The organism is Corynebacterium auriscanis, assembly GCF_030408435.1.
In the GTDB taxonomy this organism is placed as follows: domain Bacteria; phylum Actinomycetota; class Actinomycetes; order Mycobacteriales; family Mycobacteriaceae; genus Corynebacterium; species Corynebacterium auriscanis.
Map to the genome: position 1 here is coordinate 1,786,052 of NZ_CP047046.1, position 57,671 is coordinate 1,843,722.

General features: G+C 58.2%; 53 protein-coding genes and 2 tRNA genes (2 of these 55 running past the window's edge). 16 read left to right on the plus strand and 39 right to left on the minus strand.

Annotated features, from left to right (window positions below; genetic code table 11):
* The 3 genes in view from CAURIC_RS07490 to glyA are tightly spaced (at most 59 nt apart) and all read right to left on the minus strand, a layout consistent with a single transcriptional unit that may run on beyond the window.
* On the minus strand, positions 1–159 hold the 5' portion of the coding sequence (locus tag CAURIC_RS07490; RefSeq protein ID WP_035116189.1) for a sulfite exporter TauE/SafE family protein. It extends 675 nt beyond the left edge of the window; only the first 159 of its 834 coding nucleotides appear in the window; the start codon lies at positions 157–159; its stop codon lies off the left edge, out of view.
* Between the two features lie 12 nt (positions 160–171).
* Positions 172–987: an enoyl-CoA hydratase-related protein gene (locus CAURIC_RS07495; protein WP_035116187.1), complete on the minus strand. Its 816-nt coding sequence runs from the start codon at positions 985–987 to the stop codon at positions 172–174.
* Positions 988–1,046: 59 nt separating this feature from the next.
* The gene (glyA, locus tag CAURIC_RS07500) at positions 1,047–2,366 is read right to left on the minus strand and encodes a serine hydroxymethyltransferase (protein ID WP_052095219.1); all 1,320 of its coding nucleotides are present in this window, start codon (positions 2,364–2,366) and stop codon (positions 1,047–1,049) included.
* Positions 2,367–2,546: 180 nt separating this feature from the next.
* Between glyA and coaA the strand changes: the two genes are divergently transcribed.
* Entirely contained in the window at positions 2,547–3,473 is a 927-nt protein-coding gene (coaA, locus tag CAURIC_RS07505) for a type I pantothenate kinase (protein ID WP_035116185.1), read from the plus strand.
* 65 nt (positions 3,474–3,538) lie between these two features.
* Here coaA and CAURIC_RS07510 read toward each other — a convergent pair whose 3' ends face one another.
* The 3 genes from CAURIC_RS07510 to mca form a co-directional block, all read right to left on the minus strand.
* Positions 3,539–4,309 (minus strand): isoprenyl transferase, encoded by a 771-nt coding sequence (locus CAURIC_RS07510; protein ID WP_035116218.1) that lies wholly within the window; start codon positions 4,307–4,309, stop codon positions 3,539–3,541.
* An 81-nt stretch (positions 4,310–4,390) separates the two neighbouring features.
* Positions 4,391–4,948 (minus strand): hypothetical protein, encoded by a 558-nt coding sequence (locus CAURIC_RS07515; RefSeq protein ID WP_265913844.1) that lies wholly within the window; start codon positions 4,946–4,948, stop codon positions 4,391–4,393.
* A gap of 60 nt (positions 4,949–5,008) precedes the next feature.
* A complete protein-coding gene (gene mca / locus CAURIC_RS07520) occupies positions 5,009–5,881 on the minus strand; it encodes a mycothiol conjugate amidase Mca (protein WP_035116182.1) in 873 nt (290 codons plus the stop codon).
* Between the two features lie 102 nt (positions 5,882–5,983).
* On the opposite strand from mca, the gene CAURIC_RS07525 reads away from it, so the two are divergent.
* Both CAURIC_RS07525 and greA read left to right on the plus strand, forming a co-directional pair.
* Positions 5,984–6,499 (plus strand): DUF4307 domain-containing protein, encoded by a 516-nt coding sequence (locus tag CAURIC_RS07525; RefSeq protein WP_235700850.1) that lies wholly within the window; start codon positions 5,984–5,986, stop codon positions 6,497–6,499.
* 408 nt (positions 6,500–6,907) lie between these two features.
* Positions 6,908–7,429 (plus strand): transcription elongation factor GreA, encoded by a 522-nt coding sequence (gene greA / locus CAURIC_RS07530; RefSeq protein WP_070434693.1) that lies wholly within the window; start codon positions 6,908–6,910, stop codon positions 7,427–7,429.
* Positions 7,430–7,811: 382 nt separating this feature from the next.
* Here greA and CAURIC_RS07535 read toward each other — a convergent pair whose 3' ends face one another.
* Positions 7,812–8,720 (minus strand): Bax inhibitor-1/YccA family protein, encoded by a 909-nt coding sequence (locus CAURIC_RS07535; protein ID WP_265913998.1) that lies wholly within the window; start codon positions 8,718–8,720, stop codon positions 7,812–7,814.
* Between the two features lie 302 nt (positions 8,721–9,022).
* Here CAURIC_RS07535 and CAURIC_RS07540 point away from each other — a divergent pair, with 302 nt between their 5' ends.
* The gene (locus tag CAURIC_RS07540; RefSeq protein WP_035116180.1) at positions 9,023–10,609 is read left to right on the plus strand and encodes a succinic semialdehyde dehydrogenase; all 1,587 of its coding nucleotides are present in this window, start codon (positions 9,023–9,025) and stop codon (positions 10,607–10,609) included.
* Between the two features lie 105 nt (positions 10,610–10,714).
* Here the strand turns inward: CAURIC_RS07540 and CAURIC_RS07545 are convergent, their stop codons facing one another.
* The 7 genes from CAURIC_RS07545 to CAURIC_RS07575 all read right to left on the minus strand — a co-directional run bounded on the left by CAURIC_RS07545 (position 10,715) and on the right by CAURIC_RS07575 (position 19,701).
* A complete protein-coding gene (locus CAURIC_RS07545; RefSeq protein WP_156963618.1) occupies positions 10,715–11,296 on the minus strand; it encodes a hypothetical protein in 582 nt (193 codons plus the stop codon).
* Positions 11,297–11,347: 51 nt separating this feature from the next.
* Complete coding sequence (locus tag CAURIC_RS07550; RefSeq protein WP_035116177.1) at positions 11,348–12,580, minus strand: ABC transporter permease; 1,233 nt, start codon at positions 12,578–12,580, stop codon at positions 11,348–11,350.
* The gene (locus tag CAURIC_RS07555) at positions 12,573–13,346 is read right to left on the minus strand and encodes an ABC transporter ATP-binding protein (protein WP_265913843.1); all 774 of its coding nucleotides are present in this window, start codon (positions 13,344–13,346) and stop codon (positions 12,573–12,575) included. The genes CAURIC_RS07550 and CAURIC_RS07555 overlap by 8 nt, the downstream gene beginning before the upstream one ends.
* A gap of 268 nt (positions 13,347–13,614) precedes the next feature.
* Positions 13,615–14,298, minus strand: a complete 684-nt coding sequence (locus CAURIC_RS07560) for an SDR family oxidoreductase (protein WP_035116208.1) — start codon at positions 14,296–14,298, stop codon at positions 13,615–13,617.
* A gap of 134 nt (positions 14,299–14,432) precedes the next feature.
* A complete protein-coding gene (locus tag CAURIC_RS07565; RefSeq protein ID WP_290182349.1) occupies positions 14,433–16,667 on the minus strand; it encodes a bifunctional ADP-dependent NAD(P)H-hydrate dehydratase/NAD(P)H-hydrate epimerase in 2,235 nt (744 codons plus the stop codon).
* Between the two features lie 1,353 nt (positions 16,668–18,020).
* Positions 18,021–19,142, minus strand: coding sequence for a tyrosine-type recombinase/integrase (locus tag CAURIC_RS07570; protein ID WP_172644101.1), 1,122 nt, complete (start codon positions 19,140–19,142; stop codon positions 18,021–18,023).
* Complete coding sequence (locus tag CAURIC_RS07575) at positions 19,129–19,701, minus strand: helix-turn-helix transcriptional regulator (RefSeq protein WP_035115676.1); 573 nt, start codon at positions 19,699–19,701, stop codon at positions 19,129–19,131. The genes CAURIC_RS07570 and CAURIC_RS07575 overlap by 14 nt, the downstream gene beginning before the upstream one ends.
* Before the next feature lie 128 nt (positions 19,702–19,829).
* On the opposite strand from CAURIC_RS07575, the gene CAURIC_RS07580 reads away from it, so the two are divergent.
* The 8 genes from CAURIC_RS07580 to CAURIC_RS07615 all read left to right on the plus strand — a co-directional run bounded on the left by CAURIC_RS07580 (position 19,830) and on the right by CAURIC_RS07615 (position 23,849).
* Positions 19,830–20,021: a helix-turn-helix domain-containing protein gene (locus CAURIC_RS07580; RefSeq protein ID WP_035115678.1), complete on the plus strand. Its 192-nt coding sequence runs from the start codon at positions 19,830–19,832 to the stop codon at positions 20,019–20,021.
* Between the two features lie 219 nt (positions 20,022–20,240).
* The gene (locus CAURIC_RS07585; RefSeq protein ID WP_035115680.1) at positions 20,241–20,516 is read left to right on the plus strand and encodes a hypothetical protein; all 276 of its coding nucleotides are present in this window, start codon (positions 20,241–20,243) and stop codon (positions 20,514–20,516) included.
* Between the two features lie 76 nt (positions 20,517–20,592).
* A complete protein-coding gene (locus tag CAURIC_RS07590; protein ID WP_290182352.1) occupies positions 20,593–20,778 on the plus strand; it encodes a MerR family transcriptional regulator in 186 nt (61 codons plus the stop codon).
* Between the two features lie 27 nt (positions 20,779–20,805).
* A complete protein-coding gene (locus CAURIC_RS07595) occupies positions 20,806–21,696 on the plus strand; it encodes a hypothetical protein (RefSeq protein WP_035115683.1) in 891 nt (296 codons plus the stop codon).
* Positions 21,693–21,878, plus strand: a complete 186-nt coding sequence (locus CAURIC_RS07600) for a hypothetical protein (protein WP_035115686.1) — start codon at positions 21,693–21,695, stop codon at positions 21,876–21,878. Before CAURIC_RS07595 ends, CAURIC_RS07600 begins: the two co-directional genes overlap by 4 nt.
* Positions 21,879–21,881: 3 nt before the next feature.
* Entirely contained in the window at positions 21,882–22,295 is a 414-nt protein-coding gene (locus CAURIC_RS07605; RefSeq protein ID WP_052095164.1) for a hypothetical protein, read from the plus strand.
* Between the two features lie 54 nt (positions 22,296–22,349).
* On the plus strand, positions 22,350–23,027 hold the full coding sequence (locus tag CAURIC_RS07610) for a hypothetical protein (RefSeq protein ID WP_035115689.1): 678 nt from the start codon (positions 22,350–22,352) through the stop codon (positions 23,025–23,027).
* A 111-nt stretch (positions 23,028–23,138) separates the two neighbouring features.
* Positions 23,139–23,849 carry a hypothetical protein gene (locus tag CAURIC_RS07615; RefSeq protein WP_035115691.1) on the plus strand — a complete coding sequence of 237 codons (711 nt, stop codon included), beginning with the start codon at positions 23,139–23,141 and terminating at the stop codon, positions 23,847–23,849.
* A gap of 447 nt (positions 23,850–24,296) precedes the next feature.
* Here CAURIC_RS07615 and CAURIC_RS07620 read toward each other — a convergent pair.
* The 6 genes from CAURIC_RS07620 to CAURIC_RS07650 form a co-directional block, all read right to left on the minus strand.
* A tRNA-Leu gene (locus tag CAURIC_RS07620) sits at positions 24,297–24,370 on the minus strand.
* 8 nt (positions 24,371–24,378) lie between these two features.
* Positions 24,379–25,914, minus strand: coding sequence for a DUF501 domain-containing protein (locus CAURIC_RS07625; RefSeq protein ID WP_425474808.1), 1,536 nt, complete (start codon positions 25,912–25,914; stop codon positions 24,379–24,381).
* Positions 25,915–26,003: 89 nt separating this feature from the next.
* Complete coding sequence (locus tag CAURIC_RS07635; protein WP_052095165.1) at positions 26,004–26,624, minus strand: FtsB family cell division protein; 621 nt, start codon at positions 26,622–26,624, stop codon at positions 26,004–26,006.
* A gap of 144 nt (positions 26,625–26,768) precedes the next feature.
* A complete protein-coding gene (gene eno / locus CAURIC_RS07640) occupies positions 26,769–28,046 on the minus strand; it encodes a phosphopyruvate hydratase (protein ID WP_290182357.1) in 1,278 nt (425 codons plus the stop codon).
* A gap of 336 nt (positions 28,047–28,382) precedes the next feature.
* Positions 28,383–29,414 carry a lytic murein transglycosylase gene (locus CAURIC_RS07645; RefSeq protein ID WP_235700820.1) on the minus strand — a complete coding sequence of 344 codons (1,032 nt, stop codon included), beginning with the start codon at positions 29,412–29,414 and terminating at the stop codon, positions 28,383–28,385.
* On the minus strand, positions 29,407–30,093 hold the full coding sequence (locus CAURIC_RS07650) for a metal-dependent transcriptional regulator (protein ID WP_035115695.1): 687 nt from the start codon (positions 30,091–30,093) through the stop codon (positions 29,407–29,409). The genes CAURIC_RS07645 and CAURIC_RS07650 overlap by 8 nt, the downstream gene beginning before the upstream one ends.
* Before the next feature lie 110 nt (positions 30,094–30,203).
* Between CAURIC_RS07650 and CAURIC_RS07655 the strand changes: the two genes are divergently transcribed.
* Genes CAURIC_RS07655 through CAURIC_RS07665 form a run of 3 tightly spaced genes read left to right on the plus strand, consistent with a single transcriptional unit; the run spans position 30,204 to position 33,057 of the window.
* Positions 30,204–31,148 carry a metal ABC transporter substrate-binding protein gene (locus CAURIC_RS07655; RefSeq protein ID WP_035115697.1) on the plus strand — a complete coding sequence of 315 codons (945 nt, stop codon included), beginning with the start codon at positions 30,204–30,206 and terminating at the stop codon, positions 31,146–31,148.
* Positions 31,148–32,209 (plus strand): metal ABC transporter ATP-binding protein, encoded by a 1,062-nt coding sequence (locus CAURIC_RS07660; protein ID WP_290182361.1) that lies wholly within the window; start codon positions 31,148–31,150, stop codon positions 32,207–32,209. Before CAURIC_RS07655 ends, CAURIC_RS07660 begins: the two co-directional genes overlap by 1 nt.
* On the plus strand, positions 32,206–33,057 hold the full coding sequence (locus tag CAURIC_RS07665) for a metal ABC transporter permease (protein WP_052095167.1): 852 nt from the start codon (positions 32,206–32,208) through the stop codon (positions 33,055–33,057). Before CAURIC_RS07660 ends, CAURIC_RS07665 begins: the two co-directional genes overlap by 4 nt.
* 310 nt (positions 33,058–33,367) lie before the next feature.
* Here CAURIC_RS07665 and CAURIC_RS11050 read toward each other — a convergent pair whose 3' ends face one another.
* Positions 33,368–34,933, minus strand: coding sequence for a MazG nucleotide pyrophosphohydrolase domain-containing protein (locus CAURIC_RS11050; protein ID WP_353959074.1), 1,566 nt, complete (start codon positions 34,931–34,933; stop codon positions 33,368–33,370).
* A gap of 11 nt (positions 34,934–34,944) precedes the next feature.
* The gene (gene mfd, locus CAURIC_RS07675) at positions 34,945–38,712 is read right to left on the minus strand and encodes a transcription-repair coupling factor (protein ID WP_290182362.1); all 3,768 of its coding nucleotides are present in this window, start codon (positions 38,710–38,712) and stop codon (positions 34,945–34,947) included.
* 114 nt (positions 38,713–38,826) lie between these two features.
* Between mfd and CAURIC_RS07680 the strand changes: the two genes are divergently transcribed.
* Positions 38,827–38,898, plus strand: a tRNA-Gln gene (locus CAURIC_RS07680).
* Positions 38,899–39,096: 198 nt separating this feature from the next.
* On the opposite strand, the gene CAURIC_RS07685 is transcribed toward CAURIC_RS07680, so the two are convergent.
* The 17 genes from CAURIC_RS07685 to CAURIC_RS07765 all read right to left on the minus strand — a co-directional run.
* Complete coding sequence (locus CAURIC_RS07685; protein ID WP_035115703.1) at positions 39,097–39,561, minus strand: twin-arginine translocase TatA/TatE family subunit; 465 nt, start codon at positions 39,559–39,561, stop codon at positions 39,097–39,099.
* A complete protein-coding gene (locus CAURIC_RS07690) occupies positions 39,554–40,051 on the minus strand; it encodes a hypothetical protein (RefSeq protein ID WP_035115706.1) in 498 nt (165 codons plus the stop codon). Before CAURIC_RS07690 ends, CAURIC_RS07685 begins: the two co-directional genes overlap by 8 nt.
* Entirely contained in the window at positions 40,051–40,395 is a 345-nt protein-coding gene (locus CAURIC_RS07695; RefSeq protein ID WP_035115709.1) for a hypothetical protein, read from the minus strand. The genes CAURIC_RS07690 and CAURIC_RS07695 overlap by 1 nt, the downstream gene beginning before the upstream one ends.
* Positions 40,395–41,855, minus strand: coding sequence for a GH25 family lysozyme (locus tag CAURIC_RS07700; RefSeq protein WP_290182366.1), 1,461 nt, complete (start codon positions 41,853–41,855; stop codon positions 40,395–40,397). Before CAURIC_RS07700 ends, CAURIC_RS07695 begins: the two co-directional genes overlap by 1 nt.
* Before the next feature lie 96 nt (positions 41,856–41,951).
* The gene (locus CAURIC_RS07705; protein ID WP_035115711.1) at positions 41,952–43,013 is read right to left on the minus strand and encodes a hypothetical protein; all 1,062 of its coding nucleotides are present in this window, start codon (positions 43,011–43,013) and stop codon (positions 41,952–41,954) included.
* Positions 43,013–44,962, minus strand: a complete 1,950-nt coding sequence (locus CAURIC_RS07710) for a hypothetical protein (RefSeq protein WP_052095170.1) — start codon at positions 44,960–44,962, stop codon at positions 43,013–43,015. Before CAURIC_RS07710 ends, CAURIC_RS07705 begins: the two co-directional genes overlap by 1 nt.
* Positions 44,963–46,621 carry a hypothetical protein gene (locus CAURIC_RS07715; protein WP_290182368.1) on the minus strand — a complete coding sequence of 553 codons (1,659 nt, stop codon included), beginning with the start codon at positions 46,619–46,621 and terminating at the stop codon, positions 44,963–44,965.
* A 3-nt stretch (positions 46,622–46,624) separates the two neighbouring features.
* Positions 46,625–47,467, minus strand: a complete 843-nt coding sequence (locus CAURIC_RS07720; RefSeq protein WP_290182369.1) for a hypothetical protein — start codon at positions 47,465–47,467, stop codon at positions 46,625–46,627.
* A gap of 4 nt (positions 47,468–47,471) precedes the next feature.
* Positions 47,472–48,245, minus strand: a complete 774-nt coding sequence (locus tag CAURIC_RS07725) for a hypothetical protein (RefSeq protein WP_035115717.1) — start codon at positions 48,243–48,245, stop codon at positions 47,472–47,474.
* A 9-nt stretch (positions 48,246–48,254) separates the two neighbouring features.
* The gene (locus CAURIC_RS07730; RefSeq protein ID WP_035115720.1) at positions 48,255–54,959 is read right to left on the minus strand and encodes a tape measure protein; all 6,705 of its coding nucleotides are present in this window, start codon (positions 54,957–54,959) and stop codon (positions 48,255–48,257) included.
* Positions 54,960–54,974: 15 nt separating this feature from the next.
* A complete protein-coding gene (locus tag CAURIC_RS07735) occupies positions 54,975–55,340 on the minus strand; it encodes a hypothetical protein (RefSeq protein WP_156963560.1) in 366 nt (121 codons plus the stop codon).
* A gap of 74 nt (positions 55,341–55,414) precedes the next feature.
* Positions 55,415–55,681, minus strand: coding sequence for a hypothetical protein (locus tag CAURIC_RS07740; RefSeq protein ID WP_035115726.1), 267 nt, complete (start codon positions 55,679–55,681; stop codon positions 55,415–55,417).
* Between the two features lie 97 nt (positions 55,682–55,778).
* Positions 55,779–56,375, minus strand: a complete 597-nt coding sequence (locus CAURIC_RS07745; RefSeq protein WP_052095174.1) for a phage tail tube protein — start codon at positions 56,373–56,375, stop codon at positions 55,779–55,781.
* Positions 56,376–56,421: 46 nt separating this feature from the next.
* On the minus strand, positions 56,422–56,787 hold the full coding sequence (locus CAURIC_RS07750) for a hypothetical protein (RefSeq protein ID WP_035115729.1): 366 nt from the start codon (positions 56,785–56,787) through the stop codon (positions 56,422–56,424).
* Entirely contained in the window at positions 56,784–57,020 is a 237-nt protein-coding gene (locus CAURIC_RS07755; protein ID WP_035115732.1) for a hypothetical protein, read from the minus strand. The genes CAURIC_RS07750 and CAURIC_RS07755 overlap by 4 nt, the downstream gene beginning before the upstream one ends.
* Before the next feature lie 180 nt (positions 57,021–57,200).
* Complete coding sequence (locus tag CAURIC_RS07760; RefSeq protein ID WP_156963562.1) at positions 57,201–57,554, minus strand: hypothetical protein; 354 nt, start codon at positions 57,552–57,554, stop codon at positions 57,201–57,203.
* A gap of 8 nt (positions 57,555–57,562) precedes the next feature.
* Positions 57,563–57,671: the 3' portion of a hypothetical protein gene (locus CAURIC_RS07765; RefSeq protein WP_156963564.1), read on the minus strand. Its footprint extends 263 nt past the window's final position; only the last 109 of its 372 coding nucleotides appear in the window; its start codon lies beyond the right edge, outside the window; it ends in the stop codon at positions 57,563–57,565.

A 57,671-nucleotide genomic window follows, 5' to 3' on the forward strand; every position in this document is an offset into this window, starting at 1 on the left:
GGCCCCCACCGCCACAACGGCGAGGGAGGCCACCACAGCCTGGGTGTGCTCCATGCGCAGGCCGTACACGAACAGTGGGATGGCCAAAATGGCCCCGCCACCGCCGAGTAGCCCCATGAGAAGCCCGATGGCCAAGCCACCAGCAATTCCCAGTAGCACCGCGCCCTCCCTTTAGATTCCGCGGTAGTCAGCAGGGCGCTTTTCGACGAACGCGGTGATGGCCTCTAGGTGGTCTGCGGTCTTGGCCAGTCGCGCCTGCGCGTCGGCTTCAGCCGCCGCGGCATTTTCAACTAGGTCGGCGCGGGTCACCAGCCCCTTCATCTCCTTGTAGGCGGCGGTCGGGCCCTTTGCGAATTTCGACGCCACGCTGGCCACCGTCTCACGCAAATCTTGGGGCTCAACCACCCCGGTGACAAGGTCCAAGCTCTGTGCCCGCGGCGCGTCGATTTTTTCGTCAAGAAGTAGCACTTCGAGGGCCTTGGAGCGGCCCAAGCGTTGCACCAGGGATTCCGATAACCCCGAATCCGCAGCTAAGCCCACGCCAGTGAAAGCAGCTTTGAAGGAAGCCTGCGTGGACATGTAACGCAGATCGCAGGCCATGGCGATCGCCCAGCCAGCGCCAGCGGCTGGGCCTGCGATCTCAGCGATCACGGGTACCGGGATGGAGAGCAGTGCGGCCATCATCGGGTTGTATTCCTCAACCACTTTGCCCATGCCCGCACCGGTCTTCATGTGTTCCAGTTGTTCCTTGAGATCCTGCCCAGTGCAGAAGGATTTCCCCTCGGCGCGCACCACAACGGCGCGCACAGCTGGCGACTCGGTATCTTCTCCTGCTCGGGGTGCGCCGGCATCGCGGGCGGCCTCAGCGAACGCGTCCTTGAGTGCAAGGCGTAGGTCCTTATTGAGACTGTTGTACGCTTCCGGACGATGAATGGTGATGGTGCGCACACCGTCTTCCGTGCGCACCTGGACGAGCGAGTTTGTCATGTATCACACGCTACCAGCCCAACCAGACACGGCTGGGCGCTCACACCGGAACGCGGAAGCTAAACCAGCTTCCAGTCCTCGAGGCCTTCGTACAGTGGGAAGTCAGCTGCGACCTTCTCCACGCGCTGGCGCAGAGCCGCGGTATCGGCGCTTTTACCAGCGGAAAGAGCGGTACCGATGATGTCGGCTACCTCGGTAAACGCTGCGGCATCCAGACCGCGCGAAGCTAGCGCTGAAGAGCCGATTCGCAAACCGGAAGTGACCATCGGTGGGCGTGGGTCGAAAGGCACGGCGTTGCGGTTGACCGTGATGCCAACCTCGTGCAGCAGATCCTCCGCCTGCTGACCATCCAGTTCGGAATTGCGCAGATCAGCCAGAACCAAGTGCACATCCGTGCCACCGGTGAGAACCTGCACACCTGCATCCTTGGCATCCTGGGCAGTCAACCGCTCGGCCAAGATCTTGGCGCCTTCCAGGGTGCGGGCCTGACGATCGCGGAACTCATCGGTCTGCGCCACCTTCATAGCCACTGCCTTCGCGGCCACAGCGTGCATGAGTGGACCGCCCTGCTGGCCAGGGAACACTGCGGAGTTGAGCTTCTTAGCCCACTCCTGCTTCGCCAAAATCATGCCCGAACGCGGTCCGCCCAGCGTCTTGTGCACGGTGGTGGAAACCACATCTGCGTGTGGAACCGGGGATGGGTGCAACTCAGCGGCAACCAAACCAGCGAAGTGGGCCATATCAACCCACAACTTCGCCCCAACTTCATCCGCGATGGACTTGAAGGCCGCGAAGTCCTGGTGGCGCGGGTAGGCGGACCAACCAGCGATCAGAACCTGTGGCTTCTCCGCCAAGGCCTGCTCGCGAATCTTGTCCATGTCCAAGCGCATGGTCTCTGGATCAACCTCGTATGCAGCAACCTCGTAGAGCTTGCCGGAAAAGTTCAAGTGCATACCGTGGGTCAGGTGCCCACCGTGAGCGAGGGACAGACCCATGATCTTGTCACCAGGGTTCGCCAGGGCCATAAGAACCGCAGCGTTGGCCTGCGCACCAGCGTGGGGCTGAACGTTGACGAACTCTGCACCAAAGACGGCCTTAGCACGGTCACGCGCTAGGTCCTCGACAACATCCACGTGCTCACAGCCACCGTAGTAACGGCGGCCGGGGTAGCCTTCCGCGTACTTGTTCGTCAACACGGATCCTTGTGCCTGCAACACCGCACGTGGCACGAAGTTTTCGCTGGCAATCATCTCCAGGGTGCCACGCTGGCGCCCCAATTCACCAGCGAGCGCCTGTGCAACCTCGGGATCGAGCTCAGCCAGCGGAGTATTGTGCTGACGGGCGTTATTGCCCGCGGCGGAATTGGACGGAGAAGTCATGTGTCTGAAGAGCCTTTCAATTGATGCTTTTTGCGACTAGTTCAGTCTAGCTGGTCTGCTATAACACCGGCGTTTTGCACCCGCATCGCCCCCTCCCAATCACCCTTGCCTCCGCACATCATGCGCCACCACCCCACCAGGCTTAACAGTCATTTCAGAATTAGGACCCGACCGTGCACAATGTGTCCTATGAGTTCCCCCAGCCCCTACATTGAGCTGGACCGCGAGCAGTGGCGAAAACTGCGCAAGTCCATGCCCCAAGTCCTTACCGAGGATGAACTGGAGCAGCTTCGCGGCATCGGCGATGAGATCGACCTCGAAGAGGTCTCCGAGGTCTACCTGCCGTTGTCGCGTCTCATCAATCTGCGTGTACAGGCCCACCGCCGGCTCAACCAGGTCACGGAGACCTTCTTGGGGGAACCCGTTCCACCCATTCCGTACATCATCGGCGTCTCTGGCTCCGTGGCAGTCGGCAAATCAACTACTGCCCGTGTGCTTCAGGTTCTGTTGCAGCGTTGGGAATCTTCACCAAACGTGGATCTCGTCACCACCGATGGTTTCCTCCTCCCCACTGCCGAGCTTGAAAGACGCCGGATTTTGCACCGCAAGGGTTTCCCAGAATCCTACGATCAGGCAGCTCTGTTGGATTTTGTCACACGGGTGAAGTCCGGCACCCGTAATGTGAAGGCCCCCGTGTATTCGCACGAGGCTTACGACCGCATCCCGGGAGAATACATCACCGTAGATGCCCCTGACATCCTCATTTTGGAAGGCCTTAACGTACTGCAGACAGGGCCTACCCTGATGGTTTCGGACCTCTTCGATTTTTCTGTCTACGTCGATGCCCGGCGCGAGGACGTCGAGGACTGGTACATCGATCGCTTCTTGCGACTGAAGAACACTGCGTTCAAGGACCCGCGCGCCCACTTCCACCACTTCGCGGAGCTCACGGACGAGGAAGCCACCGTCATTGCTCGTGAGATCTGGCAGACTGTGAACCTTCCCAACCTCATGGAAAATGTACTGCCCACCCGCGTGCGCGCCTCTCTAGTGCTACGCAAGGGTGCCGATCACTCGGTGCAAAAGGTGCGCATGCGCAAGATTTAGTAGGGCTGTTCCGCATAGTGGGCCCACAGCGCCTTTTTATCCCGACGCCGCCCCGCGCCATGCCGTCACAAGCCGAAGCGGCGGTGACGCTGGGAGTATTCGCGAAGGGCACGCAAAAAATCGACTCTGCGGAATGCCGGCCAATAAGTATCCGTGAACCAGATTTCCGAATAGGCCGACTGCCAAAGCAAAAAGCCGGACAGCCGCTGTTCCCCAGACGTGCGGATCACCAAGTCCGGATCCGGTTGGTCCGAGGTATACATGTGCTCCCCCAGCGCCTCTGCGGTGATCTGGAAAGCAATGTCTTCAGCTGGAACCCCGCGCCCAGCCAGTTGCCGTACCAGCTGCTGCACGGCGTCGACAATCTCCTGCCTGCCCCCGTAGCCCACCGCAATGTTTACGCGTACGCCGGTGTGATCCTTGGTGAGTTCTTGGTTTTTTTGCAGGCGAGTCCGCAGCGCTTCGGGCAACAAATCGAGCTGGCCTACGCAGCGCAAACGAAAATCGGACTCGTGACCGGCCAGTTCTTCGGAGACTTCACCGATGATATCGCAAAGTAACGACAGTTCTTCCTCGCTGCGCTTGAGGTTTTCGGTGGACAGTAGATAGACCGTGACGTTCGGAATGCCTAGCTCATCGCACCACGAACAGAGCTCGGCGATTTTCTGTGCACCCACGCGGTGGCCGTGGGATACGTCAGTGAAACCGTTTTCCCGGGCCCACCTACGATTGCCGTCAGCCATGATGGCGACGTGTTGAGGCTGCGGCTTATCGCGCAACTCGCGGGCGAGTTGCGCTTCATAAGCTGGGTACAGCAATCGCGGGATCTTTTTCACGGCACCGATCTTACTGTGCTTCTCCACGGTATTTGGGACGCAATCCCATTAGGGTCTTACTTGCCTGTTGAGACCGCCGTGTCACCGACGATCTTCGGGGGTACCCCCGAGATCAGTTGCATTATCCCCACGCTCGGTTGAGCTGTCCCCATCGCGGTGAGGTCGGGCATGCCGTTCCGCATCGATGGCAGCAGGGCCGGTGAGGGTGCCAGATGAGGGTTCGAAACGCTCATCAGTGACGGGCACCTCAGTGCGGGCGAACATTGCGGAGCGCCCAGCGGTTTCGTCGAACCCTTCCTCCTTCATCCGTCGCTCCAAGGTTTCGGTATCGAACAGGTCGATGCCGTGCTTATCGGCAAAAGCCCGGCGGCGCTCCATGCGACGGATTCGCTTGTTCATAGCGAACCCCAGCAGAAGTACGACCAGCAAAAGCGCGACAATAACAAACAGCCCTACAGGTGCTGCTTTGCCAAATTCTGCTCCCATTGGGCCCGATTTTTCGGCTTGGGCAACAACCCACGTTTGGATGCCCTCCATTGGAGCAAAACTACCGGTCTGGTTGGTGCCGAAGTTGATGGACGCAGGCACGGCAGATGGCGCATCCACTAGTGGCAGTGCGCTGAGGGTGAGGGTGTTCATGGGGTGCAATCATTCCTTACAGCGAAAGCATCAGGGTTGGTATTAGGCGGTGCTTGCTACTTAAGCATTGTCGTCGCTGGCTAGGCCGGCAAACAAATCATCTTCGGGTAGTTCGGTGTGAACGCGGGTTTCGGCGAGCTCAAACTCTTCCGTCGGCCAGATTTCGCGTTGGATATCAGGATCGCCGATGAAGAACTGGCCTTGCGGATCAACTTGGGTCGCGTGAGCACGAAGGGCATCATCCCGCCGTTCAAACCAATCACCGACATTCACCCGAGTGGTTACGCGGTTCAGGATGTCTGGAAACCTCTTCGTAAAGCTTAAGAACTGCACGACCGACCCGGGGAGTTCGACTCCGCGGTGCGCGAGGGCGTCGGCCAGAAGTTCAAAACGCTGCCGAATGAAACCGTGGGTGTAGTAGAGCTTTTTGATCTCCCAGGGCTCACCGAGTTCTGGGTGATAACTGGGATCGGCGGCGGCTTCCCATGCACGCATGGATACCGCGTGTACCTTGATGTGATCCGGGTGTGGGTATCCTCCGTTTTCGTCGTAGGTGATGATGACGTGGGGGCGGAAATCGCGCACAACTTTCACCACGCGCTGGGTAACCTCGTCAGTATCCTCGAGCGCAAAGCAACCATCCGGCAATGGTGGCGGCGGGTCACCTTCGGGCAGGCCCGAATCGACGTATCCCAACCATTCGTGTTCCACGCCGAGGATGCCGGCAGCTTTTGCCATCTCTTCTTTACGGACGGGGACGATATCTTCGACCGGCTCCATCGATGGATTGAGGATGTCGCCGCGTTCGCCGCCCGTGCAGGTGAGCACCTTCACGCGATGGCCCTCATCAATGTAACGGGCCATGGTGGCTGCACCCTTGCTCGATTCGTCATCGGGGTGCGCATGAATAGCCAGCAAACGGTAGGTATTCACAATTCTCCAATCCGATCGTTATACCGTTACAAACTTACTCTGCTGCCGGGAACATTCTGAAACGACCGACAGGCTGCAGGTAGAACGTAGGAAGCATTCCCCGTGGGTTACGATGGAGCCATCATGGATGCAGTGAATTCCCCAGACCCTCGCGAGCGCTCGAACTCCGCTGTCCCCAAAGCCGCCCGTTACCGCCAAAGTCAGGCGAAGAAAATGGACGAGCGCTACGGCAACGAACGCTCCAACAAATTTGCCGGTCGCTTGATGGTCGTAGTGTTGCTGGCGATTCTCGTTGCTGCAGCGATTTACATTGTCTCGCAATTCCTCAACACCACCTCGGCGGATGTCACGGCGGTGGAATCGGGTGGCAAGGTTGTCTCCGCGGAACAACTCAGCATGAGCGTGGACGTCACTCGCTCTGATGCCTCGAAACCGGCGTACTGCATTGTGACCGCACTGGACTACGACAAAAACGAGGTTGGCCGCCGGGAATTCTTGATCCCCGCTGGCGGAGCGGAAGTTACGCGTTGGCAGGTAGAAATCAATACCCGCAAGGAAGCCTACGCAGCGACCGTCTACGGTTGTTCCTCGACCATCCCCACGCACCTGCAGGGCTAAAGGGCACGGGCATTTTCTACGGTTGGCGTTGCGACGTCTCACTGCGGGTTGAGCGTTAACCTCCGAAGCTTTAGCGCGAGAGTTTTCTACGGTTGGCGGTGCGACGTTTCACCGCGGGGCCACCACTGCGTTTTGCGCCTAGCGAGCTACAGCGTTTGATGATGACCAACCGCAGCGTATGTTGACGGCAGGCCACGGTGATTGATGATGACCAACCGCAGCGTATGTTGACGACAACACCGTATAGCTCCGTTGTGGGTACACCGTGGATGCAGGAGCATGCATTACCCTGCTACCTTTAGACCCGTATTAGACATAACCTCACTGTGCACATGATCGTGGCGATACCATCGATCAACGCAATAGCGCCCACGCACATAGCCCTCGAACACTAGGAAGGCACATACCATGGCTGATAACCAGACGAACTGGCTTACCCAAGAATCTTACGACCGCCTGAACGCTGAACTCACGGCCTTGAAGGAGAACCGTCCGGTTCTGGCAGCTGAGATCAACGAGCGCCGCGAAGAGGGTGATCTCAAGGAAAACGGTGGGTACCACGCTGCTCGTGAGCAACAAGGCCAGGAAGAAGCCCGCATTGCTTACCTAGAAGAGCTGCTGGACAACGCCACCATCGGCGAGGCCCCGCAGGAGTCCGGTGTGGCCCTGGTCGGCTCCGTCATCCACGTCTACTATGACGATGACGAGGACGATAAGGAGACCTTCCTGATCGGTACCCGCGGCCTTGAGTCCTCCAACCCCGATTTGGAGACCTACTCCACCGACGCCCCGCTGGGCGCGGCCATCGTTGGTGCAAAGGTGGGCGAATCCCGCGAGTACCAGACTCCAAACGGCGATACCGTCAAGGTCACGATCGTTTCGGCTGAGCCATACGACCCCGATCTGGATATCCCCCGCGATCAGCAGTAAGCACCATCTCGGTCATATACCCCGCCCTGTCGTCCCCAGTAGGCGGATAAACCCCACCCCATTGGGAGGCATGATACTGTTCGGCAGCGCCGCAGACTTGATCGGTTGAGCGCAGGCTAGCGCGCACAAAGGGAGGGTGCCCACCGCAACCGCGGTGGGCACCCTCCCTTTCATTCGCTGTGGTGGCTAGTCGTCGTGTTCGCTCGGCAACGTTCACGCGAAGCTTCACGCACTCTCATCGCCGAGCACGCTAAGCCCCTCACGCACTCTCATCGCCGAGCACGCTAGGCCTCACGCACTCTCATCGCTGAGCACGCTAGGCCTCACGCAGACGAGCCGTGGTGTTCGCTAAGCGACACGCTCGCTCGTCCCCACCGGCGCACTAATCGTTTTGCAAGTACGAGAGCATGCGCAGGATCTCGGTGTACAGCCAGACCAAGGTGACGGCCAGGCCCAGAGCCACGCCCCATGCCGTCTTGGATGGAGCACCAGAGCGGATCAGGCGATCGGCTTGGTCGAAGTCCAGCAGGAAGCTCATAGCTGCCAGGCCGATGCAGACCAAGGAGAAGATCCAGGCGATAGGACCACCATCGCGCAGTGGGCCCGCACCATCGGTGAACAGGGCAAACACGAGGTTACCCAGGGCAAGAACCAGCACACCGATCATCGCTCCCACCATGAAGCGTGTGAACTTCGGGGTCACGCGAATGGCACCGGACTTGTAGACGAAGAGCATGCCGACGAACACACCGATGGTTCCCAGGATCGCCTGGGAGATCAACGCGCCGGCATTCACGCCGCTGACCGCAACGTTCGCCACGATCCAACTAAAACCACCGACAAACAAACCCTCAAATGCTGCGTAGATCAAGGTCACTGCAGCAGAACCATACTTGTTGCCGAAGGTAGCCACCATGACGGTGATAAGGCCGCCGATCATGCCCACGAAGAACAGGATCGGCGCCAGAGCGGACTCCATGCTGAACAGGAAGTACTCCACGATCGCGAAGGCGATGATCACACCCAACGTCATGCTGGTCTTCGCGACAACATCATCCACAGTCATGGGGCGGTCGGAAACACCGGCTGCACCGAAGTTCGGAGAGTGTTGAACGTTGTCCATACCCTGGTGCACGGTAGCGGTTTGCGTAGCGCCGTAGGCCGAGGTTGCGTAGGGGTTGGCTGGGTTAAACCCCTGCTGTCCCTGTCCCCCTTGCTGCCCGGATTGAGCGAAGGGGTGCTGGCTCGTGTTCTTGGCTAGCGACCCCATAAACGGATTGGAAGTTTTCATCATCTTCACTTTCTGAGTCTCTGTTTACAGTGGATCTGCTGGTCAGTACATGTTCCACTGTTCTTGCGATCAAAAAATCTTATGATCGAAGAACCTTACGTCCAGTGTAACGATTGACGTGGCGATTTAGTTCCCGCATCTCCGGGGTTTTCTTGTGAACCTCTTCGCCACGGATCCCCGGAAAGTGCAGAGGAGCGCTGGTGGGAGCGGCGCGTGGCGTCGACCCACAAAGAGATAAAAATAGGCAAAGCGTATCGTCAGATTCCACCGCGGGGGGTCGATAGTTAGGTAATGTGCACAACATGACACCTAAGCGACTATCCGTTGGCCCCCTGCCCGAAGAGCTAGCAACTGAGCTGCGCAATCTGACAGTAAATACTCGGCACAACAATCTCGACCCATCCGGCGATACACAAACTATCGAGACCCCTTTCACCGGCGAGCAGATCTCGTGGGTTGGCAAAGGTACCGAAGAGGATGTAACCGAAGCCTTCGCCGTCGCCCGTCGCGCACAGCGTTCGTGGGTGCACGTTCCGTTTTCTGAGCGCAAGCGCATTTTCTTGCGCTTCCACGACCTGCTGCTGCGTAATCGCGAGCTGGTGACGGATATGATCCAGCTAGAAACCGGCAAGAACCGCCCCAGCGCGTTCGATGAGGTCCTGGACATCGCCAACAACGCGCGTTACTACGCTAATCACGCCGAAAAGTTCATGTCCCCACGCAAACGCCGTGCGGCCATGCCCGTCATGATCAAGTCGCGCGAATACCGCCACCCTTTGGGCGTGGTTGGTCAGATTTCGCCGTGGAACTACCCGCTGTCCCTCAGCATCGGTGATGCCATTCCGGCCCTTCTGGCCGGCAACGCCGTAGTTGCTAAGCCGGATTCCAACACTCCTTTTACTGCCCTGTTGGCCTTCAAACTTCTTTTCGACGCCGGGCTGCCCCGCGATCTCGTGCAGCTGGTTACCGGTTCGGGCCGGGTGGTGGGCACCGCAATTTCCGAGCAATGTGATTTCCTGATGTTCACGGGCTCCACGGCAACGGGCAAGATCCTGGGTGAGACGATGGGCCGTCGCCTGGTGGGATACTCCGCTGAGCTGGGTGGTAAGAACCCGCTGATCATCGCGAATGATGCAAAGATGGATTACACCGTTCGCGGAGCCCTTGATGCGTGCTTCTCGAACTCCGGCCAGTTGTGTGTCTCGATTGAGCGTATTTACGTGGAGCGGGATACCTATTCGGAATTCGTCGGTAAGTTCAGCGACGCGGTTAAGGCCATGTCCATCGGGCCGGGATTCGAGTGGGAGGTCCAGATGGGGTCGCTTGCCTCCCAGCAACAACTGGATACCGTAACGAAGTACGTGGAAGATGCCCGCGACAAGGGAGCCACCATCGTCGCCGGCGGTCGCCACCGTCCTGACCTGGGCCCTTACTTCTACGAACCAACCGTCCTGACCGATGTTCCAGAGGACGCACTATTGCGCACTGAGGAAGTCTTCGGCCCCGTGGTGTACATCGAGCCGGTAGAAGATGTGTACGAGGCCATCGAGAAGGCCAATGACACAACCTACGGGTTGAATGCTTCCGTTTTCGGTTCTTCCGAGACCGCGTGGCGTGTGGCACCGCATGTCGAAGCCGGCTCGGTGGCCATTAACGATGGCTACACCACCGCATGGGCCGCGATCGATAACCCGATGGGGGGTCGCAAGGAATCCGGCGTGTCCCACCGCCATGGCGAAGAAGGACTGATCAAGTACACCGCCTCCCAAAACATTTCCGAGCAGCGCTTCATGTACTTCCGCGGCCCGGAGAGCCTAAAGCGCAAGACGTACGCTGCCGTGATGTCAAAGGCACTGCTGCTGGGTAAGGCTTTCAAGGTTCTGCCTTAGTCCGAGGAACCGGGGGTGGGGCGCCCCGCGCAGCCAAGGTGCGGGGGATAAGCTACCTAGCTGGTGCAAACCCCCCTTCCAAGCACCCTTAGCTGGTCTATCGCGTTAACGATAGCCTGCGGTTTTCACAAGGCGATCGATACTGCCGATTGGTATACAGCTAAGCAGTAACGCGGCAACTGTGAATACAATCCAATAGTTAACACCCGGGGAAATTTGGGGGTTGTATCCTGCTAAAAACACACGTTCCGAGCCAGGAACATGAAGTGTCTGGGCTGTCAATATCACCACGATGATGGCCAGTGGCACAGCAAGGAAGTGGGGGCTGGCGATGACCCGAGAACTAAGAAGTGTCACCGCACTAATGATCAGCGCATTTAGAAGTGGTACCCACCAGCGAACTTCTACGCCGAATTCTTCCACCAAGGAGTGTGCACAGATCAACGAGGGGATTGTGCCGGTGGCAAGAAGCACGGCACCGCTAACAACGGCTCGATATTGGCTTCTACGCCACCCCATTTCCCATGTTCCGTGCGGTCTGCAGGTTTCTGCTGCAATCACGAATACGCCGACATAACCAGTTAATTCACCAATAACGACGGACCTTCCGTTTACGCTAGAGACCAAATCCAGTTCTAAGGTGAATGCTCCCCAGAAGTGGGCCGCCAGACTGGTGAGGCCTAGCACAACCGCAATTCGCCCCCCAACGGAACACTCGTATGAGCGGGTGAGTTTTACTCATTTCAGTGGCCAGCTTTCTGGTGTCGCACGGCACTCCGCGATTGCTTGTTGATTGTTTCTGATGTAGTTCCACATCACTTTTCTAGTGTGTTCAGGGTTGGCTCCCCGGGGTCCTAGGACAAGCCAATCTTGGAGCTTCGCAGATATATCTGTGCCGGCAGATCCTGGTTTGTTAGCACACGCCCAAAAACTAGTGAGATGCTGTGCCAGCTGTATACCCACGCCATTGGTTTCCCCTGGTGTGAAACGGATAATGACTACCTCTTTGGCTAGCTTGCGCGGGGCCAGAAGTAAAGAGCTGTCAATGAGGACTAGGCGGGAAGGGTGGGATTCTCCATAGTTATGGAGCACTGACTCCACATGTGTGGAAATATCATCTAAGTCTTTCAGATGAGCGCGGTGTACACACACGTCCGCTCCGCGCAACTCGCGGCACTCACGGGGTGGTTGAGCCTCCAGCCCCCATAAGGGAGTGTTCTTTTTCTCCGCCAGTACTACAGAACCGCCCACGGTAACTGTTAATATCACCGCACACGCCCCAGCTAACGTCCAATTCACTGGGGTGTTCGTCAACATCCGTGTCACTCCAAGCAATGCGCCAATGGCCACCACGGCAAAAACTATGTTGCCCACGCTCACGGGTACGCTTAAGAATTGACCTGGATCTTGCGGATATGGCCGAAACGGTGCAATCAGGATGTAATCGTCACCAAAATAATTCGCCGTCTGGCCCCACACGAACCCAATAACCGCGGCAACAGGTACGGCAACCAGTGACCGAAATATGGCGGCAACCGCCATTCCCAGGGTGCACGAGGCCAAGAAAAAACCGAAGAAAACAATGATCACAGAAAGCTGGGGGGACCCGTCGGTTGCGGTACGCGCAGTCTTCCACAACATCGGTGCTACGCCAGCGCAGGTTCCGAGCCCGGCAGAGATCACCAATGGGGCTTGAATAACAAGGTGCCGGAGGAACACAGGTACGGCCCCAACAGGGAGCATCGTCATGTGGTTGGGTTTACCGTGGCGCTGTGCCGCGCCCGCTGAAATACCGGCAAGGATGGGAAACAGCAATGCTGGGATGGTGCCCCACACGGAATCGAAATCAGTCCAGGTTGTGTACGACTGTTTCAGAAAACTCAGTGTTGGAAACACGGACAAGGCGCAGGCAATGAGGAAGGTTATTATGGTTTCTTTTCTCTTAAACGCAGCAAGGCCAAGGTTATTCATGGGCCCCACTCCGTCCTGCATTATCGATAATCTGCTCATAGGCTTGTTCGAAGGCGCTTTCTACGTGGCCTTCGGCGAAATCCAAAGACCGCTCCAATTCAGTAAGGGGCCCGCTGAAAGCAATTTGGCCTTCTTTTAGAATCCCCACACCGGTACTAATGCGAGAAATATCTTCAATGAGGTGGGTGGATAACAAGACGGTGGCGTGTTTGCCCTCATCGTGGATAAGATTGCGCATCGCGATGCGTGCACTGGGGTCTAACCCAGCGGTTGGTTCGTCCAATAACAGAAGGTCGGGGTTTCCCAGGGTGGCGCACGCAAATGCGAGCCGTCGTTTTTGTCCACCGGATAACGCCCGCACTGGTTTTTTACCGTGTGGTACTAGATCGACTTTTTCCAAGGCCTGGGCAACTGCTTTATTCCTCGCTGCTTTTTCGATGTGATGGACCCACGCGAGATACTCCAAGGTGTCGGTCACCGTCATCCAGGGAACAAATGTTGGGTCTTGGGGCATAATCCCTAGCCTGCGCCGGTAAGCTCGGAGCCGAGATCCTGTGCGGACCTCTTCGCCATCAGCGAATATACTACCCTGTGATTCACGCAGCGATCGATCAATGAGCCGCATCAACGTAGTCTTACCGCTGCCGTTTGGCCCTAATAGGCCAGTCACCCCCGGCGATAATTCCCACGATAAGTTCTTGATGATAGGAATTTTCCTGAATAGATTTCGATATTCGAATGAGACATCGTTGAGCTGCACATGCATGCTAGGCCACTTTCACAAAGGTCGATGGTACGCAATGCTGCCTCTTGAGAGATTGGCCCCACTGGAATGATCAGCACATCAAGCAGCTCTCATCAAGTAGCACACGTCAAGTGGCTGTCTCCATATTCTATGTATCAAATGTGCTTCTGTCACTAGTTTTGGAAAAATGAACACTTTACCTAGATTCAGCCGCACCCCAGTACACCCCCTCTAGGAAACCCAGTACGCCCCCTCTAGGAATCGCCTAATTCAAGACCACAGAATGCCACTAGCTGCGGGTCGGGCGAATCGTGAGCTCTTCGATCATCGCCTCGTCCGTGGCATCCACCGCGAAGCGCACTGCCTTGGCGACTGATTCAGGGCGCAAGAAAAGCGACTCATCGTAATCATTGCCCCGCATCTTTTGGATCTGCCGTTGCATGTCCGAATCCACCTTGCCGGGATGAACCGAGCTCACACGGATTTTCCCCCGCTCTTCCTCTCGCAGCGCATCAGTGTATGCGCGCAAGGCAAACTTCGTAGCGGCATAGGGACCGTAACCCACACCACTGTGGTGCCCCGCCCCACTATTAATGGTCACGAGTGTTCCGTGAGCAGCACGCAGCGGAGCGATCAGCTGGCGAGTCAGTTCCGCGACTGCGAAAAGATTGACATCAAAAGCATGGCGCCACTGCACGGGTTCAGTTTCCGTAACCGGATCGTGAGCGACCACACCTGCAGAGTGCACTAAAACATCGAGACGATCTAGGTTGAGGGTGGCAACCTTGTCCGCTAGCACGTCCAAATCAGTCAGATCTGCGACAAAAGCCTGAGCACTGGGAAACTGTGCAGCCACGTCATACGCAGATGCACTGGATCCGCCAATGATCAGATGATGATCGGGGGCAAGCTGCTGCGCGACGGCTAGACCAATTCCGCGAGTGGCCCCAGTGATGAATGCTGTCTTATTCATGATGATCTCCTCGATCTCTGTGTCTGTAACAACTACCGTTTGTGTACCCGCACCAATCCGCGCCTGCACCGCTGGGCCGCTCGGTCCTCGTTTTGCGCACCCGTGCTACTCGCACTGTAACCCACCGAAATTAACTACATTCCCACCGTCAGCGCCGCGGTCGCCGACGATACCGCCTGTGCGATCTGCATAGCCGAGGCCGGCGCTTGTCCCGTGTGAACCCGCCCGTCCATTCCCGGGTAGGTCGTAGTCGCAGCATGCTCCGTCGCCACTGCATGAACGAATAACCCAGCCAAGACATGGTCGTGGAAGATGGGGGCGTCGAAAGAAAAAGAGCCCTCAGCCGACCCAGCGTGATCCTTGGCCGCAACGACCGAAGGGAAGAAAGCATCCCGCTTAACGATCGCGGCAGTCGCCCGCGCAACGTACGCACCCAACAAACCGGCCAACACATCACCCGAGCCCGGGGTCGCCGCCCACGAGGAGCCAGCGTTAATAACGCTCACCTGCGAAGATGTGGCCAGCACCGAGGCACGCCCCTTCAGCAACACGGCGCAGTTGAGCTGCGCGGCCAGCACAACCGCCGCTGCCACCGGATCGTCATTCGGGGACGGTGTGGTTTCAGTAGCCAACCGAGCAAACTCGCCAGCGTGAGGGGTGAGCAGCGTGAAGGGCTCCCTAGCGCGAAGCTTGTCCAGCAGATGCGGTTGCTGGGAAAGCAACGTCAGCGCATCCGCATCCACCACCACCGGCAGGATGGAATCCAATGCAGTCGCCAATTCCGCGGCCGCCCCATCGTCGGTCCCCCGCCCCGGACCTATAACGAGGGCGTGGGGCGACGAGGAAGTGGGTGTGGATGGTAAAGAATCCCACAGCGGTTCAGTCGTCACCAGGGCTTCGGGTGTAAAACTCGTGATCAGGTCTGGGGGCGAGAACAACCGGACAGCCGAACTGGTGGCGCGAACTGCGGCAACTGCTGCAAAGATGCCCGCACCGGGGAACCTATCGCTACCAGCGCACAGACCCACCACGCCACCGGAGTACTTATGATCAGAGGCTTCGGGTTCTGTGGCGAACGGTAGGTTATCGGGCACGAGGGCTGCGACCCGGGCCGGCGCTGGCGCTGGGTCTAAGGCTGCCTCGGAGTCACAGGCGTGGGTCTGTGACACGCGATCTGCTCCGGTTACGGGGCCACATGCCAGGGACGCGAGAGGTTCGTAATAGGTCACGGGGTTGGTACTTGCCGCGAGTAGTTCGGCGCTTAAGGCTAGTCGCGTTGCCCTGCCGGCCGTAGCGGGCAGCACCAAATCGACCAGCTCGACCCGGCCGCACCATGGGGACAGGGCGTGAGCGAACCGTAAACCACCGAAAGTTACCGTCACGCTGGCCCGCACGTGCGCAGGCACGTTTTGCACAAACCACATGCAGTCTTCCGGCTCAAACCCGCGCGCGTGAACGGTGATGGGATCCGGTATCGCGCCCGTATCGGCGTTCACGCCCGACGGCACGTCCACGGCCACGACTGGCACTGCGCAGCTGTACGCATCCGCCAGAAACTCCGCCACTTCTGCTGTGAGCCCCCGCTTGCTCCCCAAACCCGCAATGCCGTCGATCACCATTCGCACGTCGGGTGCCACCGGCAGCTCGGTCACCCATTGGCCACCTGCGGTTTCGAAGGCTTCGCACGCGGTTTCTTTTACCCGACGCCCCTCTGTCACCGCGTACGCCACCACCTGGTGACCCATTTCCAGCAATCGGGCGCCGGCGTACAGCGCATCGCCACCGTTACCGCCTGGCCCCACGAGCAAGACGATGGTTCGGTCCTGTTCATCCCCTGCCGCGTGCCCCTCCGGAGGCGAGCTGGGGGCCGCGTCATCCCCCGGACGCAAGGTAGACGCCGCGTCATCCCCCGGACGCAAGGTAACCGCCGCGTGACCCTCCGGACCCGAGCTGGAGGCCGCGCAATCCCCTGGACGCAAGGTAGACGCCGCGTGCCCCTCCGGACCCGAGTTGGAGGCCGCGCAATCCCCCGGACGCAAGGTAACCGCCGCGTGACCCTCCGGACCCGAGCTGGAGGCCGCGCAATCCCCTGGACGCAAGGTAGACGCCGCGTGCCCCTCCGGACCCGAGCTGGAGGCCGCGCAATCCCCCGGACGCAAGGTAACCGCCGCGTGCCCCTCCGGACCCGAGCTGGAGGCCGCGCAATCCCCCGGACGGGAGCTGGTGCGTGGGGAAGTAGTGAGGAGCTCGTCAGCTACACGCGCGACCTGCTCAGCGGCGATCTGCATGAGTTCATCGGGGTGGTTTTGCTGTTCCAGCAGCACATTCTCCGCTTGCCTGACCTCTTGCGCGGTAAACAGTTGCTTCATACCTCGCCATGGTAGTGGTCTCCAAGGGTTCTATGAGGGGATGTTTGCACCCAAGAAAATTACCCCCGCAAAAACAGTTGAACAATTGGGCATTTTGGCCGGTCACCACTGCAATGGATTTGTTATATTTTTGTGATACTACACCCGATGACATTCTTTGTAGCGCCCACTCGTAACGCATTCCAAAGATCCACGTTTGTGTAGATGAGCATCGGGAAAATCCCGCTGCAAACACCACTCCGAAAGGATTTCAAAATGATCGAGAACGCAGCAGCATTCTTCGCCGGCCTGGTTAAGCTGATCGCCGGTGGCATCAACGGCCTGGTCAACCTGTTCGCAGGTCTCTTCGTCTAAGGAATTCACTTTCCACCACGGCGAGGTCTAGCCTCATAACAAGGGGTTTCGCCACCCCTTGCCCGTCATCAAAACTTTATGACGGAACACCACCTTCTAAGAATCCCCAAATGGTTTAACTCCCTTTGGGGATTCTTGCTATTCAAATATAATTAATAACTTGAATACCCTCCACACAACTAATTGAAGGACAGTGAAGATTACACTTAATTCAACCTCGGTATTCCCGACATCCAGGCACTGAAAGTCAAATGTGCAGCAGAACTCCAACAAAAACGCGCCATTTTGTCAGAGTTCTGCTGCACATTGCACGAATAGGCGCGTGGGCGGCGGGTGCTGCGCCGAGATGGAGCCCGCGGGGAACAACGGCCCCGCCCCGCGCCCCGATGCGGCCGGCAGATGCAACGCCGAGATAGAGCCCGCGGGTAACAACGGCCCCGCCCCACGCCCAGATATAGCCAGTCTGCGCTACGCAGTGCTGCGGACCGTGAGTGCGAGGTAGTTCGGAATAATACGGGAGGCCCCTTCGAGCTCCCCGGTGCCTACATTCCCGAGATCCAGGCACTGAAAATCAAATGTGCAGCAGAACTCCAACAAAAACGCGCCATTTTGTCAGAGTTCTGCTGCACATTGCACGAATAGGCGCGTGGGCGGCGGGTGCTGCGCAGTTTCCAGCACCGTTCCCCGCAGCACCGTTCGCACCGCTGCAACCGCAGCACCGTTCGCACCGCTCCCCCCAGCACCGCTCGCAGCACCGTTCGCACCGCTCCCCCCAGCACCGCTCCCCCCAGCGCCGCTCCCAGCACCGCTGCCAGCGCCCCCCATCAGGGCCCTCACAAAGCCCCCAATGGTGCCCCCAGTGGGACTCGAACCCACACTTGACGGATGTTGATTAGATCTAGTGTTCTATATTAATGGTTCCATATTTCCCCTATTTTCCCAGCTCGCAACTCTCCGATCATGCTAAACATTCCGTCCACTACGCCCCATTTCGACATATTATTTGGACACTTTTAGGACACGATCCACCACATCACCAATAGCTACACCCTCCACTGCACGCGCTACGTACACCTGTTCGGTTAATCGGCTATCAGCATGCCCCAAAACCTCGGCTGCATCCCGAGGGGACATGTGTCTAGTAATGACAGACGCAAGCGTCTTGCGAAGCGTGTGAACCGTTACCCAGTCGAACCGCTCCCCACGCGCAGCCCGTAGCCACCTATTGAAGTTGTTTTCCCAAATGTACGTCCCCGCCCCGGAGGGAAACACTGGATCCACGACCCCCTCGAAGAGATCGCGCCGGCGTTTTAGCACCTCGACAGCAAGCGCAGACAGATGAACGAACCGCATAGCGTTAGACGTTTTGCCCTGGTCTTGTCGGTACATCCCCCGCCCCTTTGAGTAGGTCAACGTACCACTAACCTCCAACCGCGGCGGGTTGCCATCTAAGTCCACATCATCCCAACGCAGCGCTAAGACCTCCCCAGCTCGAAGCCCAGTAGCCAAACACACATCCACCACATCGATAAGAGTTTGGTTACCCGATGCGGCGATCTGGTCTCGGAATGGTTGTACTTCTCCTTCCGTAAGCGCTCTAACTTCCCGAGAGCGACGTTTCTTTAACTTCACGTTCAGCATCGGATTCTGATTAACGATTCCGAAACGCGCAGCCATACCGAACGCCCCAAGTAGGACAGTGCGGCAATTCGGGACAACTCCGCTCGTTTGGGAATTCAGCCACTGTTGAAGGAACGCCCCCGTTACCTCATTAAGGCGCATAGCCCCCATAGCAGGGATTAGGTGCCGGTTAGTTGCCGTGCGGTAACGATCCTTAGAAGCACCGCGTACATCAACGTCTTCGAGCCAGTAGTTCAGTAGTTGCTCCACGCTACTAGTAGTTGTGAGGGTTGGGGTGTCCACAACTCCGAGCCGTTCCTGGCATCGTGCTTTAACTTCGTTGATTGCCGCAGTCTTACTTTTGCGAATGGCGCGGATGCGGACGGTTTGGCCGTCGTATAGCCGCAGCCGCGTTTCAGCTCGTACTTTCCCCTCGCCAATGGTTTTGGTGTTGATGTTCCCCCACGTCCCCAGGGGAGTAACCGGCCTACCGCGCGCCACGGCCCTCAACCAACTTGCGCAGATCTTCGAACAAATCAGCATCTACCTTTTCGAACCAAGCGGTTAAGGTCTTTAGAAAATCCACGGCCTTTTCCACATCGCTAGGTAAATCCCGCCCTGAATCCGGCAACTCGCTCCAATGGTTTGGCAGGTCAGAGCGGGTTTCTAGGTATTTATCAACCTCACCAGATAGCGTTTCGACATCCTGTACTAGCTTAGGAAACTCGGAAACGATAACTAATAGCACTAGCTCTACAGTCGAAAGAACGCGCTGTAGATCCGGCCTAGGGTTTTCCAAGCTGCCTTTGAGAAGGTCACCAACTTCGACTCCGAAGATTTCCGCCATCGCAACAGCTTCATCGAATTTCAAGCGCTGCTCGCCTACTTCAATCCTCCTAATGGTGTTGGGGTACATCGTTAGACCTTTTTTTTCGATCGCATCAGCTAAAGCACCGCGGGACATTTCCGCAGCTTCTCGAAGGTTTCTTAGGTTCGCTACCACCCGCACATTCGCCCTATCGGTGAACAGATGGGCTTTTCTTGAATCCAAGTTATCCACAACCTTTTTCCACAGTTAGACACAGTCACGACGCTTACAAATTTTTCTGATAGCATGTAACACAACACGTTAAGAACGTATCGTTCTGATGTGTTCCGAATGTTTCCCCTATCTTTACAGGAACCCACATGACCCGCGAAACTTACACACTCGTTGAAGCCGCTCAACGGCTCGGAGTAAGCCAAGCTCACATCTACGGCCTGGCAAAAAATGATGAACTGCCATTCCCGGTTATCCGCATCGGGCATCGCTACCTCGTGCCAGCGGAAGCCTTCGACCGCCTAATCCGTACCGGAGAAAAGGAACCCGCCCACCAGTGAACCGCACCACACGCGACCACAGCGAGCACCCCCACGCGATCAGCCGGTTAGTTCCCACGGAACCGCCTGAAGCTCTACATCGCCCATACAGCGTTGAAGAGGACTTCCAAGCCCTGGCCGATACCCACGCCTGAAACGCGCATAAGAAAACGCTCTAGCTACGCCAATATCTAGAGCGCCCAACCAACTCCCAAAAACCAGAAAGAGAGTTACCCAACCATGCTAACACAAGGCCAAGACAACACCGCGGAGTTCCTCGAGTCCTCCAGTGTCACACCTGTCATTCTCACCGGCCCCGAATGTGACGTGTACTTCTACATGCCCGGTTTCATGCTCGTTGCCCAGCCGTGGATAACGGAAAGCGAACTAGCCGAGTTTTGGTACCGATGGACTCACATTGATGAACCCGTGGCACCCGAGGGCCGTCGATTCCGTTTCGGGATGCTCCACAAGCGGGATGGGGTTTACCGTCTCACGTCCACAATCGTGATCTAACCCCCTCGACAGTTCGCCAACGTTTGAAACAGTTCACGCCAGTTGAACAACCGGGTTGGCATGCAACCCTAACCCCATGCCAACCCGCGAACTCATGCACATGACACACGCCGCAAAGAAGTACGGCATGGATGTACGCACCATAATCCGCCTAATCAACGAAAAGAAGCTCACCGCCTACAAGAGCGAACGATCACAGCGGTACACGTTTATCTCCCCCACAGAGCTAGAAAACCTTCTTTTCCCAAAGGCAGTCGACTAATGCACACGACAGAAGGACAACGACGGAATGAGCCACGAAGCGATGGAATGGGTTTTGAAAATGGCGCCACCGCCACAGCCTAAATCGGCTCATATCCTTCTCCTATGCCTAGCCTACCACGCGCAATCGGAGGGAGATAGGTCTTTCCCATCGCGCCCGGTACTAGCCGAATACCTCTTTGGAAGCCTGGAGGATGATCCCATCCTCGCTAAAGCTCTACAGCAAGCTACGACTGAGAAGGAACGGCAAGAAGCAATCAAGGCTAGGGAGAAGAGCCGGAATGACAGTGTCTCCAATGGACTCCGAGTGTTGAGAAACGGAGGGTGGATACATCCCCAGAATGACGAAGGCCGGCAAGGTAAATCGCGGATGTATCACCTCGATTACACGTTTTGCCGCCCGAATCCCGGCAAGCCTACTAAGTCGATCCCGAACGTGTACGACTCGGAGACGGGATTCAATTGGGATGCAATCCGCGTTATCGGTTTTGAGCGGGGCAAATACCGTCCCGAAGAACCCGAAAATGATGAAGAACTGGTTCCCAAAACACAGAGGGTCTACGTATCCGTAGAGGGTGAAGAATCAGAGCCAAAGGGTCTACGCATGAATAGCAAGGGTCTATGCATGAGTAGAGGGGGGTCTACTCATAGACAGAGGGGGGTCTATGCCGGCGTAGAGCATAACTACATTAACTACAACGAACTGACAATTAACGACAGCGCCCCGGCTCAAACTCCGAAGGAAAACCCCAACACCGTGGCTACCGGATGCTGGAGACACAGAGACAAATTCCAAGAGAATTGCCCCGCCTGCCGGCGAAGGCAATCCGAAGCCCAAGACACCCGCACCTACGAACAGAAACGAAGAGACACAACCATCCAGCGATACCGCGACAAACTGAAAGCCACCACGCCATGACACACCACACCTCACTCCAAGCCCTCCAAGTACTCGCAGACGCATACACCAACAACCCCAGCCAATACTTCGCCCTCCTACGAACCGAAATACCCAAACTCTCACCCACCGCCCTCACCGAACTAGTCCACCTCGCAGTCATCACCATCGCCACCACACGCCCCACCAACCCCCAGGACTAACCAATGACAACCAAAAACAAATCCCCCAACCCACAACACGTCCAAGAACTCCACGCCAAAGGCTACGGACGAAACCACATCGCCCGCGAACTCAACACAACCCCCTACTACATCGACAAAATCGCACAAGAAAACGGACTCACCTTCGACCGAACCCACACCGCCCAAGCCGTAGCCGCAAAAACCATCGACGCACACCAACGACGCATCCAACTCGCAACCCAATACGCCAACGCAGCCGAAGAACTACTCCAAGAAGCCCTCAACCACACCCACACGCCCACAGAACGCCGAAACGCCGTCATCGCAAGCGCAGTATGCGTAGACAAATTCGAAGCCCTCACACAGCGAATCAGCGACGAAAACAACGCCCTCACCCTCACCACCATCATGGCCCAAACCCTCGAACCCCCCTAAACCCCACAACAACCCCCACCCACAACACCAAAACAAGAAACGGAGAACCCCCACATGACCACCAACAACCCCCACTACCGATGGTCTGCAAACACCATCCAAAACCAACTCGGCATCCTCGAAAAGAACCTCAACACCACCAAACAACAAACAGCCATGAACCGCCACAACTACAGCGACCAGGGCTACCAAGACGTACACAACCGCGCCACCCAAACCCACCGCAACCGACTCGCAAACCTCAACACCGCGATCGACCAATGGGAAACCGCCGCAAAGAAACCAGCTACCAAACTCCGCGCCGAACTACTCCCCACCGCCAAACACGGCTCCAACGAAGCCGTACAAGCCGAACTCCAAGCACAGCGCTACATGAACCGCACAACCTTCGACCTCGCCGGCGCAACGAAAATCTTCGAACTACCACCATCACCAACCCGCACCATCCTCCTCGAAGAAGCCCAAGCAGCCGGCGCATTCACCGGCGGCTCCTTCGAAGCCCTACTCCGAGAAAGCAGCCCCGACTACCGCGAAGCAACCCGCACCGCCGACTACGCCGCAACAACCGCCACCATCCTCCGCAAACGAACCGAAGGACTCAACCGAATCGCCACCCACCCAGACCGCACCAAACTCGAACCAACCGAAACCATCAACACCGAAACCATCCCAGGATCCGACACCGAATACCTCATAGACCCAGGCATCGGACTCGACACCCCAACCGAATAACCCCATAACCACCAACCCCCTAGTCGTCTACAACCCCGTAGACGGCTTTACCCATAGCCCACCACCCACAACGACCAGAAAACGCCTTAAAACCCCCATTTTCCGCACCCCATGACACCCAACATCCCCACACCCCAGCAAAAAAAGGCCGTCGAAGGCTTCGCCCGGTTCCTCGAAGACGAATACAACAAGCACCCCACCCAGGAACGCGCCGCGGAATTACTCGAAGAATACGCCTGGCACGTGAACCAGATCATCGCCCTGAACGCAAAAATCATCCACACCCACCTCACAGAGAACACTCGATCGAGGGTTAAGCCGAAAGCTATCCGCTCCTACATTGAAATCATGGCGCGCCGGTGGGGGACAGAGGAACTCGCTTCGCATCTCGATAGGATTCAGAACCGCCGAAAACCACTCGATAGCACGTCCACCATTCGTTACATGGCCTATCTAGGTTTGCTTCATGGCACCCTCGAACCGGCGGTACTAGGCAGGGGATTCTTTGCTTTGCACCCGAAGTACGCGCCACTGTCGATGCACAGATACCCGGAAGCCGTGGCCCTAGAGTTTATGAACGATGCCACCACGAACCGCGCCCTGGCCGTTGTAAGCACCCACGCGAAGATCAGGATGCTGCACCGACGTTTCAAGGCGATAGCGTTGGAGCAGGATGTGTGGGGATACACCAGAAACCCGGTAGGGCCAGATCTCGACCCCGAAGCGGTTTATGGGTTCATGATGGGTGTAGCGGAGCAACTAAGAAAGTGGGAAACGTCTTCACCGGAGTTAAGGCTTAGGGGCCGGCGGGGCCGGGGTTAGAATACGTTCCCGTGGTTTTTGGTAGAATGGGTAGGTGATTTAGGCGGGGGTGTGGTGATGAATATGCAGAGCCGGTTTATACGGCAAGTGTCATAACGTATGTTATCGGCTTGGAAATTATGCGCAGTTCTGGAAAACATACAAGAGAGTAGGCACCATCGGAATTAACCGAACAGGGCACCCACGCCCGCCCACTCCCCAATGAAGAGGGTAGCTACCCCACCAAGCGGGAAGATCGGATTTTTCCGACAAATATGTCGATAAGTACCCGTAGTGCCCCGACTTACTCCAGGGAAGGATCTCCGGTACTTTCGCTCAAATATGGGATAAAGTCAGCGCCCCAATCCACCTCCTTGGAAGGGAGCAGAGTCGATTATTAAATGGACACTTTTTGGACACTTTGCCGTTTTCCTCTGCTCCGTTTCCAACGTTTCCGCTGGTCAGCAGTGCCCCCAGTGGGACTCGAACCCACACTTGACGGATTTTAAGTCCGCTGCCTCTGCCAATTGGGCTATAGGGGCGGATGCTCCTACGCGAGGTTGCGGTTCACAACCTCGGCCAGCATCCCGTCTAATATATCCTTTTCACTCACGGTAATCTGCATCAACCCCCGCTGTAGGAAGATTTCGCTGAACGCATCGATAATCAGCGCTCCGCCGCCGATCACATCCGCACGACCGGGATGCATCGGCCCCAACTCAAGGCGCTGCTCAGGGCTCATATCGACCAGCTTGAGCGCCATCGCCCGGAAGTCTTGCAGCGGAAGCGTGCTCATGTGAATTCTCTCGCTGTCGTAGCTCTCCAGCCCCTTAGTAATCGCGCACAGAGTAGTCATTGTGCCTGCCACACCTACTACACGCTTCACGGCGCTAAAATCCACGTGCTGGCTCACGTCCTGCAATAACTTGGCAATCATTGCACGCGCCTCGGCGATCTCACCCTCCGTAGGGGGCTGGCTTCGCAAGAATCGCTCCGTCAGTCGCACGCATCCCATATCCGCGGAATACGCCTGCAGCTCGTCCCCGACTTGAACCACGAATTCGGTCGAGCCACCGCCTAAGTCGATCACGCACACACCCTCATAGCGGTTGGGATCAGCCGGATCGGAACCGAGCTGTCCAGGAAGGTCACCCACCGCCCCGGCAAAGCTCAACTTCGCCTCGTCTTCGCCACTGATGACTTGCGCTTGCGCACCCGGCTTGATCCGCCCAAGATGCTTGGCGGTGATGTCGAAGAACTCATCTTTGTTGGCCGCATCGCGAGTTGCGGAAGTCGCGCCCATCATCACATCTTCCACCGCGTATTCCGCCATGCGGTCCGCGTACGTCTGGAGCGCGGCGTCGACCCGAGAAAGAGCCTCATCGGCGAACCGACCCGTAGCATCCACGCCTTGGCCCAGTCGCACGATGATGTTGTCCCGGTTGAGTTCACGCAGGTGAGCCCGGCCACCCTCATCAAACCAACGCTCGGCAATCAACAGACGAATGGAGTTCGTCCCGCAGTCGATCGCGGCGAACCGCCGGGGCTCGGTGCTGGCCTTAGCCATAGAGGTGCCCAAGGATTCCGCGCTCGGCCACTCGGCGGGCAATGCAGTACCCGCCAGTTTGGGGTTGTTCTCCAGCGCCAAGGCCACGGCCTCCGTACCCAGCCGCACCCGCTCCGGCCCCTCGGCCAATGCATACGCGATCAAAACGTGTAGGCACTTCACACGATCGGGCATTCCGCCGCCGGAGAAATCGGTCCCCAGATCCTCCATCGCGTTGCGCACGGACAAGAAATGCTCATGGGCTGCCTGGTAGTCGGCGGCCAGGTTCGCATCCGTGGCCAGTCGTGCCTGCATCGTCTTCATCACACCGGCCACTTCCAGCCGTGATGCCTCTGCCGTCAGGCGCGGATCGGTCAGATAGTACAGAGTGGGAAACGGCGTGCCATCTGGCAGCTTGGGATGGGTTTTCACCACGGCGGGCTGCCCATCGGGGGTCCGGTAGCTCACCTCAACAGCGCCTCGTGGCCGCCGCCCCAGCTGCTGCTCCATGATGTCGAGATCGGCCTCGCTCACACTCACGTTGGTCCCTGCTTTCCCGGTTGTTTCTGTTGGCGTTGGTCAGTTTCTTTTCTACCCGACGCCCCGCGCCTTCACCGCCAGCGCCCCATCTAGGACTTTGGTGGTGTTGGAATCGTGGGCAGGCGCGTCTGTTCCTGTTCCTGGTGGATTTGCTCCGGGGTGGGTTCGGGAACGGATATCGAATCCCATAGCTTCTGGTACCACTCGCGATCGCCTTGGTTGTTCTCGGCATCGTCGGTGGGGTTATCCCCCGGCGCGGAAGATCCGATGTGCGGCGAAATGATGCGGAAGGCCGATTCACCGGGTTCGATTAGTCCCAGCCTGGTGCGGGCTTGTTCTTTGATGTAGTCCTCGTTGTGATAACGGTTGAGCTCATCAGTGAGCTCGCGTTTGCGCTGTTCCTGGGCTTGGATAGTGTTCTCCAGCCGGGCGATTTCGGCGCGCTGTTCAAAGTAGTTGCGTAGTGGTGTAGCAATGGACAGCGCGAGGAAGATCACCAAGGAGATCGAAATGACCGTAGCCAACGGATTGACCTTTTGCGGCAAGGTGACGAAACTGCGCGCCATGCGGCCGGGTGCATTGTGAACGCGACGGCGGCGTTCTTGCTGCCGTTGCACCGAGCGAGCTTGCGGCAAGCGCGGGCGATCGGCACCAGCCTCCGTTTCGGCGGTGCGCCCCGTGTTGCGCTTCGAGCTCGCGGAATTACTCATAGATCAACAGATTACCAATGTGGCAATGAAAAACACCCCACGAAACTCAGTTCAGTTCGCGGGGTGTTCAGGGAGGTTAGTTATCCCTTGAATCGCGGGATGCTTCGCAGTGGTGCGCGGTGATCGGGTGTTCAGGGAGGTTAGTTATCCCTTGAATCGCGGGAAGGCAGAACGGCCGGCGTACACAGCAGCATCGTCAAGGTACTGCTCGATGCGCAGCAGTTGGTTGTACTTAGCAACCCGCTCGGAACGTGCAGGAGCACCGGTCTTGATTTGTCCACAGTTCAGGGCTACGGCCAGGTCGGCGATGGTGGTGTCTTCGGTCTCACCGGAGCGGTGGGACATCATGGTGCGGTAGCCATTCCGGTGTGCCAAGTCCACGGCATCGAAGGTCTCGGTGAGGGTACCGATCTGGTTCACCTTCACCAGCAGTGCGTTCGCAGCTTTCTTCTCGATGCCCTCCTGCAGGCGGGCTGGGTTGGTGACGAAGAAGTCATCGCCCACGATTTGCACCTTATCGCCGATTGCCTCGGTGAGCTTGGTGTAGCCTTCCCAGTCGTCTTCCTGCAGCGGATCCTCGATGGAGACGATCGGGTACTGGTTGATGAGCTCCTCGTAGACTTTGGCCATTTCCTCGGCAGTGTGCTCGCCACCTTCGAAGTGGTACTTGCCATCCTTGTAGAACTCGGAGGATGCAACGTCCAGCGCCAGGGCGATTTCCTCGCCCAGCTTGTAACCGGCACCCTCGATGGCCTCGACAATGAGGTCGAGTGCTGCCTTGGTGGACTCGACGGATGGTGCGAAGCCACCTTCGTCACCTAGGCCGGTGGACAGGCCCTTTTCCTTGATGACCTTCTTGAGGTTGTGGTAAACCTCGGTGCCCATGCGCAGTGCTTCGGAGAAGGTTTCTGCACCGATAGGGGCAATCATGAACTCCTGTACATCCACACCAGAATCCGCGTGTGCACCACCGTTGAGGATGTTCATCATTGGCACTGGCAGTACGTGAGCGTTTGGTCCGCCGATGTAGCGGAAGAGGTGCAGGCCAGTGGACTCCGCGGCGGCGTGTGCCACGGCCATGGAAACGCCGAGGATGGCATTCGCACCCAAGCGGGACTTGTTATCGGTACCGTCCAGCTCGATCATGGCTTCGTCGATGAGGCGCTGATCGTCGGCTTCCATGCCCACGAGCTCGTCATCGATTTCCTCCATGACGTTTTCGACAGCCTTCAGTACACCCTTGCCCAAGTAACGATCGTCGCCGTCACGCAATTCGTGAGCTTCGTGCACACCAGTGGAGGCACCGGATGGAACTGCTGCACGGCCGATGGAGCCATCATCCAAGCCCACCTCCACTTCTACCGTCGGGTTGCCACGGGAATCGAGGATTTCGCGGGCAATGATCTGCATGATTTCGGCCATGAGCTTTTCAGCCTCCTAAGTGAGACGGGTAAGGGCAGGAAAAAGTAGTCGGTACCTTTAACCACCCCTATTGTTACAGATTTTCACCAGTAATCGCTGACTCAATGCCCAGTTTCTACCCCAGTAATGATGGGAAGTGGCTCAGTGGGGCCTTTGCAATGGTTCAGTGGTGCCCCCGGGATGGTGCAACGGCGCCTCTGCAATGGTTTAGCGGTGCCCCCCCGGGATGGCGCAGTGGGGCCTTCGCAGTGCCACAACTCTACCCCCGGCAGTGGCGCAATGGCGCCCCCAGGGTGGCGCAAGCATGGTCGAAAGCTGGCTCGCAACGGGTCTGAATCACCCCAACGGCCGCTGGCCCAGTGCGTAGTTTGCCGCAGCATCGCGCACATCCCGGACGTACTTGTCCGATAGGTTGTAGGAACGGACCGCACTCGCCCACCCTTCCGGGGTGGCCAAGTCTCGCTCGAAATCACACAGCAGGCGTACCGCCGACGCGGCTGCGTCATCGATGTTTTGCGGATCGGCGTTCTCATTCCCATCCGCATCAACCCCATAGCGGTTCCACGATTCTGGAATGAATTGAAGTGGTCCCATGGCGCGGTCGTATTCCTTGTCACCGTCCAGCTTGCCCCCATCCGTATCCCGCACCGTAGCAAACCCCTTCCCGTTGAGCTGGGGTCCAAAGATGGGCGGGTTGGCATTGCCCTTGGCGTCGAGCTCAGAGGCACCGAAACGCTTGCCATCGTACGTTCCGTGACGGGTTTCCACGTACCCCAGGCCGGCCAGGGTGTTCCACGTTAGATGGCATTGCGGGCGAGATTCGCGGGCGATTGCTTCGGCATTTCCATAGGCGATGAGCGCCTGCTGTGATATCCCCGTGACCTCAGAAATGGGTCTGGCCCAGGACAGGAGCCCCTCGCTGGTTCGGCCGGGAGCATGAATGTCCAGATCCGGCGCCGGTTTGGCGGCCTGAGGCGGAACGTTGTCCGGCACAGCCACGCGAGTGGGCTGAGGTGCGGATGCGCGCTCCGTGAATCCCGCGACGAGGAATCCGACGATCGCGATGATCATCAGCAACGCGAGGACGATGACGAAGAAGCCACAGCCTGCGAACTTGCCGCGGTTTGGACGCTGGGACGGCACGGTGCCGCGGGTTCCGGCGGCAGGAACGGTGCCGCGAGTTCCGGTGGCAGGGGCGGTGCCACGAGCGCCCGCGGGAGGAACAGTGCCACGAGCGCCTGCTGCAGGAACAGTGCCGCGAGCGCCACCGCGCCGTTGAATCCCCGATGTCCCCCGGCCACTGCGCTGAGAGCGCGACCGGTTGGGTTCCGGAATGGGGCCATACACCGGCTTATTCGGCTTAGGCACCGCTGTCCCCACCCTTGTTGACCAAAACGGCTTTGAGGCTAACCTCGGGCAATTGCACCCGTTCTCCCGTCGATATGATCTTGATCTCGGCAAGATCGGCGAAGGCCCGTTGCAGCATCTCAATCTCCACACCCGGCAGAATCCCGCGCTGCTCTAGGTAACGCAGCAGGTCCCCGTCCCTATCGGACACGCGATCGACCACACAGGATTCGTGTGCATTGACAGTGGACAAAGATACAACCGCAGGGGCGGTGAATTTGCCGCTGGCATCCGGGATGGGATCCCCATGTGGATCGCGGGATGGGAAACCCATTTTCTCCTCGATACGCCTGATGAATTCGTCCGAGACCGCATGTTCCAAAATCTCCGCCTCCTCATGAACATCACCGAGGGGGTAGCCGAGTTCTTGGCACAGGTAAGTCTCAATCAGGCGATGCCGGCGCACCATTGCAATCGCCAGATGTAGCCCTTGCGGGGTCAGTTGGATATCGGCGTAAGGACGGTGCTCAACCAAGCCTTTGGCATCCAGTCGCTTCACAGCTTCAGACGTGGTGGAGGCCCGCTGCCCCATCGTTTCGGCCAGTTGGGACAAAGTGATTCCCGCGTTTCCCCACTCTTGAAAATCGTAGATCTTCTTCAGGTAGTCCTGGGTTTTCTCGGGAAGGTCGCTCACATGCATAGGCACATCTTAACGGGGGTAAGACCATTTGCCCGGTAGCAAATTCTCCAACTACTGTTTGTTCTAGTTTTCAATCCATTGAACTTTTAATTTCCTCAAGGAGTTTTCACATGTCTTCTCGACGCCCCCAGCCGCCATTTAAGAAGCTCACCGCCGGGATCTCGTTGCTCAGTGGCTTAGCGCTACTCACTGCGTGTGGCGCCGGAGCATCCGATTCTTCCAACACCGAAAAGCCCACGGTTCTGACCACATTCACGATCCTCGAGGACATGACTAAGCAAGTCGGCGGGGATTTGGTGGAAGTACGGTCCCTCACCTCCCCCGGCGCCGAGATCCACGGCTATGAACCCACCCCTTCGGATGTCGCTGCTGCCTCGAAAGCGGACCTCATTCTGAGCAATGGCCTGGGCCTCGAACACTGGGTGGACAAGGTTCTGGAACGCTCCGAGGCTAAGCGCGCGGAGGTATCTCAAGGTGTGACCCCTATCGACATCGAGGGAACGAAAACTCCGAACCCGCACGCCTGGATGAGCCCAGATAACGCGGTGATCTACGTGGACAACATTGAAAAGGCCCTCGTTGACCTCAAGCCCGATCACAAAGATGAAATCCACCAGAACGCCGACCGCTACCGCGAGCAACTGAAGAAGGTCGATGACGAGCTGGAGAAGGGCCTGCGCGAACTTCCTGAACAGTCCCGCACCTTGGTCAGTTGTGAGGGTGCCTTTAGTTACCTCACCCGGGATGCGGGCATGAAGGAGGGCTACATCTGGCCGGTTAACACCGAGGAGGAAGCTACTCCCCAGCAGGTGGCCCGCGCTGTCAACTTCGTTCGTGACAACAAGGTGCCCGCAGTATTCTGCGAGTCGACCGTGAATCCCGGTGCCAAGCAGCAGATTATGCGGGAAACGGGCGCGAAGGACGGCGGTGTGCTCTATGTAGATTCCCTTTCCGATGCATCGGGTCCGGTGCCCACCTTCTTGGACCTGTTGCGCCATGACGCCACAACCATCGTGAAGGGCCTGGGCAACAACGCTGCTGGAGAGCGGAAGTAATGCCGAAATCGGAACCCAATCGTGTGGCTGGGCGTGCGGACGCACCGGCGGGCTCGTCAGTGAATGAGCCACGCAATCGCGCGGACGCGCCGGCCGAGCGCGTGGCCACGCAGGTCAATGCGAAACCCAATCGCACTAGCGAGCAAGCGGATCACGTGGCTGGGCGCGCCGACGCGCCGGCGGAGCGCGTGGCCACGCAGGTGCAGAATGTCACCGTTTTTTACTCGGGGAACCCCGCTACGCACCAGCCAGCACTAGAGGACGTGACCACCGAGTTGCACTACGGCAGCGTGAAGGCCCTCATCGGCCCCAACGGTTCAGGTAAGTCCACCCTCTTCAAATCCATCATGGGACTAATTCCACTGCACACCGGTTCCATCACGCACGCGGATGATTCGCCAGGGGCCATTGCGTACGTGCCCCAACACGAGGCTGTGGATTGGAACTTCCCCATCTCCGTGGAACAGGTCGTGGCCTCGGGACGATTTGCCACTCCCGCCGACCGCGGTCGATTGTTCGGGCGCAAACGCACGAGCACAGCCCTCAGCACAGGCACTCCCACCCGCTCAAATGCTTCCCTCAGCACAGCCACTCCCAGCCGCTCACGGTCCGCTCGCCGCTCCATTTTCGGAGGCAAATGGCTGGGCCGGCACACACAGACCGATCGCGATGCTATCGAGGCTGCCTTAGAGATCGCGCACCTGACAGACCTCCGCGACCGCCAAATTGGCCAATTATCAGGCGGGCAGAAAAAGCGCGTCTTCGTAGCCCGTGGCATTGCCCAGGGCGCCCACACCCTGCTACTGGACGAACCGTTCGCGGGCGTGGATAACACCAGCCGCGATGACCTCACAGCCCTCTTCCGGCAACTAGCCGCCGAGGGCAAAGCACTGCTGGTCGCCACTCACGACATCGATCACCTTCCCACATTCTGCGATGAAGTCGTCATGATCAATGGGCGCGTAATCGCAGATGGCCCCACTGCCGCCACGCTGACCGACGAAAACCTGCTGAGAGCGTTTAGTGGAGTGCGGGGTGGCGTCGAAGGAGGAAAGCAATGAGCAAATCCCCTGGAGCCTGGACCTTCCTAGACATGTTCCACTTCGAATTCATCCAGCGCGCGTTCGTGGCCGCGAGCGCGATTGCCATTGTGGCAGGCCTGTTGAGCTGCTGGTTAGTTCTGATCGGGTGGTCTCTGCTGGGCGATGCGATTTCGCATGCGGTTTTGCCCGGAGTTGTCATCGCGTACCTGGTGGGAGCACCCTTCGCAGTCGGCGCCCTGATCGCCGCGGTCATTGCGGTAGGAACCGTGGGCGCGATCCGTTCCCGCACCACACTCCGGGAGGACACCGCTATCGGAATAACCTTCACCAGCATGTTTGCCCTGGGGTTGGTGCTGGTGACCATTTCCCCGTCCGGCACGCACCTGCAGGAAATCCTGTTCGGCAACCTGCTAGGCATCAAAGATGCTGCGTTCAACCAGGTGCTGGTGTTCGGAGGGGTGGCCTTCGTGGTGATGGTGGTGGCGCGACGTGCGTTGACGCTGTGGGCCTTTGATCCCCTCCATGCCGCAACGCTGGGATTCAACACGCGGTTCATCCGGTGGATCCTGATGCTGTGTTTGGCGTGCGTGGTGGTGGCGTCCGCCCAGGCAGTGGGTGTGATACTGGTTGTGGCCATGCTGATCACCCCAGGCGCTACGGCTTACTTGCTCACGCAGAAGTTCTCCGTGATGTTAGTGCTGAGCCCCCTGTTGGCGTGGATCAGTTGCGCGGTGGGAATCGCCACGAGCTTCTTCTGGGATATCTCGACCGGCGGGGCAATTGTGCTCTCGCAGTCTGCTCTCTTCGCGCTGGTGTACCTGTTCGGTAAACGCGAGGGCGTGGCGCGGAAGCTGCTGCAGAATTAGCGTGCTACGGGATTCACCGGGGGCGGATTTCGCCGGGGCCGGGATTCACCGGGGTCACGCTCCGCCGGGACCGGAATCAGCAGAACGAAATGACACCAACACGTCTGATTCCGCGCATCTCATTCTGCTTACCGAACGCTTTCTTAGTGCGGATCCAACGGAACGCCTGCGCGGGGAAATTGAGTCCGGCGAAAACGGGCACGGGAAAACTCTCCGTGGAAAAAGAAACGCACCGGAGTTCGTGTAATAGGAGTAAGCCCTCGCGTTGCCAAATTGCAGACCTCGCCCATCAGGTTAGGAGACGCGGAAATTAGGCACCCCTGTCGTCGAGCTGTTGTTGGAACGCGCGGACCGCGTCCAGCAGGCGGCGGTCCGATTCACCCGGTTCGTCCAGCTCCAAGCCCACCATAGGAAACCGAATATCGGTTGGGATCTTGGAATCAGGTAGGCCCATCTCTCGCGCTCGACGGATAACATTTTCCGCCTCGACCAGTGCAGATGAGACCGGCGGAGATGGCACAGTCGCGGGTGCAGCCTGCTCGGCTGAGTTCGACTGGGAAGATGCCGCTGCCTGATCAGGCTTCGCAGAAAACTGACTCGGCTTGGACGACACATTTGCCTGGCCGGACTGGGAAGATGCCACTGCCTGATCCGCCTGCGTGGATTCCGGAGCAGTTCCTGTGGCAGGTTTTGTGACAGTTCCTGCGGCGGGGGTTGTGGCAGGTTTTGCTGTACTTCCTGCAGCAGGTTTTGTGATAGTTCCTGCGGCAGGGGTGGCGGCAGGTTTTGTGATAGTTCCTGCGGCGGAGGTTGTGGCAGATTTTGCTGTACTTCCTGCGGCGGCCCCAGCAGCGGATCCTTGGCTTGGCTGCGCCGGGGCATCCTTGTCTTTGAGGAAAGCCCGGTACGGCTCGCCCAAACGTTCCAGTTTCGCCGCGCGTTCCCTACGCTTACCTTCCTCCCACAGTCGGTCCTGCTCTGTGCGAGGAACATCCCGCTCCACCTGTTCGAACAGGTAAGGCGCACGAGAACGCATCTTAGCTACAAACGCACCCGAGACGTGCCCGATATCGAACGCGCCTCGCCTATTGGCTATTTCAGCGTGGAACAACACCTGTAACAGAACATCCGAAAGCTCCTGGCACAACTCCTGTTCCAACCACTGGGGCGCCGCTGTGCCATCGTCCTCGTCGGAATACTCGTCGACGGCCTCCACCACGCGAGCCAACTCCGCGGTTTCCTGACGAAGGAACTCCATGAGGCTTGTGTGCGTCATAGATTGCTCCCACTCACCCTGCCGCAGAGCCCGCGCCATCAGGGCAACCGCATCTTCTATCTCGTCCATGACAGACGCCGGCACTTCGGTACGAGTGGTTCGGCGCAATCCGGCCACAGCAACTGTGTGCTCATCGGTGCCGACAATCTCCCCGTCCACAAAACCAGCGCCGGAGTGGGTGACCGAGGCGGCGCCAGAAGCACCCCCAGCTCCCCCGGCTACCCGCCCCGCCACAGCCTCAGGAGACGGCAAAGTGGCCGTATTCCCGGCACCATCGGCCGCGTTCGGCGACACAGGGGCCCCCTCGGCCGTGGCGGAGCTGCCGGATTCGAGCTGCTTGTTGGGCTCCATCTCCACGACAAGGCTGGGAGCCTTGATGATCTCCTCGTGGTTGTTCAGGCGCTCGCGAACCGCATCGTTGGTGATATCTGTTGTGACCAATACGTCCGATTCAGCAACGGTGTGGCCGCCAAGATCGGCGATCACCCAACGCACACGCACCGGAACTTCTTCGGTGTAGGAAACGTCTCCGCGCAGGTGGGAGACGGCCTCTACCGGAATCATCGCGGGGAATCGGGGGTCCAACAGAATCACAGACATAGAATTAGATGTTACCTGCTCGCTGCCTCTATTCCACTCATGTTCCGCGATGGGATGCCCGCCATCTGCGTGAGCGAGTCCGCAACCCATTGCACAAGTTCCATTTCCCGCAGCGGAACCGCCCGCATTCCCGCGCCCTTTTTAGGCGCCGGAATCAGCACAACCTTCGTGGTCGCGCGGTAGTTCGCGGAGGGGAACAGTCGCTTCAAACGCACCTGGCCGGAATCCTCCAGCTGGATGGGACTGAAGCTGATCTTCGACCCCACGGCAACAACCTCCGTGACCTTCAAGTCGCGGCACAGAAGGCGCAGTCGGGAGAGCGCGGCCAGCATGTGGATCTCCTCGCCGGGCTCGCCATAGCGGTCGCGCAACTCCTCCAGCACGATCGCGATCTGCTCGTTATCCTCGGCCGCGGCGAACTTGCGGTATGCCTCCAAACGCAGGCGCTCGCTGGCCACGTACTCCACCGGAATGTGTGCATCCACGGGCAAATCGATACGGATTTCCTTCTTTTCCTCTTCCGTTCCGTCGACCACTTTGCCGTCGGCCATCGCGCGGAATGCTTCGACGGCCTCCCCGACCAAGCGGACGTACAGGTCAAAGCCCACTCCGGCGATATGCCCGGACTGCTCGGCGCCCAGCACATTACCGGCGCCGCGCATCTCCAAGTCCTTCATCGCCACGGCCATACCAGCGCCCAGGTCGTTATTCTGCGCGATTGTGGTCAGTCGATCGTAGGATGTTTCCGTGAGCACCTCACCCGGCGGGTACAAGAAGTACGCATACCCACGTTCACGCGAACGGCCCACTCGACCGCGCAGCTGGTGCAGCTGGGATAGGCCCATGTGGTGGGCGTTTTCCACGATCAGGGTGTTGGCATTGGCAATGTCCAATCCCGTTTCTACGATCGTGGTACACACCAGCACGTCGAATTCGCGATCCCAGAACCCCTTGACGGTGGTTTCCAGCTGTTCCTCGCTCATCTGCCCGTGGGCAACAACCACGCGGGCTTCTGGCACCAACCGGCGCAGGTGATCAGCGGCCCGTTCAATCGTTTTCACGCGGTTGTGCACGTAAAACACTTGCCCATCGCGCAACAGTTCACGCCGGATGGCCGCGGCCACGTGCTTATCCTCTTGCTGCCCTACGTACGTCAACACGGGGTGGCGATCCTGCGGAGGCGTGAGAATGGTCGACATTTCCCGAATCCCTGCCATGGACATCTCCAACGTGCGTGGAATCGGTGTAGCGGACATGGTCAGCACATCCACATGGGTGCGCAGCGATTTGATGTGCTCTTTATGCTCGACGCCAAAACGCTGCTCTTCATCCACAATCACTAGGCCCAAGTTCTTCCACTGGATCCCGGTCTGCAGGAGGCGGTGTGTGCCGATGACAATGTCGACCGTCCCATCGGCCATTGCCTTGATTACTTCGCGTGATTCCGCGGGCGAGGTAAACCGCGATAGCTCGCGAATTGTCGTGGGGAAATCCTGCATGCGGTCGGTGAACGTGTTGAAGTGCTGCTGCGCCAACAACGTGGTGGGGACAAGAACCGCAACTTGTTTACCGGACTGCACTGCCTTAAATGCTGCGCGCACCGCAACTTCCGTTTTGCCGTAACCCACATCGCCCACAATCACGCGGTCCATGGGAACGGGTTTTTCCATATCGGCTTTCACCGCTTCGATTGCGTTGAACTGATCTTCGGTTTCGGTATACGGGAAGGCCTCCTCCATCTCCCTCTGCCAGGGTGTATCGGCGCCGAAGGCATACCCCGGCGCGGCTTGGCGGGTGGCATACAGTTGGACCAATTCACCGGCGATCTCGCGTACCGCGCCGCGGGCTTTGCGCTTGGTGTTCTTCCAATCGGCACCTCCCATTTTCGACAGTGCGGGCTTTTCCCCACCCACGTATCGGGAGAGCAAGTCCAGTTGGTCCATGGGCACGTACAGCTGGTCACCTGGACCCCCGCGCTTGCTGGGCGCGTATTCCAGAACCAAGTATTCCCGGCGCGAGGCATCGGCGCCCTTGCCGATAGTGCGCTCTTCCATGCGAACGAATTTGCCGATGCCGTGGGAATCGTGGACCACCAGATCGCCTGGTTCCAGCGCGAGTGGATCCACGCGGTTGCGCTTTTTGGCCGGTTTCCGCTTGCCTGTTGCTTTGGCATCCACACGGTTACCGGTCAGGTCGGTTTCGGTAATGAACAGCAAGCTGGAGTGCTTATCATCCCCGGCAAATGGGAAATCTAGCCCCTGGTGCGCGACTGCGTGATAGATGCTGACATGCTTAGGTGCGGGCTCATCCGCTGGGGTGAGCGTGGTCTTCGGCAATCGGCCCAGGCCTCGGGATCCCGCAAGGTCAACGCCGATAGGTTGGACGGCGATTCCGGCTTCTTTGAAGCGACGCACCATGCGAGCTACAACGGCGGGCGTGGGAGCTGCGAAGACTACCCGGCCGCCGGATTCCACGCGCTTTCGGATATCGGCCATAACCGCACCGATAGCCTCCATATCCCCGTGGGGTGTGGGGGCAGTTGCATAGTCGAGGCTGAGCACATCGTCATCTAGAGTTCCGCTGGACGCCGAGTCTTCCGTATCCGCGTCCCCGAAATCCGCCACACCCACCGGCGATAGGGTCCACCACGGGCGATGCAGGTTCTTTTGCACCTGTTGCAATCCCTCGAGCGACATGTACGCCACGCCGTCGAGGGGCATAGCTCCACCCATCGCGGCGACTTCCCACCCGGCTTCCATGAACTGTTTGCCGGTTTCCGCTAAGTCCACCGCACGACGCTTCACTGCGGCCGGGGTTGTCACGATTGTGTGAGTGCCCTCGAGCATCAACGCGGGAAGGGCCACCAGATCTGACGTGCGCAGGGCCGGGATCAGCGCTTCCATGCCCTGCACGGAGATACCCTGGCTGATCTTGTCGAAGAGCTCCGCCAGTTCCGCATTGCCTGCGTGTTCTTGGGCTAGCTGCCGGGCTTTTTCCCGGACCTCGTTGGTCAGTAGAAGCTCCCGGCACGGGTACACCGTCACGTCATCTAGTTGGAGGTTGGGGATCGTGCGCTGGTCGCCCACGCTGAACGCGCGCACCTCCGAGACCTCATCGCCCCAGAAATCCACACGCACCGGTAGTTCTTCCGTTGCAGGGAAAATGTCGACAATGCCACCACGGATAGCGAAGTGGCCCCGCTTCGCCACCACGTCCACATGCGTATAACCCAGTTCCACAAGACGATCTGGGAGGTCATCGAAGCTGAGATCCTGGCCCTCCACCAACCGAATTGGCTCCACATCCCCCAAGTTTTCCTGCACCGGTTGGAGCACCGCGCGAGCCGAGGCCACCACAATGCGCAAGCCGGAGGGGTTTTGCTTTGGGCCCCGCGGGGCGTCGTCCCCCCAATCCTCACGCAAACGGCGCAGCACCCGCATACGAGCCGCAACTGTCTCCACGCCAGGCGAGAGGCGCTCGTGCGGAAGGGTTTCCCAGGCAGGGAACATCTCCACCGCGGAGCCCACCATGGCCCGTAGGATCTCGGTGAGGTCCTGCGCCTGGCGACCGGTTGCCGTGACGACGAGGACAGGGGCCTGGCTAGCGACCGCGCCGACCGCGAAAGGCCACACACCCTCAGGGCCCTGCATGTGCAGAGAGTGATCCCCGATATGGGTCACCAAACCGCGCAGCTTGGAATCCTGACTCACGGCCTTGAGCAGGCCGGATAGTGCAGGTGCGGTTGTGTGGCGCGGCTGATCCGAGGTCTTTGAACTCATGATTGACCAGTGTAGCGAGGCGATAAGACAGGCCAGTTTTCTACCCCTGCGGGTCGTGAGGTATTGTGTCCCATGCACAGTGATACGGCCTTGGCCTGTGTTCAGCTAGTGCATTCTCCCATGGTGTAATTGGCAACACTACGGTTTTTGGTACCGTCATTCTAGGTTCGAGTCCTGGTGGGAGAGCTTTTGATGCCCCGCCCGTAACCTGCGTTCATGCTGGTAGGGCGGGGTTTTTCGTGTTTTCTGCGGGTGTTGGATTTTAGTGTGTTTTAGCCTGTTTTAGTGCCTATTGTCGTCAAAATGTCGTCACGTCGTCGTTACCCGAAACGCAAAAAAGACCCCCACCACAGGGAGCATAAGCTCAACCCATGACGGGGGTCTTTAATCATTGTCGCGGCGCGTCGCCTGCCACTGCTCAAACGTCATCCACGGCGGGATGGGTGGCTTCCACCCATGAAAAGAATGCATCGTCAAAACATTGTGTGCCCAGCTAGTGGCCCAGATGATGTATTCTTTTGCTTCCGTGAATTCGGCCCTGATCTGCGTTTCTCGTCGGCGCGCGTCTTGGCGCTCCTCGTCAAAGTCAGCACGCATCTCGCCCATTTGCGAGTCCAAAGAGGCGATGCGCCCTTTAAGGTGCCGAACCGTGGCCTCCTCCAACGCTCGCTCGCGGTCGATGGAACGCTGCTGCCGGGTACGCAGCCACGCCACCGCACGCCCGATGATCCACAGTTTTTCCGCTGACTCGCGGGAGAAAATCGCGGCAGGCCCGAAAATCAGCAGCACCAGCACCAGGACGATTGACCAGCCGGGGGTTTTTGGGAAAGCGTCTATAAGATCATTCAAGTGCTTTCACTCCCCTCGCGCGCTGCATTACCCGTGTTCCCCATGCGATGCAGCCCCACATGATAGCGACTGCGAGGAAGCTTGTGGGGGTTCGCCACCCATCCCACGGCCAAGCGTGGATCATGCCCGCGAGGTCGAACTTACTGGCTTCATGGGTGAATGCGCGCACTGGCGTGCCTCGCTCGATCATTTTCAGCAGCAACCCCCACGCTAAAGCACCGTAGGTAGCCATAAGCAGGGTAGCGCCCGTGACTATCGGCTCCGCGTGGCGCTTCCACATGCCCACACCGACCAGCACACCACCAGCAAAAAACAGCATGCCCCACACCCATAGAGGCATGGCTTGCTCGACGACCGTAAGCGAGTTAGTGGTTGTATCACGATCGCCCAAAAGGTAATCCACGCCACGGTTGCCAGCCTGCAAGGCCATGATCCCCCCCAGCAACGCGGACACGTCAGCGGGAAGCCCAGGCCTCCAATCGCCTTTCATCACTCCCCCAGACCGGGATAAGCACCCTCGACTGTCTCGGCGTGGCGTGGCTCGTAAGCCATAGCATTTTGATAGGTCTGCGCAGCGCCGGCAATCGTGGGGATAGCCGCCAGAACAGCGGTCAAATCAATACCAGCCAGCTTGTCCTGATCGGGCGCTTTCGGCAGATTATAGACAGCGGTACCGCCCGTGATAGCAGCGCCAGCGCCAGCCAGCGTGCCCAGCAGCGCGGCAATATCGGTCTGCCCCACAGTGGACGCGACCACAGCAGCCACGCCCACCAACGCCGAGATAACGTAAATCACCAAGCGCACCCACGCCATCGGATTAAGTTTCTGATTCATTATTTGCCCTCCAACTTGCTTAGAATCATGTCCATCTTCTTCTCCAGTCGCGTCGCCGTTTCCTTAGTGATGAAGGCGTGCGCGTCAATATTCCGCACCATATCAAGCGGGGTCATCGTCACCTTAGAGCCGGGCACGCGAGACCCGTAGCGTCGGCTAATTTGGTCAAAATCCGCCATGTTTTCCTCCTTAGGTTTGCTGATTTTCTGCGCTGCCGAACCGTAAAACAGCGACCTGATTTGATCTTTACTGCCCTTAAAGGCGTTAATATCTACCGTATAGCCCGCGACCTGCGCGTTACTTCCGAACTGCCACATAACTGGTTTTTGATTCCCTAACGGATAACCCCATTGTCTGTGGCTATCGCCGGGGTAAATCTGCCGTGGCGCACCGGTGGTATTCTGCCCGTAGGCTGCGACCCAAAACGCTCCAAACTCATGCGAATCAGGCTCACTAGGACTAATACGCCCCTCCCAATAAGGAACATAGGAATAGCAGCCAATGACTCGCACGCCCCTGCGCTGAAACTCATTCCGGCACTCACGGATATGATTCACATGTAGACCGGCATTAGTTTCAACATCAATCCACACGGGGCGCTTCTTATCCCCCATGACATCCAGTGAGGCTTGCACCTGCTGAGCAACCGTGGTGCCCTCACTAGGGTTACGCAAATAGTGATACGCAGCAGTGACTAACCCAGCTTGCTCAGCATCCGCAATATGAGACTGATAACAGCGATCCTTATAAGTTCCATCAGTTGCACGGACAATAGCGAACTGAACACCCTCACTAGCAGCCTTCTTTAAGCTCATGCCATCCTGATGCTCAGACACATCCACGCCAAAAATAGTCCCCCCGGAGGGCGCCTCAACCTTACGGGCGGGCGCAGGTTTAGGGGCGCTCACGCGCGCAGTGGCGTAAGCATAACCTTTACCGGCGATACAACTAGCGAACTGCCGGAGCGACATCCAGTATCCATAAGGACTAAACCCGGAATCGGCAATCCACACACGCCGACCATTCGAATCCTCCCCATAGCCCATACAGGCAACGTAGTGATACACAGTACCCCCACCATAAGCAGGCGATTGAGTAGACGGGGCAACCGCACGCGGATAATTCGACGATGGAACCACAAAATTAGCGATCACGCCAAAACCGGAATCAATACTACTGCGCAAACGATCCCACAAAGTCTCAACCTCAGCAGGCGACGCATCAGCACCCGGAATATCCTGATGTCTCCAACCGCCACCAATACGGCGATTCAGAACGCCAGGGAAATAGCCGATGTAATCAGTGCCGTTAACCGTAGTTCGCAAATCGCGGGCTAATTCATCCTCAGAAACTAGTTTCCCGGTTTTTCCTAAAATCACTGTTTGAGTAGACGCGGGGCCACAATAGTAGCCTGTGTTCTGAGTCACCCACTGGCGGGAATAAGAAAGTACTTTCTCCATAAAGACACCCTAAAATAAAATGTTCAAAAGAAACGGCCGTAAGTCATGTAAACCTATGGGGCGGTTTCGCCACGCTGTGGCGTTTTACCTCCCGTGTTATGCCCATAGGTAGCATCTGATTTCTGCCCATCCGCCGCCGGAGCCTGTGGGAAGTTTTCCTTCGCTGTCTGGGGTAAAATACGAGCCGCCAGCACCGTGACCTGTGTATTTGCCGGCGCTTGTAGATGCGGTCTTACCAGGGAGCGTGTCTCCCCAAGGTAAATCGATTGGTGGTGAATTTTCTCCAAGCCATGTGGTGGCAGCCCCGTTGCTACCGAAGCCAACGGTGTAGTCACCAATTAGTCGATCATCTGTGGAGAAGACTGTGAGCCAGTTGACGGTGAGGCTTTCTCGGGGGGCATAGAGTCGCACGCCAGTCGGGCCAGCTGCACCGCCTGTCTTAGATGTATTGCTTGCGTTTCCGCCGTAGCCCCGGTAAGCGACTGCCCACCGGTAACCTTCCAGTGCTGGGAGGTCGATCTTTGTTCGCGCGGCCGTGTGTGTGCGAGTAACATACTCGGCTAGGACTGCGCCCCACTGGATAGCGTAGGTGATCTCGGACGCGTCACTGTCGCTGGTGGGGTTGCCAACCGCGCTTCCGGTGATCTGCGCCACCCACCTACAGTTCACTCGCACATTCCCGCCCACAGTGGACTCCTCGCCCTTAAAAGCCCCGCCATTCGAAGCGGTCTCCTGACTCACACCATTGACGTACAGGCGCGTGCGATAGCCGTACCAGTCAGTAGTAGCTGACACTGATACCAAAGGGGTGCCGGTGTGCGTACCAGGCGCAGAATAGGACATAGTGGCACGGTTGGACACCACCTGCACAGAGACTACCCCCGCCGCATTTGTGACTGTCACGCCGCCGACAGTGAAAGACTCCCCCGCGCCCACAGGCCCCATCACAGTCCATGTCTTACCTAGCTCGCCGACAGTAGAGGACTGGCCCCGATCCCACGACTGCCCACCCTTGTATGCTGCGTATCCCCGCAGTACGTCTACCTGCGCCTTCGATAGCCTTTGCCACACAAGGTCGCGTCCGTAAAAAATCTTGCTGATAGGGGTTGTGCCGGAGGACACTTGCTTGATTTTCCCGCCATTGGAAATGATCGGCATTAGGACTCCTCCACCAGGTAGATAGTGGACGGGTCAGGAGACATGGGCAGGGCTGTGACTACCTGAATCTTCGGCATGGCTTGCTCCACCCCACTAAGACGACTCTCCAGCCCATCGACCTGACTAATCGTGTGCGTATGCGATGCATCGGCCTTAGTGGCTGCTACACCGTCCACGTACTTTTTATTCGCGGCGTGAACGCTCGCTGTTGGATCAGCGACGGACACCGCTCCCGTACTAGTGCGCTTCATCAGCGTGTTAGCAGTCGCGGAATACGTAGCAGCGTCAACCGTGGCTTTCATATCCTTCAAATCCTGAGCTAAATCAGTTGAAGGAATACCAGCAGAAGGCTTTACATACCCTCCACCGCTAGTCACGACCTGCGATGCAGGGATCGACCGCCAGCCACCGCCCTCGCGGGCAACAATCTCACCATCTTGCGGATCATTCTGAACCAGCCGGTGCGTATGGTCAGCACGCGCAGCAGTAGCAGACTCGCCACGCGAATTCGCAGAACCAACGGGCTTAGGAAACTCATTCGTCAGCAGTGCGCCATTCTCACCAGCCAAGAAACCAGCCGAGGCAGCAGCCTCAATAAACGCCTCTGGGTTATCTCGCACCGTCTTCGACAACTCGATATGCATAAACGGATTACCGCGCACGGCAGCAGCGTCGCCCTGAATGTTCGCCATGCCGATCAGCTTGGTTGCCGACCCGTCCCATTGTCGCGCCGTCGCAATACCCGCAGCCGAAATAAACGCTTCCGTGCGGATCACACCAGCAGACAACGGAGACGACCCAGACGACACAACAGCCCCCACACCCGGCATCGAATCATCACCAAATCCATGCAGTTGCAGCTCCGGTAGTCCAGGCTGAGCAATAAAAGTAGTGATCTGATGCCACATCGACTTAGTGTTATGCGCCACATCGCGAGCGTTCAGCCCATCCGGGTTAGTCCGGTGCGAGCCAGCAACCGCCAACACCGTACCGGCGGGACTCTTAGCCCAAATCCTCACCGCAATATCATCACTACCCCCGTCGAAAACAGGGTGTGGCGCTTCCATCACGCCAGTAATCTTGTCATCAATCGGGAAAACCCACACACCCCAATACAAGCCATTGCCGGGAACAGACCGCAGGATACGGACATTCCTTTGCGCAGCCCCCTCAAACCCCTCGAGGATCTCCATACCCTCAGGGGCAACAGCCGTTTTCCCGCGCATAAAAGCGCTCACAACACCCTTAACCGCTGCAACCTGCTCAGGCGTTGGGTCACTATACGGATGATCTGGGACTAGCCCCGAACGGTTCTGCGCCACAACATCAGCCACATCAACCCGTGTTTCCAAAGGCGCATTAACAACAGCCTTACCCGTCAGATGTGGGGAAAGCTGCCCATTAATCTCAACCTGATCTCCCACCCAACGGGTGGTCCTAATAGCACCCTCAGCCCTATCTGCCTGTTGCTTAGCGCTTAACTCGCTTGCTTTAGCGTTAGTCTCGCTCGTTTTAGCGTTCGACTCACTCGCCTTAGCCTTAGTCGCACTCGCCCCAGCAGCCGTTTCACTCACTTTCGCAGCAGCAGCAGACTCCCTCGCACCCTCAAACCAAAACCCGATCTCCGCCCGCAGCTCGTCCAACCCATCACGCTCCAACCCCCCAGCACCCTCCGCAGCACGAACACAGGCCTCCAGCGTAGCTTTCGCACCCTCCGGAACGACCAGCTCCACCGACTCCGCCGGCTGCCCGCCGATCACTGCGACCAACACGCACGGCCCGGGGTGCAAATCAATCTCCACCCGCCCAGCGGTGACGAGAGCGCGGCCCGCGTTCTCCAGCAGCCACCCGCCCGCCACAGGCCGGGACCGCGCAGCCCGCGCCCACACCTCCGACACCTGCTGAGCCACACCCGTGACAATCTTCAAATCACCAGAAACAACAGTCATTTAATTCTCCTCAATCCATGAGATTTTGGTCATTGTGGCCCGTACCGCACGCTGGCTTGGCTCCGTTGCGTCAGTGAAGGTTTCGAAGAACACCTGTTCACCGGCTTGTAGCTGTTGGTCAGCCAGTCGTAGATAGTGGGTGCGAGAACCGTCGAAACCGGGGAGGAGGGGCCCCACTTTGGTGTGTGGTCCCCATTGTCCGAGGGTGCGGTTTTTGCTGGTTGTGACGCGGATTGCATATTGGTTGTGGTAGGTGGTTGCGTCCCACGTGACTTCCCAGTAGACCGCGTGCGAACCGGTTATTTTGGCGGTGAATGTTTGGTTTGCGTGTCGGTACCAATTGTTTTGTGGGGTGTCGGTACGACCTTGGGTGATATCGCGGGTTTTCTGCACACCGTTTTCCACTTCGAACTGCAAATAGAACCAATCATAAGAGGCAGTTCCCATATCGAATTCTTTGACGCGGGAGCCATTGGAATCTGGCACTTGCCACTCACCCAAAAACATTTGCTGCACATTAGAAGAGCTGGTTCTCGCGTATTGGTAACTCACTTTTCCTCTCCACGACCCCTTCGCTGTGAACCGGGAAGTAAAGTGAAAAGGATTGTGGAAATACTCGTAATTAAAGAATTCACTCGTTGAATTCGTTTGCACTTGGCCGATCGAGAGCGTTTCATGCTGCGCTTGCAGCATCGCTTGCTGAGACTCCCGCAGCGAGTCCACCAGGGCGCGAACGGTCTCGATCTCCGCTGCCGTCTGACGCGCCAGCGCGTCCTGCGCCTCCGACTGCACCCGAAGCAAATCATTCTGCGTCTCATCAATCTGCTCCTGCAGCTCCCACCGGCGCGTATTAGCCGCAATATACGCCGGAATCAACCCACCCGGCGAAGCCTCCCCATGCTCCTCCAACTGCTCAGCAAGCACAGCCAACTGAGCAGTCACATCACCAGGCGAAGCACCCTCCCCCGACAAAATCCCACGCAAATGCTGAGTCTCATCGCTAGCCTTGGCAGCCGTCACCTGCGCCTGCTCAGCCCCCTGCTTAGCAGAATCAGCCGTCACCTGCGCAACCAACACAGATCCCGCAATCGCCTTAGTTTCTTTCCGCTGCCTGCGACGTTCATCAGCAATCGTCTTCTCAATCGACTGATTCTGACTCTTCAACTTCTCAGCATCATGTATCATCTGCCCGCCCACATGCGCCACCCACCGGCCATTACGCAAAGACAAACTCGTCACCGGCAGCGGAATAGTACGCCCCCACAACCGCACACCCACAGTGTCACCCACATTAAAATCACGACCCGGAACCCACCGTCCAAACCCAGCCGACTCAATATCACGCTCAAAAAACACATCCCCGCTCGACCGACGGGACGCAGCGACGATGCCCTGCTCCATATCACTGGACCCGTCCCCACCCTCGGTAGCCATGCGCATCTGCGCATCATGGCGGGCGAAATTGAAATCAAACCGACCCCTCGGCACATCACCATCAGCGCGACAAATATAACCCTGTTCCAGCCCCGTATCATCGTCCGGCGTATCCACCCCCTCGGCGGCGGTCACATTCACCACGCCATAAATGAAACTCGACACACGCCGACCGATCGTAATGTCACCACCATCAGCCAGCAGCGTTACTACCGGGTTAGCCATAACTTATCCCCTCTCCGACTGCCGCAACCACACCACAACCGTGGGCTTCGTCGCCCCACTAGCAAGGGGCGGGTCGCCCGGCAACCACATCGTTCCCGACACCTCAACACCAGCAGCAGTAGCCACCGGAATAACCGTCTCCCACACCGAATCATCTTCAGGGCGGATAAACACATCAGGACTCGGCGCGCCCGGCACCACCTCGCACACCACCGGTGGCTCAACCTCGCCCGTAACTTTCATCAACGCAGACACAGATTCATCGATAATCCGCTTCATCATGTCCACCGCAGGGCCATGCACCGTGTAGCCATCGGCACGAGTCGCCATCGACACTCCCATGAGGTCCCGCTCTGTCTCCCACGGCACGGCGAAATCCTGATTCACCGAACGCCACTGCCCATCGATCGACCGTGGGTTAGACCACGCCGGCAACCCCTGCAGCACATCCAGCACCGTCACCGCGTGAATCTTCACCGTCGATGGCACATACGCCCCACCATGAGCAGTCGCAAACATGACCCGATACACCGTGCGCAACCCCTCGCGCTCAACACAGACAAACCGCGTCGCCTGGTTCGCCGGAACAAGGCGCGCCTGACTATCCACCACGCCCAAACCGCGGGCGATAATCTCGTCAACAATCGGATGCACCTCACCACTCGGCGTGCGCACCTGAACCGTCATCGTCAGCTCGCCTAAGTCACTACGCGTCGTATCGCCCTCAATCTCCACCACCGGCGGCAGGTCGCACAGTGGAACGCCGTTTTCATCAAGCAGCCCAGCCCACTGGCCGGTCGTGGCCACCATGTAATCCCGGTGCTTTTTATGCGCTACCCAATCCATGACATCACCCTCCGAACGGGTCCAGGACGCTCACGCGCCACACCAATTCTGCGCCCGCAGGCACCCTGAACTGCGCGGTCTCTCCCGCCATCACAGGCTCCGCCCACGCCACCGGAGCAAGCTTCAGCCACAGTGCGCGGTCAACCTTTCCCGCAAGGTCTTTCACGATTAGCGACTCCGCAGGATTCAAACACAACACGCGCTTCGACCCTGCCGCAGGTAGCGTGAAAGTCGCGCCGCTGGGCAGCGTGACCGGCCCACCAGCACCTGCCCATTCCACCGACGGCCACAGCGCAACATCGCCGAAATTCGTCACAGTGACAGTTCCCGACCCACGCACATTGTCCGTGCTCCACACCCCACGGTCGCACACCACCGGCACTTCCACCCGCGCATGACGCTTGCCGCCGGGGTCAACCTCCGGGGTAGGCATCGACTCCGACAATCTCGCAGCCGTTGTCAACACGCCCAGCCGGGGACTCTTGATGCGCAGCGTTCCAGACCTCCGACGAGACCACGACGCACGCCACCGCGAAAACAACTCATCTATCGATTCACCATCAGGCACCAGCACACACTGCAATGACCCCGTCATCACACCCACATTGAGAGCATCGAGAATCTGCCCCGGCTCACCAACAGACTCAATAACTGAATCCTCGACTGAACCTACGAAACCCTCCACACCCTCTTCAATGATCGTCGCTTCACCCCGTTCACCCTGGGAATGCAGCCGCCACTCCCGACCGTCAGGGGCAATGTAATCAATCTCGAACACTCAAATCTCCTATCGGCGGGCCGACGCATAATCCAATGCGCCCGGCGCGTTTTTATCCTCAAGGCGCGTTATGCGCAGGTTCATGTCGCCATACTCCCGGGCGACGCTGTTAAGTAGCTCTTCAACCTGACTTGAGCTGTAACCATCACCGGTGAGGGTGATGTTCACCTGCTTGCCCGATTCCCTTGCTGCCTGCGTCAGTGCGTGTGTTGCCGCATCGAGTCGCGCCTGATTCGACGCGGACATTGCGGCCAGCTCGCCCTGGCGCTTTGTCGCTTCGGCTACAGCACGCTCCAACGCGGAAATAACCACCGCGTCGTCCTTATCGGCGCGCGCCTTAGCCAGCTCCTTACTGAGCTTCGCGACCTCAATATCGAGCTTCAGCTTCTCCAGCGTGGCACTCGAGCCGGCCTGTAGGCCAGATTTCTGTGATTCAAGAATTGCCTTGTCCAACTCGTAGCTTCGCTGCATCTCATCGAGTCGCTTCTGATGCTCGGCATTAATCGCCTCCATCTTTGTTTCAGCGATCTGCGACATCGACCCGAATGTGGCATCAAGAATCGAATTGCCGACTTGGAACCCGCCAGTGATGGCTTCGGGACCCAGCCCACCTACCGTGCCACCGGCAATGCCAGCCAAACCAGACAGCGCCGCCCCAGCGATGCCGAAGCCAGCGCCAGCCTTAGCAGCTGGGTCGAGCTTCTTCCATGCTTCATCGGCAGCCTTCTTATTGGCCACGGCTCCAGAAATGCCACCAACAAGGTCAGGAATACCAGACAATGCCGTAACCGCACCGGGAATAGCACCCAGGGGGCCACCGACAGCAAAGCCAGCAACACCCATCGCGATACCACCGACGATCTTCGCGATACCAGTGAAAATCTTCTGAACGGCCTGCCCCATGCGCTGCAATGCGCCCATTTGATGCACGCCAACACCGAACGTCGCAGCCTGCTGCTGAGCAAGCAGCGCGGTCTGTAGTCGTAGCTGCTGGGCGATGTGAACCTGCTCCATCGTGGCAGCCGCGAGGTTGAACTGCGCCAACTGCTGCTTAATGGTCGCTTCTTGCTGGGCAAGGGCAGCTTCTGCCCGCGCCTGCTTCAGCGCCCACTCGGCCTGCATGACCAAGTCCTGGTCTTGCACCCATGTCAGCAAAATGTCATCAACAGCAGCAACACCAGCCACGCGGAACCGATCAACAGCATCTGCGAGGTTCGCCACACTCGCAGCACCCATCGTGAGATGACCCTTGCGCTCCTTAGCAAGCGCAGCCTCGGCACGAGCGATGGAGACATAACCGTCCCACCGGGCTCGCGCGAGGTCAGTCTCGCTTGTGCGCAAAGCATTGACCGCCTCGAGAGTCGCGATCCGGTTGTTGACGTTTGCCAGAGCAAGCTTAGAAACCTCTTGACGGGTCTTTTCCACTTCACTAGCCAGCTTCGCCATTGCCCCGGCATACTCCGCGACCGTGCCAGCGCCCTTAGCGACCGAATCCAACACACCAGTAGCCAACTCGCCGATCGCCTTGTAGCGCGACGCAGCGACGGTACGTTCCGCAGCCTCGAGGCGAATCGCAGCATCCGCCTGCTTGAGCTGAGCCTCGGTGAGCTTACCCTCCGCCTTGGCAACATCGTCCATTGCCTTCTGAACAACCTTGGCGTTCTTCTCGCTGGACTTCTCCAGCGACTCGGCAATATCCTCATTCACCCTATCGAGACGCTTCTGCGCCTTGGCGATAGCCTTAGCCCGCTTGGCCGAATCCTTAACGGCGCGCGCATCACGCAGCGCCTCTTCCGCGTCAGCGAGCTTGCGGGTCTGCACCGTTGTCAGCGCGGCACTCTTGCTACGTGCCCCAATGAGGGAAATGCGCTTTTTCGCAAGGTCCTCTTCAAGGTCAGCAGTCCTGACCGTCTCAGCTGCAATCTGCTCACGGGTCTGCGCCAAACCCTCCTCCGCATCGCGGACAATCTCGGACTTGCCGATAAACTCCCCGCCAAGCGTAAGGCCGAAACGCTTCACCGCGCCCATGGCCTTATTGATCTCATTCTCGAAAGACTTGCGTACCTCATACAACCGCAACGCAATCTCCGTGAACACGGAATCCTTCGCGAATGGCGCGTTGCCCGTGTAGTCACCGGTAGCTGCGATCTTCTCCACCGCCACAGCCGTGCGCAGCCACGCATCCGGCCCCTTGCGGGACAGTACCTGAAACTCAGGCATGCCACGCTTGAGCACCACCACCAAATCTTCCGTAGCCCGCGTGGATCGCGCAAAGTTGCCCCACTGACTGTTCGTGAGAACAGCTTCCGGCTTGCGGGACAGGTTCACAGATAGGCCACGGTGTGGCAGTACGCCGCCCTGGTCGTACAAGCCGGTGGACTTCACCAGCTGCATAGCGCGCCCCATCTTGCCTGCGTAGCGCCCGGGGAACGCAGACACCTGCACCCCCTGCGCCACCGCACCAGGGTCCATCTGTTGCCACTTCGGGAACTTCCGCAGCATGGCATTGAAGAACATGCCGGCACTACGGAACGGGCTCATGCGGTCTGCAGTGGTGCCCCATGCGCCGTTATTGCGCTGCTGGAACAGGCCCACCGAGTCGTAATCCGAGCCAACTGCGTCATGTTTGAACGCCATCGATTCAGGCACAGCTCGATTCGCCCACATTTTCAGCGGGTCGCCGGACTCCACAAGTGCCGTACCAATGCCGATCATGGCGCCGCGTGCAGGCAGGTGCTTCGACTTAGCGGAACGAGCGATCTCGAATGCGAAGAATGGCTGCCCCCACTTGCTCGTGGGTCGGGGCTTATCGCCTTGAGGAACGCCGGTGCGCTTGTTTGGGGTGTGCGGGTCGCGGGCATCGGTCGCGGTCGTACCGCTGACGTTCTGGTCGGTCTGACGGGCTGCGTAGCTCGCTTTTCCTACGCCTAGGTACTCGGCGGCCTGCGTGTACAGGTCTTGCGCCTTGCCCCACGATACGGAAGTGCTGCCGCCGAACGAGTCGCCCACGGCAGCGCCAGCGGGCACGCCACCCGCAAGGGGTGCAGCACTACCACCAGCCATGCCAGCCGTCGAATCAGCCGATGGCCTACGCCACGGAGTCTCCGGGCGAGCGCTGGACAGCTTGAAGTGAGCATGGTCAGTAAACGACGGGTGGCGAGCGCTAGCAGCACGGCCACCGATCTGGCCATTACCGCGAGCTCCACCCATCTCAATGGCGATACCACCCACGTCGCCAGCCGTGTGGCCACCATATGGGCCACCATTGAACCAGCCAATATTGAAGTCATTGCGTCCACCGAGGCCACGCTTCGCGCCCATCGAGGCCAGCACGGAACCCTGACTGCCCGTCGCAAACAAGCGCGCCAATGGGCGGTGACGCCACAGCCCCTTAACGAAGCCGGCGACCAGCGAGATCATGCCAGAGCAATCACCCCAATTGCCAGCCGAGCCACCGCCCCACGTGTAAGGGAATCCCTCAAGGCTGCGACCAGCGGGCGCACGCATACCCTTAACGGTCTTACCTCGGACCCACTGCAAAACATCACCCGCGGTGATACCACCATCGGCGAAGTAATTCACGCTCTTCGGGGCCAGCGACCCGCGGTAGCGAGGGTCGACCGGAGCGCCAGTGTCCTTGCTAACGACAGACAGGCCGAACATGTCCGCGACCTGCGAAAGGATAGCCGTCGAGCGGGCACGCTTGGAGCCAGCCAGCGGAATGTAGGCCTCGCCACCGGTTTCAGGTTCAGCCCACACGCGCCACGCGCCAGCCTTGGCGATCTGCGCGCTGTGATTCTCCTTGCCTCCACGCCCAAAGCGCTTAACTCCGCCCTGGGCATAAGCCTCGATAACGCCACCGAGCGACAGGCCAATGAACCCCTCAAGCCTATCGGGCACGACCGCGCGGATAGCGTCACCAATGATCGACCCAGCGGAACGAATGCCCGAAACAAGACCGGAGATAATGTCCCGCCCAGCGTTGACGAGCCAACTGCCGGCAGCCGCAAAAATGCCCTTGATGCGCCCCGGGATACCAGAGACGATCTGAATGAAATTATTGAAGCTGTTGCGGGCACTGTTAACGAAGTTGGAGATGGCGGACTTGAGCGCGTTAACAGCCGCGATAACGCCAGCCTTAACCGCATTCCACGCCCCGAGAACAACGGCCTTAATGGCGTTCCACGCTGCGGAGCTTGCGGACTTGATAGCACTCCAGCCATTGACGATGCCATCACGCAGGAATCCGAGGATAGCCAGTACGGCAGCGCGTAGGCCATTCCATACGCCCACAATGACAGCCTTAACACCATTCCAGACTGCGATGGCCATGCCCTTAATGGCGTTCCACCCGGCCACGATCGCAATAGAGAGTCCATTCCAGACCGCTATCACCCCGGCGCGGATACCGTTCCACACGCCGACAATGAGGGCTTTAAGCCCATTCCACACCGCGCCAGCAATGGAGACTAACCCATTCCATGCCGCAGAAAGCGTGGTGGTGATTCCATTCCAGACAGCAGATGCGACAGCAACTAAACCATTCCACAAGCCATTCCACAGGTTCTTGACCGTCTCCACGCCACTGGCAAAAGCGTCCCTGATCTGCTCCCAGTGGGTAACGATGTAGGAAACTGCCATACCGATAGGCCCGCCAAGGATCGACAGCACCGTAGTCCAGTTCTCAGACAGCCAATCGCGAGTGGCGGTGACCGCGTTCTTTAGGCCATCGAAAGCACCCGAAGCGGCACTCTTGATGCCGTCCCATGCGCCGGAGGCGCCAGACTTAATGCCGTCCCACACACCGGAGGCGCCAGATTTAACGCCATCCCATACGCCGGTGAAGAAATCGCCTGTTGCCGACCAAGCGGACTTAATGCCCTCCCATGCAGACGATGCAGCGTCAGAAACATCACTCCAGACTTGCGTGAATTTGTTCGCGAGCCACGACCATGCGTCCTTAAGGGCCTGTATAAACTCGCCCCAGATTCGCTTACCGGTCTCGGTCTTGGTGAAAAACCAGATGAGTCCGGCAACCACTGCAGCGATAGCAGTGGCAATGAGAACCATCGGGTTAGCCAGCATTGCGGCCGTCAGCGCCCGGAATGCCCCCATCGCCATGCGCAAACCGGTGACAAGACCAGACTTTAAGACGCCGGCAAACCGCGCGAGACTACCGCCCACCTTGAGGAACACCGAGCCGATCTTCGACCCAATTCCGCTGATGCGCGAAAACAGCGAGCCCATATTTATGAGCTTGCTACCAAGCCCTACGAACGTTTTGCCGATGCCCGCGATGATGGGGTTAGCGGACTTAAACCCACCAGCGACCCGGAGCATGATGCCGCCGAGTCCACCCCCACCGCTTAACGCCCCGCCAAGGAACTTTGCGGCACCACCGACGTTGCGCAGGTTACCAGCCACACCGCCGAACAATCCCGTGACGAAACTTATGCCCTTGAACGCGACGAAGCCAGTAACAAGCCCATTCACCGCGCCCTGATTCTCCGTCATGAGCTGGGCAATCTTCTCCAGAATTGGCGCGAGGATATTCGCTAACAGCGGGGCAAGCGTGGCAAACGCGCCCGTCATGGACACGATGGACGCAGCCATCGCACCCTGCCCCAGAGACGCGATAATCTTGCCCACGCTCGGCGCGAGTTCAACAAATGCGTCCTTGATCTTCCGGGCAGACTCACCTAACGCACCAAACATGCCTGGAGCGTCATTATTGCCCTTGAGGCCAGACATGAAGTCATCGAACTTCTGCTTGACGCTATCGAGCGTGCGCGCGACCTCATTGGCTACTTGAGCGTCAGGAAAGGCCTTTTTGAAAGCATCCCCCTGATAGCCCTTTTCGAAATACTCGAAAACGCCCCTAACCTTGTCGGTTAGTCCGTCAATTGCCTTAGTGGCGTTACCGATAATGGCAGGGGCAACGTTGAATGGACCCTTGAGCAGCGTTTCGCCGAGACGACCAACAGCAGCCTTAGCATTCATCACCGAACCCGAAAACGTCTTGCCCATCTCGAGCGCAGCCCCGCCCATGCCGGCCTTCATAGCTTTCTCAAAAGTCTTAAAGTCGATTTGCCCATCGGAAACCATCTCCGAAATCTCTTCGGAGGTCTTGCCAGTCTCCTTTGCGAGTAACTGCAACACGGGAATGCCGCTGGACATAAGCTGCATCATGTCATCGCCCTGGAGCTTGCCGCGTGCTGCGACCGAACCGAAGATAAGGCCTACATCGGAGATGTCACGGCCAGCAATCGCAGCCGTATCTCCCACAGTCTTAAGGACACCTTCCAGCTCCTGCCCCGGCTTGATCCCAGAAGCAACCATCTGCGCAGCAAGACCCGCAGCGTCACCGAGGCCATAGGCCGTGCCCTTCACTGAGTTAAGAGCAGAGTCCATGATTTTTCCCACGTTCTGCGTGGAGTGACCAAGGCCCTTGAGCTTGGCTTGCGCACCCTCGATAGCCGAAAGGCGATCAAAGCCCTTTTTAAGAGTGTAACCAAGCGCCGAGCCAGCAGCAGCGCCGGCAGCCAGCGCGCCCCTCTTGAGCGTCTTGCCAATGCCCGACGATAGTTTGGTTCCCATCGACTCGCCGGACTTGACGGCTGACGAATCAGCCTCACCCAGAGCCTGCTTCACAGCTGGGGCAATGTCCTTCGTGGACGGCTTAATAACCACCCATGCGTTAGCTAGCTGAACCACTGCCCCAACCTCCTGTTATGACACCCAGCCGAGCCACTTGTTCAGCTCGTCAACGGGTATAGCTTCGCCGGTGAACACACCGGATTCTTTATCGTTGAACGGGTCGCCGGATGACGCCTCATTTTTGTTCTGCCCTTCCATATCCGCCGTTGTCACACTCGGACGAGGGATCGGCTTTGGGCGCTCACCCTTGCCGGAACGTTGCCAGTTCGCGCCATGAAGGGCATCAACGGCGCTAGCAAGTAAGTACTCCCCCACACCCCAGCCATAAGCATCGCCCATGGACTGGCGGGCGATGGCGGACTTGTCGTCTGCCTGACGGATAACGACGGCCACGTCACGCCAGTTCAGGCGGTCAGTGCCGTCGCAGAGCCAGCGCAAACGCAACCCCTGACGAATAAGCTCATGTTCTACAACCTCACAGAACTCGTCATCGTCAAGGGCTTGCGCAATGCTTAGGATTCCCCCAGTGGGGTATCTCCCTGCTCGGTCCACTGCACGATGAACTTCTCATAGTCACGAACACTCATGTTGTCGATAATGTCGACAGTGGCCTTGTCGAACTTCGCGGCTTTGAACAGCTCATCATCATCCAGGTCATCAGCGTTGTTGCTGTCATTGAATACCTTTTTGAACGCCTTGCGGGTCACTGCATCCTTGAGGAACGGCAGGTCAAGTTCCTTGCCGTCAGCGGTAGTGAAGTGGAATCGTTCCAGAGCCATAGCGGGTCTCCTTAAAAGTCTTGAAGCGGGTTAGATTGGCAGGTCTATGAAGGTAGGGCTAGACGCGACCCGCCAGAAAACGCCTAGCCCAGGGGAACTAATCGGAGGAGCCGACCTCTTCGGCACGCTTAATCATCGAGATCAGCTTCTGGTTGTCCACCCCGAAGCACTCAATAGTCACCTCAAACTTGATGACATCAGCCTTGACATAGGACACGTCTCCAACTTCAGTGACCTGCGCATCAGGCGCGAACACGAGAATCTTCGAACCATTGCCACCATTGATGGTGAAGCCAATGGAGAAGTGCGGAAGCTCTTCCGCAGACTCCACAACCTTGAGCACGCCTCCCTGCTCGGAAACGTTCGCCTCGCCCGCCACCAGCTTCAGAACATCGGAGTTTGCAGCCTCCATGAACGTGGTCTTGAGCATCACAGAGTGGTCAGACTGCGTAATGACAATAGTGTCACCATTCCAGTCCTTGATCTTCTCCGTAGAACGGTCAACCGTCTTAGTCACACCATCTTCGGAGATGTAACCGGCAGGCTTGTGCTGCAAGGTCTGCTTTAGGTCTGCATCGACGGCGGTCGGGAACTTGTCAGCGGTTGCGACAGGCGCACCAACAGTGATCCCGCCAACGACCTTAACGTCAGGTGCGCCTACGAGAACATTCTTACGATTACGTGCATCAACCATGAGATTCCTCCTTTAAGGAATTGGATATAAGAAAACCCCCACCTGGTTAGGTGAGGGTCGTGAACAGTTCGCCGGTGATCTGCCATCGGAAGATATCCGGCGTGTCGGGGTCTGGGAAGTCATGAGGGCCAGCCTCTTCGTCCCAGCCCAGCAGCTTGTCGCTGCGATGGAATGCGCCATCAATGAGGTGGAGGCGGATTGTCTGAATGGTGTCGATGACCGCCTCGAGATCGGCACCATAAACCTGGATTGCGACAAGCCCAGACTGCAACGTAGGTGCCTTAGCTGTGATGGCTGCAGCATCGACGCGGACGAACAATTCAACCGCCTTACGCGGCACAAGCGTCACAACGGGGCACTCCACCACGCCACGAAGTTCCTCGAGAAGCCACTCGACAGCAAGTTGAGTCATTTGCCACCACCTAACGCTTTCAGCAGCGTGTTATCGCGCGCGTTGACCCGCATTGCGCGGGGCGTATCAGTAAACACGATGGCACGATAACGGTCCGGAAACTCCTGAGAGTCCCATTCAAAGCCATTTCCAGCCCGGGTGGCCACATCACGCGCCAATCCATTGATCTGATCTCGCAAAGCCGGATCTTTGCGCATCTCCTGGAACCCATCAATGTTCCATGTGATTTTCATAGAAAGCTCACCCCTCGACCATCTGAAAAGTGAGCCACCTACCCGGTGCGAAACCAGCCAAAAAAGTTGACCTATCTTTCCTCAGGACGACAAGGGCGCCGTCCATGATTTCCACACAGTCCGTGTCAAAATGCACCGGCTGAGTTTCATCTTTGAGGTTAAGAGCAATTACTTCCAGCATTATCCCTCCACCTTCAACGCATGGACCACCACAAGCCCCGGGGAAAACCCAAACGGGCCATGATCATAGTTTTCTGGATTACCAGCTACCTGCCACACAGATCCATCCGGCAATCGAATTTTCGCCGCAGTACCAAACTCAGCACCAACAGGCACGTGCACATGCAGGTAATCAATGGTCCGCAGCACCGACTCCCCAGCCTTTTCTTCCACTCGGTCAACCCACCACCCAGCCACCCGAAGATGACGGGATACCACGGGACCAGGACGGGAGTCACCGAACCGATCTACCACCGGTTCGCCTGGGGTTAACACCTCTACCTCATGAGACAACGGGATAAAAGGGGTGCTCACTTCGACGCTCACCCCATCGACATTGAGTACACGCCGCGTCGTCGGCGCCGAACCAATGGCGCCAACATGGTCTTGTCCGATACGGACAACCACGGCGCACCACCAGACGCACCCTGC

Bases quoted from the DNA above. Each gene is read 5' to 3' on its own strand.
- CAURIC_RS07590 (WP_290182352.1), top strand. From the start codon at position 20,593: ATGCCAACCCGCGAACTCATGCACATGACACACGCCGCAAAGAAGTAC.
- CAURIC_RS07615 (WP_035115691.1), top strand. From the start codon at position 23,139: ATGACACCCAACATCCCCACACCCCAGCAAAAAAAGGCCGTCGAAGGC.
- eno (WP_290182357.1), bottom strand. From the start codon at position 28,046: ATGGCCGAAATCATGCAGATCATTGCCCGCGAAATCCTCGATTCCCGT.
- CAURIC_RS07605 (WP_052095164.1), top strand. From the start codon at position 21,882: ATGACAACCAAAAACAAATCCCCCAACCCACAACACGTCCAAGAACTC.
- CAURIC_RS07660 (WP_290182361.1), top strand. From the start codon at position 31,148: ATGCCGAAATCGGAACCCAATCGTGTGGCTGGGCGTGCGGACGCACCG.
- CAURIC_RS07705 (WP_035115711.1), bottom strand. From the start codon at position 43,013: ATGCCGATCATTTCCAATGGCGGGAAAATCAAGCAAGTGTCCTCCGGC.
- CAURIC_RS07600 (WP_035115686.1), top strand. From the start codon at position 21,693: ATGACACACCACACCTCACTCCAAGCCCTCCAAGTACTCGCAGACGCA.
- CAURIC_RS07585 (WP_035115680.1), top strand. From the start codon at position 20,241: ATGCTAACACAAGGCCAAGACAACACCGCGGAGTTCCTCGAGTCCTCC.
- CAURIC_RS07535 (WP_265913998.1), bottom strand. From the start codon at position 8,720: ATGAAAACTTCCAATCCGTTTATGGGGTCGCTAGCCAAGAACACGAGC.
- CAURIC_RS07580 (WP_035115678.1), top strand. From the start codon at position 19,830: ATGACCCGCGAAACTTACACACTCGTTGAAGCCGCTCAACGGCTCGGA.
- CAURIC_RS07555 (WP_265913843.1), bottom strand. From the start codon at position 13,346: ATGCATGTGCAGCTCAACGATGTCTCATTCGAATATCGAAATCTATTC.
- CAURIC_RS07565 (WP_290182349.1), bottom strand. From the start codon at position 16,667: ATGAAGCAACTGTTTACCGCGCAAGAGGTCAGGCAAGCGGAGAATGTG.
- CAURIC_RS07515 (WP_265913844.1), bottom strand. From the start codon at position 4,948: ATGAACACCCTCACCCTCAGCGCACTGCCACTAGTGGATGCGCCATCT.
- CAURIC_RS07495 (WP_035116187.1), bottom strand. From the start codon at position 987: ATGACAAACTCGCTCGTCCAGGTGCGCACGGAAGACGGTGTGCGCACC.
- CAURIC_RS07540 (WP_035116180.1), top strand. From the start codon at position 9,023: ATGACACCTAAGCGACTATCCGTTGGCCCCCTGCCCGAAGAGCTAGCA.
- CAURIC_RS07595 (WP_035115683.1), top strand. From the start codon at position 20,806: ATGAGCCACGAAGCGATGGAATGGGTTTTGAAAATGGCGCCACCGCCA.
- CAURIC_RS07715 (WP_290182368.1), bottom strand. From the start codon at position 46,621: ATGGCTAACCCGGTAGTAACGCTGCTGGCTGATGGTGGTGACATTACG.
- CAURIC_RS07650 (WP_035115695.1), bottom strand. From the start codon at position 30,093: ATGCATGTGAGCGACCTTCCCGAGAAAACCCAGGACTACCTGAAGAAG.
- CAURIC_RS07550 (WP_035116177.1), bottom strand. From the start codon at position 12,580: ATGAATAACCTTGGCCTTGCTGCGTTTAAGAGAAAAGAAACCATAATA.
- coaA (WP_035116185.1), top strand. From the start codon at position 2,547: ATGTGTCCTATGAGTTCCCCCAGCCCCTACATTGAGCTGGACCGCGAG.
- CAURIC_RS07700 (WP_290182366.1), bottom strand. From the start codon at position 41,855: ATGGAGAAAGTACTTTCTTATTCCCGCCAGTGGGTGACTCAGAACACA.
- CAURIC_RS07610 (WP_035115689.1), top strand. From the start codon at position 22,350: ATGACCACCAACAACCCCCACTACCGATGGTCTGCAAACACCATCCAA.
- CAURIC_RS07740 (WP_035115726.1), bottom strand. From the start codon at position 55,681: ATGGCTCTGGAACGATTCCACTTCACTACCGCTGACGGCAAGGAACTT.
- CAURIC_RS07665 (WP_052095167.1), top strand. From the start codon at position 32,206: ATGAGCAAATCCCCTGGAGCCTGGACCTTCCTAGACATGTTCCACTTC.
- mfd (WP_290182362.1), bottom strand. From the start codon at position 38,712: ATGAGTTCAAAGACCTCGGATCAGCCGCGCCACACAACCGCACCTGCA.
- glyA (WP_052095219.1), bottom strand. From the start codon at position 2,366: ATGACTTCTCCGTCCAATTCCGCCGCGGGCAATAACGCCCGTCAGCAC.
- CAURIC_RS07710 (WP_052095170.1), bottom strand. From the start codon at position 44,962: ATGACTGTTGTTTCTGGTGATTTGAAGATTGTCACGGGTGTGGCTCAG.
- CAURIC_RS07560 (WP_035116208.1), bottom strand. From the start codon at position 14,298: ATGAATAAGACAGCATTCATCACTGGGGCCACTCGCGGAATTGGTCTA.
- CAURIC_RS07635 (WP_052095165.1), bottom strand. From the start codon at position 26,624: ATGAGTAATTCCGCGAGCTCGAAGCGCAACACGGGGCGCACCGCCGAA.
- CAURIC_RS07655 (WP_035115697.1), top strand. From the start codon at position 30,204: ATGTCTTCTCGACGCCCCCAGCCGCCATTTAAGAAGCTCACCGCCGGG.
- CAURIC_RS07690 (WP_035115706.1), bottom strand. From the start codon at position 40,051: ATGAAAGGCGATTGGAGGCCTGGGCTTCCCGCTGACGTGTCCGCGTTG.
- CAURIC_RS07720 (WP_290182369.1), bottom strand. From the start codon at position 47,467: ATGGATTGGGTAGCGCATAAAAAGCACCGGGATTACATGGTGGCCACG.
- CAURIC_RS07745 (WP_052095174.1), bottom strand. From the start codon at position 56,375: ATGGTTGATGCACGTAATCGTAAGAATGTTCTCGTAGGCGCACCTGAC.
- greA (WP_070434693.1), top strand. From the start codon at position 6,908: ATGGCTGATAACCAGACGAACTGGCTTACCCAAGAATCTTACGACCGC.
- CAURIC_RS07750 (WP_035115729.1), bottom strand. From the start codon at position 56,787: ATGACTCAACTTGCTGTCGAGTGGCTTCTCGAGGAACTTCGTGGCGTG.
- CAURIC_RS11050 (WP_353959074.1), bottom strand. From the start codon at position 34,933: ATGTCTGTGATTCTGTTGGACCCCCGATTCCCCGCGATGATTCCGGTA.
- CAURIC_RS07755 (WP_035115732.1), bottom strand. From the start codon at position 57,020: ATGAAAATCACATGGAACATTGATGGGTTCCAGGAGATGCGCAAAGAT.
- CAURIC_RS07695 (WP_035115709.1), bottom strand. From the start codon at position 40,395: ATGAATCAGAAACTTAATCCGATGGCGTGGGTGCGCTTGGTGATTTAC.